Raw genomic sequence first — 56,375 nt, 5'->3', positions numbered from 1 at the left:
TTCCTCGATGTTGTGCGTAACGATCAGCACCGACTTGATCGGCATGCGGCCCTGCGTCCACAGGTCGAGCAGGTCGGTACGCAGCGTCTCGGCGGTCAGCACGTCGAGCGCGGAGAACGGCTCGTCCATCAGCAGGATCGTCGGATCGACAACGAGCGCGCGCGCAAAACCCACGCGCTGGCGCATGCCGCCCGACAGCTCGCGCGGGTACGCGTTCTCGAAACCGTCGAGACCGATCAGGTCGATCGCGGCGAGCGCACGCTCGCGCCGCTCGCGCGCGCCGACACCGAGCGCTTCCAGCCCGGCTTCCACGTTCTGCAGCACGGTGAGCCACGGGAACAGCGCGAAGGTCTGGAACACCATCGCGACGCCTTCGGCCGGGCCGCGCAGCGGCTTGCCGAGGTAGGTCACCTCGCCGCCGGTCGGCTCGATCAGCCCGGCGATGATGCGCAGCAGTGTCGACTTGCCCGAGCCGGAACGGCCGAGCAGGCCGACGATCTCGCCTTCGCGCAGCGACAGGTTCGCATCGTCGAGCACGAGCAGTTCGCCCTGCGTCTTGTTGAAGCCGCGGTTCACGTGCTCCACGCGCAGGATTTCTTCGCCGAGGCGCGGCGGCTGCAGCGGCTGGGACGTCTTGACGGGGGCGTTGATAACGTTCGAATTTTGCATCGCGCTTACTCTCAATCGAGACGGAGCCGGGATTCCGCATAGGCGTACATCGGACGCCACAGCAGACGGTTGAACAAGGTGACGAACAGGGACATCACGGCGATGCCCAGGATGATCTTCGGAAAATCGCCGGCGGCGGTGGTCTGCGCGATGTACGAGCCCAGGCCGTGCGCGACGACCTTCGTGTCGCCCCACTGCACGAACTCGGACACGATGCTCGCGTTCCACGCGCCGCCCGACGCGGTGATCGCACCCGTCACGTAGTACGGGAAGATGCCGGGCAGGATCGCCTGCCGCCACCACTGCCAGCCACGGATGCGGAAATTCTTCGTCGCTTCCTTGTAGTCGTTCGGGTAGGACATCGCGCCGGCGATCACGTTGAACAGGATGTACCACTGCGTGCCGAGCACGATCAGCGGCGACAGCCAGATGTCGGCATTCAGGTGGAAGTGGACGATCACGATCACGAACACCGGGAACAGCAGGTTCGCCGGGAACGCCGCGAGGAACTGCGCGAGCGGCTGGATCTTCTCCGCCAGCTTCGGGCGCAGCCCGATCAGCACGCCGAGCGGCACCCAGACCAGCGACGCGATCGCGATCAGCACCAGCACGCGCAGCAGCGTGACGAGCCCGAGCCCGAGCACGTGGCCGACCTCGCCCATCGTCACGCCGGTCGCGACGAAGCTGACGACGCGCCACACGACGTACAGCGTCAGCAGGATCACGAACGCGCCCCACACGATGTCGCCGATGCGCGACGAGCGGCGCGCCGATGCGCCGCGCGCACGCGTGCCCTGCAGCGACGGCGCGCGCAGCGGAATCCGCGCGGCCTGCGACAGCAGCCAGCCTGCCGGCACGAGCAGCTGATGGATCAGGTGCGTGCGGCGCATCATGTCGAGCAGCCAGGATTGCGGCGCATCGCCCGACGCGGTGTTCTCCATCCGGAACTTGTCGGCCCACGCGACGAGCGGGCGGAACAGGAACTGGTCATAGGCGAGGATCACGACCGACATCGCGACGATCACCCAGCCGACCGCACCGAGGTTCTTGTCGGAGATCGCCTGCGCGAGATACGCGCCGATGCCCGGCAGCGTGATCGTCTGGTTGCCGACGGTGATCGCCTCGGATGCGACGACGAAGAACCAGCCGCCCGACATCGACATCATCATGTTCCAGATCAGGCCCGGCATCGAGAACGGCACTTCGAGCTTCCAGAAGCGTTGCCACGGCGTCAGGTGAAAGCCGCGCGACACTTCGCTCAGGTCGCGCGGCACCGTGCGCAGCGACTGGTAGAAGCTGAACGTCATGTTCCACGCCTGGCTCGTGAAGATCGCGAAGATCGCGGCCAGTTCGGCACCGAGCACGCGGCCCGGAAACAGCGCGAGGAAGAACGTGACGGTAAACGAGATGTAGCCGAGCACCGGCACCGACTGCAGGATGTCGAGGATCGGGATCAGCACCATGCCGGCGCGGCGGCTCTTCGCGGCGAGCGTGCCGTAGACGAGCGTGAACGCGAGCGACGCGACCATCGCGGCGAGCATCCGCAGCGTGGTGCGCAACGCGTATTCGGGCAGGTTCGACGGATCGAGCGAGATCTTCTGCGTCTGCAGTACGCCGATCGGCGCCATCGTCTGGTGAAAACCGACGATCGCCATCGCGAGTATGCCGATGATCAGCGGAAACGCGACGGCGTCCCAGCGATTGGGGAGCACGCGCCACGCGGACGCGTTGGCGGTACGGTTCGGGTCGAAGAAACGGAGATCCATCGGTAGCGTCTTGTGTCGAATTGAAAGTCGATGGGTCCGGCCGCGTCCCGCGCGGCCGGGCGTCGCGCCCCCCGGCGCGAATCAGAACAGCCTGTGCAGCGCCCAGTACAACGCCGCCGACAGCGCGATCGATGCGGGCAGCGTCAGCACCCATGCGAGCACGAGGTTGCGCACGGTATCCCAGCGCAGGCCCGCGCCGCTCGCCGTCATCGTGCCTGCCACGCCCGACGCGAGCACATGCGTCGTCGACACCGGCAGCCCGTAAGCGTCGGCCATCCCGATCGTCAGCATCGCGACGGCTTCGGCCGACGCGCCCTGCCCGTACGTGAGATGCGACTTGCCGATCTTCTCGCCGACCGTCACGACGATCCGCTTCCAGCCGACCATCGTGCCGAGGCCGAGTGCAATCGCGACCGCGACCTTTACCCACGTCGGGATGAATTTCGTCGCGCGGTCCATCTGCTTCCTGAATGCTTCGAGCGCGCTCGCGTCCTCGACCGAGAACGCCGGTGCCTTCGCCTTCTCCATCAGGCGGATCGCCTCGGACGCGACGTACATGTTGTTGCGCACGTTGTCGACGAGGTTCTGCGGCACGCTCGAGATCCCGCCGGCCTGCGCGACCTGGTCGGCAATCGTGTCGGTCAGCTTGCCCAGCGCCGGGATCGTCGCGGCGGTCAGCTTGCGCGTGCGCACGTACGCTTCGACATCGGCACGCGGGTTGGCGGACTGCGCGGCCGGGTCCGCGTACTTGACGAGCGTCGTCGACGCATGGCGCGCGACCGCGACGAACGTGCTCGTCTGGTCCGGCGTCACGGCCTTGTTCAGCGCATACGCGGTCGGCATCACGCCGATCAGGATCAGCATGATCAGACCCATGCCCTTCTGCCCGTCGTTCGAGCCGTGCGCGAACGACACGCCCGTACAGGTCAGGATCAGCAGCAGGCGAATCCAGAACGGCGGCGGCGTGTTGCCCTTCGGCTCCTGATACAGCGCCGGCACGCGCACGAGCGCCCTCAGCAGCAACAGCACCAGCGCGGACAGCACGAAGCCGATCAGCGGCGAGAACAGCAGCGCCTTGCCGACGCCGAGCGCCTGGTTCCAGTCGACGCCGCTCGTGCCCGACGGGCCGCTGACGATCTGGTTCATCAGGCCGACGCCGATGATCGAGCCGACGAGCGTGTGCGAGCTCGACGACGGCAGGCCGAAATACCAGGTTGCGAGGTTCCACGTGACGGCCGCGATCAGCAGCGCGAACACCATCGCGAAACCCGAGCCGCTGCCGACCTGCAGGATCAGCTCGACCGGCAGCAACTGCAGGATGCCGAACGCGACGGCGCCGCTCGACACGAGCACGCCGCACAGGTTCCACAGGCCCGACCAGACGACCGCGAGGTGCGGATCGAGCGAATGCGTATAGATGACGGTCGCGACCGCGTTCGCGGTGTCGTGAAAGCCGTTCACGAATTCGAAGCCGAGCGCGATCAGCAGCGCGACGATCAGCAGCAGGAACGGGAGGACCGAGCTCTCCTTGACGGGGCTGAGATCGGCGCCGAGATGAACACCGACGTAGACGATGCCGCAGGCAATGATCAGAAAAAACAGCGCGAGGCTGACGGCACGCGTGCGGTTGCTGACCGCACCGCTGGTTTCCGTTGCCGCGAGATTCGGCATGAAGGGGCTCCGGAGAGGTGACTCGGAGTGGCAGGCTATCGATCGGCCGTGACGCAAATGTGACGTGTCACTTACAGGACATTGACAGGTCATCTTTCAGGAACAGCGCATTGCCGCGCAATCCGTGAACACGGGTGATCGACCGCGTCGCGCGCGGGAATAAATCCGCCGCTTCGCCGGTATGGCACGCGAAGGCGCCGGTTTATTCCAGGACGATCCGGCCGTCCCGTTTCGTCACACGATTGCGAGGCTCCCATGTCTTCATCGACCCCCACCCGCCCGTCGCGCCGCAAGGCCCTGCAATGCATGGCCTTCGGCGGCCTCGGCACGCTGTTTACGCTGTCGGGCGGCATCCTGACGCCGTTCGACCTGGCGCTCGCGCAGACCGGCGACGCGCTCCCGGCCAACGCGGGCAAGCCGCTGTTCGTGCAGGTCAGCGACACGCACATCGGCTTCAACAAGGATGCGAATCCCGATGTATCGGCCACGCTCAAGCAGACGATCGAACTCGTCAACGGGATGCCGGCGATGCCCGCGCTGGCCATCCACACGGGCGACATCACGCACCTGTCCAAGGCCGAGGAGTTCGACCACGCGTCGCAGCTGCTGTCCGCGCTGCGCGTGCCGGAACTGCATACGGTGCCCGGCGAGCACGACGTCACCGACGGTTCGGGCGCCGAATATTTCAGCCGGTTCGGCAAGGCGTCGGACAACCGCGGCTATTACAGCTTCGATCACGCGGGCGTGCACTTCATCGGCCTCGTCAACGTGATGCACTTCAAGCCGAACGGGCTCGGCAGCTTCGGCGACGACCAGCTCGCGTGGCTCGCTCAGGATCTCAAGGGCCGCTCGTCGAGCACGCCGATCGTCGTGTTCTCGCACATGCCGATGTGGACCATCTACGAGCCGTGGGGCTGGGGCACCGGCGACGCGCCGCAGACGATGGCGCTGCTGCGACGCTTCGGCTCGGTCACCGTGCTGAACGGACACATCCACCAGATCGTGTCGAAGGTCGAGGGCAACGTGACGTTCCACACCGCGCGCTCCACCGCGTTCCCGCAGCCGACGGCCGGCAACGGCCCGGGCCCCGTGCCGCTCACGGTGCCGCGCGACCGGCTGCCCGCGATGCTCGGCGTGACGACCGTCGAATTCGCGGGCCATCCGGTTGCGTCGTCGCTGCACGATGCAACGCTGGCCTGACGCACCGAACCACAAGGAGACCGACATGACCCGCTTCAAGCACGCCAGCCTCGTCGCGGCGCTGATCCTGTGCGCCACCGCCCCGCTCGCCGCATTCGCCCAGGGCCCGGACGGCCCGCTCGTGACGATCCGCAATTTCATGTTTTCGCCGATGTCGACCACGATCAAGGCCGGCACGACGGTCACGTGGAAGAACCTCGACGGAGAGCCGCATACGGTCGTCAACGACGCCGGCATCTTTCACTCGTCGGCGCTCGACCAGGGCGACACGTACTCGTTCCGCTTCGACAAGCCGGGCGTCTACAAGGTGTTCTGCGGGATTCACCCGTACATGAAGGAGACCATCACGGTGGAATGACGCGGCGCACCACGACACGCGCGGACGAATGGCGGGCAGCGGCGCCTACAATGCCCGCATCCCATTCGCCCGCGTGGCCGACGGAGCCGCCCATGCCCAGGATCGACCTCAGCGCCGTGCCCGAACGCCGCGGCAGCGGCTATCCGCCGCCGTTCGACGCGCCGTGCGCGCAGCGCATCCGCCAGCGCGTCGGCGACGCCGGCGGGTTGCGCGATTTCGGCGTCAACCTGATGCGCGTGCCGCCGGGCGGCTGGTCGGCGCAGCGCCACTGGCATTCCGACGAAGACGAATTCGTCTACGTGCTCGAAGGCGAACTCGTGATGATCGAGGACGACGGCGAAACCGTGCTGCGCGCGGGCGACTGCGCGGCGTTTCCGAAAGGCTCCGGCAACGGCCATCACCTGGTCAACCGGTCGGAGGCGCTCGCCGTCTATCTCGAGGTCGGCTCGCGTTCGCCGGACGACGTGATCACCTGCGCCGACATCGACATGATGAGCCCGAGCCGCGACGGCCGGTTCCTGCACAAGGACGGCACGCCTTACCCGGACGCGTGACGCCGGTCGCTCGCGGATGCACCGCGAAGCACGGCGCGCGCGCCGAGCGCCGGGCGCCGGCTTCGCGACGCCGACCACCGCGCCGAAGCACCGGAAGCGCCGGAAGCGACCGGCGAAGCAGGCGCGAATCGCCGATGCGCGGCGCGCGATCCCCGCCGGCCATCGCCTACACTGAATCGAGCCATTCGGTTCCGACCCACCTTCACACGCAGCGAGGCGAGCCATGACCGCGAGCGAACCGGCACGCATGAACCTCCCCGGACAAGTCGTGCTCGTGCTCCAGGGCGGCGGCGCACTGGGCGCGTTCCAGCTCGGCGTCTTTCAGGCGATGGACGAAGCCGGGATCCGGCCCGACTGGGTGGTCGGCACGTCGATCGGCGCGATCAACGCGGCGCTGATCGCCGGGAATCCGCCGGAGCAGCGTTACGACAGGCTGTCGGCGTTCTGGCGGCGCGTGACCGAACGAACCCGTTTCGACGTCCCGCCGCTGGTGCCCGGCTGGGACCGGATGCTGGCCGAGCTGATGATCATCGGCGGCGGCATCGCGGGATTCTTCCAGCCCAATCCGGCATCGTGGCTCGGGCCGATGGTGCGCCTCGGCGTCGATCGTGCGTCGTATTACCGGATCGCACCGCTGCGCGACACACTCGCGTCGCTGATCGACCCCGACCTGCTGAACGCAGGCCGCCCGCGCCTGACCGTCAGCGCGGTCAATGCGTGCACCGGCACGATGCGCTATTTCGATTCGCGCGATACGCGGCTCGAGATCGAGCACATCATGAGTTCGGGCGCGCTGCCGCCCGCGTTTCCGGCGATACGGATCGACGGCGAGCCTTACTGGGACGGCGGCGTGTATTCGAATACGCCGGTCGAGGTCGTGCTCGACGACAATCCGCGCCGCAGCTCGATCATCTTCTCGGTGCAGATGTGGAATCCGGCCGGCCCCGAGCCCGAGAGCATCTGGCAGGTGTCGGAGCGACAGAAGGACATCCAGTACGCGAGCCGCACCGACAGCCACATCGCGCGCCAGCAGCAGATCCACCGGTTGCGCCACGTGATCCGCGAACTGGCCCGCCACGTGCCGGAAGCCGAACGCGCGTCGCCGGCCGTGCGCCGGCTCGCCGCGTGGGGATGCGAAACCACGATGCACCTGGTCAAGCTCGCGGCGCCGCGCCTCGCCAGCGACAATCAGCTGAAGGACATCGATTTCACGCCGGCCGGCATCGCGGCCCGCAGGCAGGCCGGTTACGACGCCGCGCGGCGGGCGATCGCCGCACGTCCGTGGGAACTGCCGACGGACCCGACGGAAGGGCTGACGGTATTCGACCCGGACGCGGCGCCGGGCGCCGGCACACCGGCCTGACGCGCGGCACCGCCATCGCGCGCCGGCAGCATGGCGAAATCACACGACGGCACGACGACGGCACGAAGGCTTACGGCAATTCCGCACGCACGGCCGGCGCGGTACCGGCGACGACCGGACACGATTGCGGCAGCGCCTGCCCGAACAGCACGGCGAGCCCGCAGGCGGACGTGAACATGCCGCGATTGTCGTGCCCGATGCCCGGCACTTCGACGACCTGCTGCGCGAGATCGTCCGGATGCCGCCTCTTCAGGTAGTCGAAATACGCGAGCCCGCGCGCGAGCCGGTACGGGCCTTGTGCCATCGCCGCGCACGAACGGTCGATGAAGTGCGTGTAAGGGTTCGTGTCGGCCTGCCCGAGCAGGTACACGACATGACGCGCCACATAGCGCGTTTCGAGTGCGCGCACGTCCTGCGACGCGACATAGGGCGGCGCCGACTCCAGCCCGTATTTCCACTCGTTCGCGCGCGGGCAGGTGCCGCCTGCGATCGCCTGGCCGTCCGGCCGTTCGTCGTCGAAATACAGGTAGCTCGACGGGTTCGCGACCACATAACGCACGGGGATGCCGGCCCGCACCAGCGCGTCGCCTTCGTGTCCGGCCACCGCATAGCGCTGCAGCAACTGCGCGCCGGCGGAATGGCCGATCACGACCACGCTCGACAACGCGGGATACAGGCTGCGGTCGGCGAAATGCGCGAGCAATGCGTCGAGCGCGGTGAACGAACTGATCGGCCCCGGCTGACGGGCCGCGTCGCCGCCCTTCCATCCTTCCTGCGTCCAGGCGAGCGTCTGCGCGGGCAACGAAAACGCGCGCGTATCGGCGCGCGTCAGGAACTGCGGTGCGACGACCATCGTGCCCTTGCCGGCCGCACCGGCCTTTTCGACGACCTCGCGCCCCGATACGTAGTACGCGTCGGCATTGCGAAGCGTGCCGTGAATCACGACGAAGACCCGCGTGACATCGGGCGCGGCCTGGTCGAGCGGACGATTGGCGTAGACGGGCAGCACCGCATGGCCCTGCGGCGTATCGACGGCCACGCGCTGGCCGGCGACGGCCTTGACCGGCGCCTCGAGGCGTTCGCGCTGCGTGAGCGTGGCGGCTTCGGCTGGACGCGCGCCGCCCGGCATGCCGATGGCGGCACAGGCTGCCGCGAGCGAAACGGCGCATGACAGCGTTCGGGCGGCCGGCAGCACGCGAAAGAACCGGAGGTTGGCGAAGGCGACGGAAATGAGTGACATGGCGACGGATCGAGTGGCGGATATGACTTTAACGGCGAAGGTCGCGAAATCCGTCGCCGGTGGCCGGGTAGTCGAACACCGGCACGCGCTGCGAATCGGGCAGCGTGCCGATATCCGCACCGGGCGCATGGTGTTGAGGATCGTAGCAGAGCGAATCGTCGACGACCCGCTCGCCGACGCGGCGGTTGCGACCACCCTCGGCAGTGAACGTGTGCTCGACACCGCGATTCCCGCCTCGGCAAGGGGCGCAACGCTACTCGCGGCGCGTCGGCGCGGGCGCCACCCGGGGGCGCGTCAGCCCGATGCCGCGGACGAGTCGCACTGCATCCGCTGCACGATCGCGTCCAGTTCGCCGATATGGTTGGCGACCGCCTGCCTGCCCGCACGTGCCCATCCGTCGAACGACGTCATCCCGCTCACCGCGCCGACGAATGCCACGCCGGCGCGCTCGGCCGCCTGCGCGTCCACCGCGTGGTCGCCCACGTAGATCGCCGAACGAGCCGGCAAGCCAAGCCGCGCCAACGCCAGCACGAGCCCTTCGGGATCGGGCTTGTGACGCTGCACGTCTTCCCCGCCGATCAGCACGTCGACGAGCGATTGCAACTGGTTCAGCGCAAGGATCGCCTCGATCCGGTAGCGAAACTTCGACGAAACGATCGCGACCGCGAGCCCCTGCTCGCGCAGACGCGCGAGCAGGGGCGGCACCTCGGGATAGATGCGCGTGCCGCGCACCATGATCTCGTCGGCCCGCACCACGAAGTGCCGCGCGAACGCGTCGGCCCGCGCCGGCTCGGTTTCGCCCGTCAGCGAGCGGAACATCTCGTGCAGCGGCAGCCCGATCACGGCCGCGATCTGCGCCGGCGTCGCGCCGGCGGCATCCAGCTGATGCAACGCGTACTCCGTGCACGCGACGATCGCGGCGGACGAATCCGCAAGCGTCAGATCGAAATCGAAGATGACGGCCCGAACAGACATGAAAGAACTCCGCAAAAAAATCGGTTCGTGCGCGATGGACGAACCGGCATGACGTTGCGATGCGCACCCGCGCGTCGATCGATCGGCGCGCCTGGCCGGATTGCTCGCGATCGGCCGCGTCGAACCCGTCCGGGTCGCGCCTCGCCGCGTAGCATCCCACAGGATGCACAACGCGGTGCATCGCCCGGGCAGATCCGGCGACGAGGCACTGCTCGAGTTGCCGAAGCTCGCGGCTACCCGCCCGCGTCGATGCGACGCAGGGAAGGTACGAGATCGTCGACGTGCCCGACTGAGGGCCGGATGGCGCGTGGCGGGACGGCGGCTCCGCTCCGCGTCCTTCGCGGTCGCCTTGCCCTGTCCCCGCAATCGCCCTTCGCTATCAACCCTATTGCCGGCAATGCTTTCAAACATATCGTCAAATTCCGATATAAGATTCGCCCATCGACGATACCTCGTTACCCGAGCGAAACGCCAAACCTGTCCATGCCGACCGAACTCGACATCGAAGCGATCCTGAAAGCGCTCTCGAACCCCGTGCGCCGGGAAATCCTCGCCTGGCTGAAAACGCCGGACGTGCATTTCCCGAACCAGACGCTGCCGTATGAACACGGCGTCTGCGCGGGCCAGATCGACGCGCGCTGCGGGCTGTCGCAATCGACCGTCTCCGCGCACCTCGCGACGCTGCAGCGCGCGGGGCTCGTGACGTCGACGCGGATCGGCCAGTGGGCGTTTTTCCAGCGCAACGAGGCCGTCATCGACGCATTTCACGACGCACTGCGCCGCGAACTCTAGCCAACGGCCGAACCGGCCATGCGGGCCGCCGCCGCACATGACGCGCCGGCTTCCCCGCCTTTCGTGAAGAGGTTATCTGCCATGCCTACACTGTTCGACCCCGTTACCCTCGGCGACCTGACCCTGCCGAACCGCATCGTGATGGCGCCGCTCACCCGCGCCCGTGCGGGTACGGCGCGCGTGCCGAATGCACTGATGGCGCGCTATTACCGCGAGCGTGCATCGGCCGGCCTGATCATTACCGAAGCAACGTCGGTCACGCCGCAGGGCGTCGGTTATGCCGACACGCCCGGCATCTGGTCCGACGAACAGGTCGAAGGCTGGAAGCAGGTGACGCAGGCCGTGCACGCGGCCGGCGGGCGCATCGTGCTGCAGCTCTGGCACGTCGGCCGGATCTCCGACCCGGTGTTCCTGAACGGTGACCTGCCGGTCGCACCGAGCGCAATCGCCGCGGGTGGCCACGTGAGCCTGGTGCGTCCGCAGCGCCCGTACGTGACGCCGCGCGCGCTCGAACTCGACGAGATCCCGGGCATCGTCGCCGCGTACCGCAAGGGTGCCGAGAACGCGAAGGCCGCCGGCTTCGACGGTGTCGAGATCCACGGCGCGAACGGCTACCTGCTCGACCAGTTCCTGCAGGACAGCACCAACCATCGCACCGATGCGTACGGCGGCCCGATCGAGAACCGCGCGCGCCTGCTGCTCGAAGTGGTCGACGCCGCGATCGACGTGTGGGGCGCCGGCCGTGTCGGCGTGCACCTCGCACCGCGCGGTGACGCGCACACGATGGGCGATTCCGATCCGGCGGCCACGTTCGGCTATGTCGCGCGCGAACTCGGCCGCCGCAAGATCGCGTTCATCTTCACGCGCGAATCGTATTCGGGCGACCACCTGAGCCCGCGCCTGAAGGAAGCGTTCGGCGGCCCGCTGATCGCCAACGAGCAGTTCACGCTCGACACCGCGCAAGCCGCGCTCGCCAGCGGCAACGCCGACGCGATCGCATGGGGCAAGCTGTTCATCGCGAACCCCGACCTGCCGCGCCGCCTCGAACTCGGCGCACCGCTCAACCAGCCGGTGCCGGAGACGTTCTACGCGGAAGGCGAAACGGGTTATACCGATTACCCGGCGCTGAGCGACGCGGCCTGATTGCGCGACAGCCCACGCGCGATGAACGGAGCGGCCCCGCCCATCCGTTCGTCGTGCACACCATCCCCAAGGCGGGCACGTTACGTGTCCGCCCCTCCCGTTCACCGCCTGCCTTCCACGTCGGACGCTTCCGCGAACAGCGCCAGACCGACCAGACTCGCGACGCTGCATCCCAGCACATACCACGCAGGCGCGTAAAAGCTGCCGGTCGCGCGCCACATCGCGCCGACGATCAGTTGCGCGAACCCGCCGAAAATCGTCACGCCGAGCGCATAGATCATCCCGAGCGACATCGCCCGCACCTCGGGCCGAAACGCATCGAGGATCATCACGAAGCCGGCCGGACTCGACAGTGTCATCAAGCCGATCAGCACGATCACGACCGCAACCGCGGTGCCCGCCGACGGCCACATCTTCATCGCGTAAAACGCCGGCAGCACGAGCACGGCCGACGCGACGCACGTCACGCCCACCAGCCGCTTGCGACGACGCACGCGATCCGCGAGCCGCCCGGCGAACGGCGAACCGATCAGCAGCACTGCACCTGCCGCGCAGCCCGACAGCAGCGACACCGATGCCGGCATGCCGACGGTCAGCGTCAGGAACGACGGCAGGAAAAACACGATCGTATAGGTGGTCGACGTGCCGCCGATCACGAGCAGCGTGCCGGCCGCGACCTGCCGCCACGGAATGCGCGCACGCACGCGCGGCGCGCCGGCCGCTGCGTGCGGCAGCGTATCGTCCAGGTGGCGCCGCAGGTAAAAGCCGACCGGGCCGATCAGCAGGCCGAGCACGAACGGGACGCGCCACCCCCACGCGTGCAGCGCGTCGGGCGGCAGTGCCCGCGACAGCGTCAGCGCGACGAACGCGCCGACGAGCGTCGCACCGCCCTGGCTCGCCATCTGCCAGCTCACCCGCTCGCCGCGCCGACCGGTGTCACCCGACTCCATCAGCAAGGTCGTCGCGGCCCCCACTTCGCCACCCGCCGAAAAGCCCTGCAGCAGACGCCCGACGACGATCAGCAGCGGCGCGGCGATGCCGATCTGCGCATAGGTCGGCGCGAAGCCGATGATCCCGGTGCCGAGCGCCATCAATGCGACCGTCAGCACGAGCGCGGGCTTGCGGCCGGCACGGTCCGCATAGGCGCCGATCGCGACGCTGCCGAGCGGCCGTGCGACGAACCCGACACCGAACGTCGCGAGCGACAGCATCAGCGCGCCTAGATCGCTCGACGCGGGAAAGAACAGCTTGCCGATCAATGCGGCGAAGAAACTGTAGACGGTGAAGTCGAAGAATTCGAGCCCGTTGCCGAGTGCGGCCGCAACGACCGTGCGGCGCGTTACGCGCGGCCCGGATTCGACCGGCGCAGCGGCCGTGCGATTCAGGGTATGCATCGAAAATTCCCGTTCAGAAGTTGTGATACATGCCGAGCGACAGCGTCACGGGTGTCGTCCCGGTGCGCGGTGTCGTTCCGCCCGACTCGGTCGGCAGCGGATTGCCGTTCAGCAACACGGTCGAGATGCCGTAGTTGCGGATGAACCCCGCACGCGCATAGAGGCCCGTGCGTTTCGACAGCAGGTAGTCGTAGCCCAGCATCGCACCGAGTGCCGAATCCCTGGCCGGCTGGCCGGCCGCGTCGCGCACACCCGACGTACCGCGATAGACAACCGACGCGCGAATCGCATTGACGCCGAACGGCACGATCGCGCCGAGCGTGTAGACGCGCGCAATGCCGTCGCCGGCCAGCTTCGGCGCGTACTGGTTGAACGATGCGGACAGCACGATCCGCCCGGTGTCATAGACGGCGCCGAGCCCGTACAGGTCGTTGCGCACGGTGCTCGCCCCGTTGACGCCCCACACCTGGTTGTAGCTCGCGGCCAGATAGGTCGTGCCGTTGTACCACTGCAGCAGCGCGCCTTGCGCGGACGCCGCGGGTGCCCGCCCGGCCACGTTGCTCGGCGCAAGCATCAGCATCAGCGACGTGGTGCCCGCGACGATCGGCGTACGGTAGGTGATGGCGTTGTCGACGCGCGCCGGCAATTGCGTCGCCCCCGGCCCGAGGTCCGAGTTGTAGCCGACGCCGCGGCTCGTCTGCACGGCTGCCGCGCCCAGCCACGTATAGACCGAGTTCGTGCCCACCGTGCCGAACACGTCGATGAACAGCGGCAGCGCCGTGCCGATCTGCTTGCCGAGACGCAACCGGCCGTAGCTGTCCGACGACAGGCCGACCCACGATTGCCTGTTGTACGTCGATTGCGCATCCTGCTGCGCGCCGCTGTTCGCGAGAAAACCGCTTTCGAGGTTGAACTCGGCGCGCCAGCCGCCACCGAGGTTCTCGCGGCCGAAGAAGCCGAACTTGGAGGTCCACTCGCCGCCGCTCTGCGTCTGCCACAGCGAACGGCCGCCGACCGTCTGGTAGTTGATCCCCATGTCGAGCGAACCGTACAGCGCGACGCCCTCCGTCATCCTGCCGTTGTACTCGGGCACCGCCGCCAGCAACACGTCCTGATAGGGCACGGCGCGCGCGTTGCCGGCGCCGAACGCGAGACAGGCCGCACCCAATGCAAATCGCTTTTTCATTCGTCATCCTTATCGTCAAGTCAACCCGGGTCCGGCCGGCGCGTCTCCCTTGCGCCTTCGTCAGTCCATCTTCAGGAAGCGTTCGGCAATCCCGGCGAAATAGGCTGCCCCCCAGCTCAGCGCGGAGTCGTTGAAGTCGTAATGCGGGTTGTGCACCGAACATCCGCCCCGGGAATCGACGCCATTACCGACCAGCACGTAGCAACTCGGTGCGCATTCGGTCATCCACGAGAAATCCTCGCTGCCCATCACGCCATCGGGCAACAGCGTGAGCGCGCCTTCGCCGGCCAGCGCCGCGATCGTCTCCACCGCGAGATCCGACGCCGCACGGTCGTTGTCCACGACACGCGAGATCGACTGGTATTCGATCTGCGCGGTCATCCCGAACGCCTGCGCCTGCGCGTCGACGATCCGGCGGATCCGCGCCTCGATTTCGTCGCGCGTGGTCGCGTCGAGCGCGCGCACGGACAACTGCAGCGTCGCCGTTTCCGGGATCACGTTCGGGGCAGTGCCCGCATGGAACGTGCCGACGGTCACGACGGCCGGCTTCAGCGGATCGACGTTGCGGGAGACGATCGATTGCAGCGCGGTCACGATTTGCGCGCCCGCGACGATCGGGTCGCTCGCGAGCTGCGGCATCGCACCATGCCCGCCTTTGCCCGTCACGGTGATCGTCACCGAATCGGACGACGCCATCATCGGCCCGTAGCGCAACGCGAAATGGCCGACCGGCACGCCCGGCGCGTTGTGCAGCGCATACACGCGTTCGCACGGGAAACGTTCGAACAGGCCGTCGTCGATCATCCGCTTTGCGCCACCGAGCCCTTCCTCGGCCGGCTGGAAGATCACGTTGAGCGTGCCGTCGAAACGGCCCTGTTCGGCAAGATAGTGGGCGGCGGCCAGCAAGATCGCCGTGTGGCCGTCGTGACCGCATGCGTGCATCGTGCGCGCAACCGTGCTCGCATACGGCAGCCCCGTCGCCTCCTCGATCGGCAGCGCATCCATGTCGGCGCGCAGGCCGAGCGTGCGCACCGACGCGCCGCGCCGCAACTGGCCGACGACGCCGGTGCCTCCCACCCCCGTCGTCACGTCGTAGCCCCATGTGGCCAGTTGTTCGGCGACGAGCTGCGCGGTGCGGGTCTCGGCGAAACCGAGTTCGGGATGGGCGTGGATGTCGCGGCGGATCGCAACGAATCGGGACTCCGACTCGCGAATCGCCGCGAGTACGTGAGCAAGGTTCTGCGTCATGGATGGCTCCGTGGAATCGGCCGCCTCGCGACCGTCCGGCCAAGCATAGAGACGCGTTTCGGGTCAAAAAACTCACGAATTTTGATGCAGATAACTTTTGGTAATATCTTCCGCATCATGAAAATTCATCAATTGCGCGCACTCGTCGCGGTCACGACGGCCGGCAGCATCAAGGCCGCGGCCCGGACCCTGCACGTCACGCAGCCGGCCATCAGCAAGGCGATCCAGGAACTGGAAAACGAGTTCGGCGTGACGCTCCTCGAGCGCAAACCGTGGGGCGTGGTGCCGACGCCGGAAGGCGACGCATTGCTCGGGCGCGCCCAGGCCGTCGTGCGCGAGCTCGAACGGGCGAGCGAGGACATGGCGCACATGAAGGGGCTGCGCGACGGGCGGCTCGTGATCGGCTTCACGCCGATCGTCGCGGTGACGGGCTTTGCGGAAGCCTACGCCGCCTTCCGCCGCCACTGGCCGAACGTCGAATGCGAACTTCGGGAACTGACGTTCAACCTGCTCACGGAACAGTTGCGCAATCGCACGCTCGATCTCGCCTTCGTCGCCGTCACGGGCCCCATTGCCGAGTCGGTCGACATCAGGGCGATCCGCACGTTCGACACCGCGTTCGTCACCCGCGAGAACGGGCGCTTCGCCGGCGCGACATCGCTCGAGGCGCTGCGCGACGCGGAATGGATCCACGCCGACGCCAGCGACAACTTCCCCACCTATATCCGCGACCTGCATGAACACGCGGGCCTGCCCCCGCCGCGCTGCATCACGCGCTGCACGTCGTATGCGCTGTTCTACAGCCTGCTCATGACCAACGATGCGATTTTCTCGTGGACCCGGCTGTCGCTCGCGGAAACCGTGTTCGGCCAGAAGCTGACGCCGCTGCCATTGCCGATGTCGCCGCCACCGCTTCAGTTGTACCGGCTCACGCCGCCCGGCCTGCAACTGACGCGGCCCGCATCCGATTTTCTGGCGCACGTGGAGGCCGCGTTCGCGTCGCTGCCGGCGGCCGGAAGCCCGGCATTGCGCTGACACCCGGTCGCGCTGCCTGCACCGCAACTCGCCGGGAGTGCGTCAGCCCGGGACGCGCATCCGCATGAACACGCGCTGCGTCTCGTCGAGTCCGAGCGCGACGTGGTGCGCGCGGATCGCACGCAGCGTGTCGTCGAGCGTGGCGTCGTCGACGATGCTGAAACCCAGGCGCGCGTAGTACGGCGCATTCCACGGCGCATTGCGAAACGTCGACAGTACGACCTCCGCGATGCCTTCCCGCGCGGCGCGTGCGTTCACCTGCTCGATCAGGCGCGCGCCGATCCGCTGCCCCGCATGCGACGGCGCGACATCCAGTTCCTCCAGATACAACCGCCGTGCATCGAGCAGCCGGTAGAACGCGAACCCGACGCACGCGCCCTGCGCATCGACCGCGACGACCGCGCGGCCGTCGTCGATGCGCGCGAGCACGTCGGCCGCATCGGTCGGCTCGCCATCGGCGATGTCGGTCATGCCGATTTCGCGAAACCGCTGCGCGGCGGCGACTTCGACGGCGGCCATCGCGGCCGCGTCTTCCCGCGTGGCGGGGCGAATCAGGATCGATGCGGTCATTGCGGCAATTCAGGCAGACAGTCTGGAACGGCCGTCACTATAATCGAAACCTCATACGTTTCGAACGCCCCCACCCACGAGGTTCGTCATGACGTTGTCCGCGCTCGCCGTCTTCGCTGTCACCCTGCTCGTCACCGCCGGCACGCCCGGGCCGAGCGTCGCCGCGCTGGTCGCGCGCGTGCTGACCAACGGCGTGCGCGACGTGCTGCCGTTCCTCGCCGCCATGTGGCTCGGCGAAGCGTTGTGGCTCACGCTCGCGGTCGCGGGGCTGTCCGCGTTCGCGCGCACGTTCGTGGCCGGCCTGATCGTGCTGAAGCTGCTCGGCGTCGCGTACCTGCTGTTCCTCGCGTGGAAGATGTGGACCGCGCCGACCGAGGCCGGCGCCGACGACCTGCCGCGCGGCCAGTCGCCGTCGCGCATGTTCGTCGCAGGCATGCTCGTCACGCTCGGCAACCCGAAGATCATGGTGTTCTATCTCGCGCTGCTGCCGACCATCGTCGATCTCACGCACGTCGGTGTGACCGCGTGGGCCGAACTCGTCGCCACGATGCTCGCGGTGCTGATCCTCGCCGACTGCTTCTGGTCGCTGCTCGCGGCGCGCGCGCGGGCTTTTCTCACTTCGGCGCGCGCGAAACGGATCGCCAACCGCACGAGCGCGACCGCAATGGCCGGCGCGGCAGTTGCAATCGCGACGCGGTAGCCCGCCGGTCCCGCGCCACACCGCCCCTGCCGCCCGCCATGTCGCAACTCGGGAAGATTCCTGCCGCTCTCGCCGCGCAATCGATTTCCAGTCGCGAGATCGTGCTTCCGCTCGACGCCGCGCTCGAATGCATCGATTATTGCGTGCGTCATCGCATTCCGATCTACGGATGGGAAGGCTGGGTCCTGACTGCCGACGGGCGGGTCGGACACGGCAGCGCACCGCAGGGCACCGTGTGTCTTGCGGACTGGCCGCTGGCGGATGCTGCCGCGTTCTGCCGCAGCACGATGACGTCCGACGCGCAGGCGTGGCACGACGAATACCACGCAACGACCGACCGGCTGCATTTTTGCATCACGATCGGCGACGCACGCTGATCGTCGTATCCGTGCAATCGCATGCCGGCGCGCGACCGGCAACTCGCAACGGCCGTCCGATCGTTGCTCCTGCTCCGGAGGGTTTCACCGTGAAGACCTGGTTATCGACCGTACTGGCTGCTCTCCTCTGCCTGTCGGCCACGCTCACGCACGCGGCCGGCATCAAGCTCGTCCGGATTCCGGCCGACGCCGGCGGCCCCGAACTGAAGGCAGTCGTGTGGACGCCCTGCGCGGACGCCGCCCAGACGCTCACGATCGGGCCTTTCGAACTGAAAGGACAACGCGACTGCCCGACCGTCGGCGACAAGCTTCCGCTCGTCGTGATCTCGCACGGGCATGGCGGCACGTACTTCGGCCATCACGACCTCGCCGAAACGCTCGCCGACGCGGGCTTCGTCGTCGCGGCGATCAACCATCCCGGCGACACGCATGCCGACATGAGCCATGCGGCCGACCTGCGGGAGCTGGCCGAGCGGCCAGCGGACATCAAGCGCCTCGTCGACTACATGCTGGCCAACGCGGCCGACGCCGCGCATGTCGATCCCGCGCGGATCGGCTTCTTCGGCTTCTCGCGCGGCGGCTATACGGGCCTCGTGCTGGCCGGCGCGAATCCGGATTTCGTGCACGCACGGGTGGCCTGCCCGGACCCGACCTGGCTGATCTGCAAGCAGATCCGCGACCATGACCTGCCGCGCCAGCCGCTGACGCACGATCCGAGGATCAAGGCCTACGTGCTCGCGGACCCGCTCGACGAATTTCCGACCGCCGAAACGCTGAAGGACGTGCACGCGCCGATCCAGCTCTGGGCGTCCGAAGCGGGCGGCGACGGCGTGGAGCCGGAAACGATCCCCGCGCTGGCCGGCCTGCTGCCGCGACGGCCTGAATTCCACGTCGTGCCGAATTCCGCGCACTTCGCGTTTCTCGCGCCGTGCCCCGAACAACTGGCACACGACTCGCCCGAAGTCTGTACCGATGCGAAGGGATTCGACCGCGCGGCGTTCCACGCGATGCTCGATGCAAAGGCGCTCGCATTCTTCACTGCCCATCTTCGCTAACAGCGAAACGCCTTGCGCCACGCACCCGGCACCGGCGCATGATCGTTGCACGCGATCAGCGCGCGCACCAGCGCCCAATCGTCGTCATCGCAGAAATCGAGCAGCATCGCGCCGCACGGGCCGCGCTGCTCGCGCAGCCGTGCGGCCAGCCGCGCATGAATGCCCTGCACCCGGCCGTCGCCGTGGGCAACGACCGACGGATTCGCGCCCATGCCGGTCCCGCTGCAGAAGTTGATCGCCCAGCGGCCACTGTCCGGCGACGGCAGGTCCGTCAGCAGCGCGTCGATCGCACGCCACTTCCAGCCGATCGACGCCGCCACCGGCACGCGATATTCGTCCTGGATCACGAACGCGCCGTCGGGATGATCGATCGTGAACGTCGCGTTATCGGGCCATGCGGTCAGGTCGATGCCGAGCGGCCGGCTGCTGCGAAAGCGCCGCAGCAGCACGATCGCGCCGCGCACGTCGCCGAGCGCGGGCAGCGTGCCGCCGGCATGCCAGCGCAGCCGCGGATGCCGCGCGCGATGCGCATCGAACGTCGCATCGAAACTGCGTGTGCACGCGTGCGCCGGCCATTCGTCCTTCACCGACATCACGATGCATTCGCGCGGATGTTCGTCGAGAAACCGCAAACAATCGGCCAGCACGTCGTCGAACGTCATGCCGAGCGCGATGCCGCCGTGATGGATGTCGAACGCGTCGCGCACGTGCCGGCAGCGGATGTCGAGCAGCCGCACGCCATGCGCGAGCTGCGCATCGAGCGGCGCACGCTGGGTGCGCACGAGCGCATCGTCGACGGTATACGCACAGGTGTCATGGCTGCCCGGTAGGGTCAGCGTATGCAGCGGCCGCGCGTCATCGAGCGCCGACATCCAGTCGGCAGGCGGCGTGCGCGTATCGTGGCTCGAAGGGATCATGAATCGATGAATGACAAGGAAAGAAAACCGTGGGTGACGGCGTCGGATGTCGCGGCGCGCGCCGGCGTATCGCGCTCCGCGGTGTCGCGTGCATTCTCGCCGACGGCGAGCATCGCACCGCAAACCCGTGAGCGCGTGATGGTCGCCGCGCGCGCGCTCGGCTACCAGGTCAACCTGATCGCGCGCGACATGATCACGCAGCGCAGCAGCATGATCGGCGTCGTGACGGCCGGGTTCGAGAATCCGTTTCGCGCGCGGCTGCTGTCGGACCTGATGGCCGCGCTCGGGCAGCGCGCGCTCACGCCGCTCGTGACCAATGCGGAAGACCCGCGCCAGGTCCGGCAATCGCTCGAGCAACTGCTCAGCTACCGGATCGCGGGCCTCGTGATGACGTCCGCGTCGCCGCCGCTGTCGGTCGCGCAGCAATATCTCGAACACCGGATCCCGGTCGTGATGATCAACCGCGACGCGAATCTGCCGGGCGCGGATGTCGTCGTGAGCGACAACGCGGCCGGCGCCGCGCATGCCGCGCGAATGCTCGCGCAGGCAGGCGCGCGCCGGGTCGCGTTCGTCGGGCCGCGCAACGCGAGCTACAGTGCGAGCGCGCGTGCCGCTGCGTTCGTCGAAGCGCTTCGTCGTCACGGCGATACCGATGGCGCCGCAAGCGTACGGATTCAGGACACGCCGTCCGACACATACGCATGCGGTGTCGAAGCGGCACGGCATCTGCTGTCCGGCGACACCGTTCCGGACGGCGTGTTCTGCTCGTCCGACCTGCTCGCGTTGGGCATGATCGACACCGCGCGCCAGCAGTTCGGGCTGCGCGTGCCGGAAGACTTGCGCGTCATCGGCTTCGACGACATTCCTGCCGCCGCATTCGACGGCTATGCGCTGACGACGCTCCGTCAGGATACGCAAGGCCTCGCGAACGCGGCCGTCGACATGCTCGCCGAGCGGATGCAGGCGTTCGCCGGCGCATCGCGCACGCGAGTCGTGCCGGTGACCTGCGTCGTTCGTCACAGCTGCGTCGGCCGCCCGGCGTAGCGACGTGCGATGCGCGCGCGTGCGCCAACGTGATGCATGACAGGCGCGAGCGCGCAGCCGAGCCTGCCGCGCGGCGCACCGCCGCCCTGCATCGGCGTCACTTCAACCCGCCCGCGAACCCGCGCAACAGGTAACGCTGCACATAACCAGCCACGGCCAGCGTGGGCAGCGACGCCATCAGCCCCGCGCTCATCAGGTCACCCCAGTCGATGCCGTTCTCCGTCACGTAGCCGGCGATCGCGAGCGGCAGCGTGAAGCGGCTCGGCGTCGACACGAACAGCAGCGCGATCAGGAACTCGTTCCAAGCGGCGATGAACACGAAGATCGCGGTCGCGATCAGGCCCGGCGCGCACAGCGGCAGCACGATCTGCACGAGCCGTCGAGCCAGCCCCGCGCCGTCGATGCAGGCCGCTTCCTCGTATTCGATCGGCACGTCGCGCACGAACGCGAGCAGCATCCAGATCGCCATCGGCAGCGCGTAAATCTGATACGCGAGCATCAGGCCCGGCGTCGAATCGAGCAGGTGCAGCCGTTTCGCGAGCGCGAACAGCGGCACCGCGATCGTGATCGGCGGCATCAGCTTCAACGCGAGCACGAGCACCAGGAACAGCAGGTCGAGCCGCGCCGGAAAACGCAGCCGCACGAGCGCATACGCGGCCGGAAACGCGAGCGCCAGCGCGAGCAGCGTCGTGCCGAAGCCGACCAGCAGCGAATTGAAGAGCGGCGCGCCGATGCCGTTGGACCATACCGATGCGAAATGCGCGAAGGTCGGCGCGGCCGGCCAGATCCGCAGCGGATGATCGAGACGTTCGAGCGTCGGCATGAAGGCCGCGCCGGCCATCCACAGGCACGGCAGCAGCAACAGCGCGAGCGCGGCGATGCGCAGCGCCCACGGCAGCGCGCGACCGAATGCGGCGCCCGTGCGCGCGCGCGAGATGCCTGCGGATTGCGCCGTCATGCGCGCCGCTTGCGAACCGTCTGCCATACGTACCCCGAGACCAGCAACGCGGACGCCGCGAGCATCAGCACCGACGCGGCGCTCGCCGGCCCGACGTTGAAGAAGCGGAAGCCCGTGTCGTAGATATAGGTCGACAGCGTCTGCGTCGCGTTGCCGGGGCCGCCGCCCGTCAGCGCATAGACCTTGTCGAACAGCTTGAACGTGTCGATCGAGCGCAGCAGCAGCGCGAGGCCGATCTGCGGCGCCGCGAGCGGCAGCGTGATGTCGCGCAGGCACTGCCACTCGCTCGCGCCGTCGGTGCGCGCGGCTTCGTACAGTTCCTGCGGGATCGACTGCAACCCGGCCAGCACGATCAGGAAGGCCATCGGCGTCCACTGCCATACGTCGACGAGCGCGAGCGACCACAACGCGAGATGCGGATCGGACAGCCAGCGCACGCCTTCGACGCCGAACGCCGCGAGGAACGCGTTCAGGAAGCCGTCGAAGTTGAGCCAGTTGCGCCAGATCGCCGAGCACACGAGCGTGGACAGCATCATCGGCAGGATCGCGAGCGGCAGCGCGATGCGCCGCCCCGGAAACGCGCGCACGAACAGCAGCGCGAGGCCGAAACCGAGCGCGACTTCCGCGAGCGACGCGACGATCGTGAAGCGCAGCGTGTTGCCGAAACCGGCCGTGAACGCGTCGTCGCCGAGCACCGCGCGATAGTTCGCGAGCCCCGCGAACGCGCGGCGGCCGGCCGAGTAGTCGACGTGGCAGAACGAATCGATCAGCACCTGCGCGACCGGATACAGCGCGAGCGCGGCGAGCACCAGCAGCGCGGGCCCGAGCAGGGCGACGAACGGCAGGCTGCGGCCGAAGGACTTCATGCGCGACCTCCGGCTGCCGAGTTGACGCGCGCCGTCACTTGCCGGCCGCGGCCGTCGCCTGCGCGATCTTCTGCTGCGCCTGGCGCAGCGCGGCGTCGGGCGCGGCCTGCCCCGTCAGCGCGAGCTGCAGCTGGTCGCCGAGAATGCTCTCGACCTGCTGCCAGTCCTTCACGCGCGGCCGCGCACGGCCGGCCTCGAGCGCCTTCAGCTGATCCGGATACCAGCGATACTGGCGCACCAGCGCCGGATCGTTGAACACGCTGCGGCGGGTCGGCGGAATGCCGATGCCGGCGAGGCGCGTCTGCGTGTCGCGGTTGGTCAGGTACGCGAGGAAGTCCTGCGCGAGCTTCGCGTGCGGCGCGTCCTTCGGAATGCCCATCTGCCAGATGCCGAGCATCGGCGCCGGGCCGGCAGTCTGCCCGGGCGGCGGCTGCAGCGCGATCTGCCCGACCACGCGCGACTGCTTCGGATCGTCGAGCGCCGGCACCCACGCCGGCCACACCTCGATCGACTGCGCGGCCGTGCCGCGCTGCAGCGCGTCGCGCACTTCCGCCGCGCCGTAGACGTCGACGTCCTTCGGCGCGGACGCCTTCAGCGCGAGAAAGGTCTTCAGCGCGGCCTGCGCCTCGCGCGAATCGATCGTCACGTTGCCGGCACGGTCGAACACGTCGCCGCCGTAGGCCCACAGGATCGGCAGGAAGCCCGTCACGACCGGGTTGCCCTTCGTGCCGCGGAACACGACACCCGAAACGCTCTTGTCCGCGCCGCCGACGGTCTGCGCGATCTTCAGCACGTCGTCCCAGTTGCGCGGCGGCTGCAGCTTGTATTTCGCGAGCAGGTCCTTGCGGTACGCGAACATCTCGACGTTGCCGACGATCGGCAGCGCATACAGCGCGCCGGCCGCATTGCGGCCGAGCGCGACCGCGGACGGCACGAGGTCGGCGTCGGCCAGCGATGCCGGCAGCGGTTTCAGCCAGCCGTTGCCGATGAATTCGGGCGCCCACGTGTCGTCCATCATCACGAGGTCGTACGCGCCCGTGCCTTCGCGCATCGACAGCTTGAGCTTCTGGTACAGGTTCGCGTTCGGCAGCTTGAGCAGCTCGATCTCGGTGCCCGGGTGCAGCTTGTTGAAGCCGGCGACGGCGTCGGCCAGCCCCTTTCCGTAGATGTCGTCGCGGCCCGCGATGACGAGATCCGCCGCGAAGGCGTGCGAGGCGGCAAGGGACAGCGCAACGGCGGCGGACAGCGCGCGCAGGCGGCTCAGCAAGGTCATGAGGTCTCTCTCGTTCGGCGTGGTGGCGGGACGGCCAGGCGTTGCACACGTGTGCAACGTGGGCGACGCTTCTGGCCGCCTGAAGCGAACGCCATTGTTCACGCCGATCGTTAAGAATTTATGGCACGCGGCGGGAACGGCCGTCGCCGTGCCCGGCTGCCCCGCCCCGCCCCGCCAGCCGCTCCGAGCCTCCGCCCCGGTCAGAAATTCACGCGGATCCCGGCCATCACCGCCAGTTGCCGGCTCGAGTTGCTGTTCGCGAGCACCGGAATCTGCGCGTAGTTCACCGCGTTGCCGCTCGCGTCGGTGCCGAGCCCCGTCCCGCTCGCGATCTGGCCGATCGCGACCGCATACAGCGCCGTGCGCTTCGACAGGCTGTAGTTCGTGCCGACGTTCACCTGGTGGAACCGCGTCGTGCCGCGCCCGTCGGTGTGCGCGGCGTTGAAGATGTAGGCAACGCCGCCCTGCAGCGCGGGCGTGAACAGGTACGTGGCGTTCAGTTCGTCGATGTCGAACGTGAACGCCTGCGTGCGCGGCTGCGCGGTGGTCGAGAAGTAGCGGCTGTCGCCGAGGCGCGTATGCGTGTAGGTGAGCGCGATCGTCGCCGCGCCGAACGTGACCGACCCGCCCGCACCGAACGCGCGCATCGAGCCGGCATCCTGCAGCAGGCAGTACATCGCGCCCGGGTTGCTGCACGCGAAATCGCCGATATAACCGCTCGCGCCGCCGAGCGCCGCGTCGAGCGGCTGGTGCAGGTCGAGGTAGCCGACCGAGAACGCCACCGGCGCGCGCGTGTACGTCGCGGCCACCGCATAGCCGCGCTTCGCGGAGAAATCGCCGGCCTGCCCGCCGAAGCTGAACGTGCCGCCGAACGTGAAGCCGTTGAAATCGGCGCTGGTGAACTTCACCGCGTTGTTGAAGTTGAATGCGGCGTTCAGGTTGTCGACGTCGCCGAGGTGCGAGCCGTACGGTGTCGCCCAGTTGTTGCTCGACACATACGCGCCGAGCATGTCCGTGTACGAGTCGTATTGGCGGCCGAGGCCGAGCGTGCCGATCCCGTCCTGGCGCAACCCGACCCACGCCTGCCGGCTGAACGCGGTGCCGCCCTGCAGCGCCTGCCCGTTCGCGGACAGGAACTGCTGCTCGAGCGTGAACACCGCGTCGAGCCCGCCGCCGAGCGGCTCGGCCCCCTGGAATCCGAAGCGCGACGGCACGAGGTTGCCGCCGCCCATCTGCCACGCATGGCCGCCGCCCGTGCTGCCGTCGGCGCGCGTGAACTGCTGGTTCGTCGAGTAGATGATGCCGGTGTCCACGGTGCCGTACAGCGTCACGCTGCCGGAGGTCTGCGCGTGTGCGTGCATGCACCCGAGCGTGGCCGCGGCCGCGGCCAGTCGTCTTCCGATTCTCATGTCCCGCCCCTCTGTTGTCATCGATACGCAGTGCAGATCGATGGAGTTGTCGATATGGGTGACAGGACTCTATCCAGCGAAAATTCAGGACCTCTATCGCAAATCGGCAAACCGTGGCGCGCATGGTGCGCGACGTTGCCCGGCGGCGCCGTCGCGGTGCGCGTGCGTCATTCGGGACGCGCCGTCTGGGAAGGCAGCTCGCCGAACAGGTCGCGATACTCGCGCGCGAAATATCCGAGGTGAGTGAACCCCCAGCTCGCGGCGGCCTCGCCGACGCCGAGCTGCTGCACGGATGTCGTGCGCAGCATGCGCCGCACCGCGTTCAGCCGGATCGTGCGCAGATAGCCGACCGGCGTGACGTCCGCCACGCGTTGGAAGCTCGTCTGCAGCGTGCGGCGGCTGCACCGCAGCGCGCGGCACAGTTCGAGCACGGTGACGGGTTCCTCGGGGCGGTCGCGCAGATGCTTCTCGCAACGGCTCACGATGTCGCTGTAGGTGGCGTGCGTGATGTCGCGGCGCTCGACGCCGATGCCCTGCTCGAGCGCGTCGAGGAACATGCCGAGCATCGCGTCGCGGAACATCTTGCGGGTGGCCGCGTATTCGAGGTGGCCCGGGTTGCGCTGCGCATCGTCGATCAACGACGACAGCCGCACGCCGAGCGCGACGCCCTGCTCGTCGGACAGCCGGGTCACGTGGCGCAGCTTGCGCGCGCCGGATGCGCCGAATTCGGCTTCGCACAGCTCGTCGACCATGTCGGACGCCGCGCTGATCCCGACGAGCCCCATCCCTTCCGGCGTGTGGAATTCGAAATCCTCGCCAGCGCGCAGCGCGAGCAGCGCATAGCCGTCGACGGGCTGGCCCTGGAACGTGCCCGCGAGCGGCACCGACAGCGGCACCGCGAGCGACGTGCGCCCGGCCGGCGCGAGCCCGGTTTGCGCGACGCGCCGGTTGGTCGTCTCGCGGAAGAAGTGGAAATCGTCGTACAGCACCTGCGTGACGGTGCCCTTGAAGCGGCCCGGCGTCATCTGGCGGTAGACCTGATGCCAGCCCGCGATCGCGAGCCCGTGATCGTGCACGTCTTCGTGTGAGCGTGACTGGAACAGCATCGGCATCTCCGGTAAAACCCCTAAACGCGGCCGCCGGGTTCCCCCGGCGCGCAACGCCACAGCTTACCCGTGCAAAATCCTGCGTAGTGCGGTTTCGAACGCAAGACAGGCCGCCGACAGCGCGGCGGCCTGCTCGCCCGTCAGGCGGACGTAGCGGCGGAACGACGGCATCCGGTTCACGACCTCGCTGCCGCCGAACGGCACGATCGCGAGCGTCCAGCGGCCGTCGCGCGCGTCGATCGCGCAGTCGGTCAGGTGCAGCGGCCGCAGCGCGTCGGCCAGCGACGACTCGGCGACCAGCGCGGCCACCGTGTCGACGAATCCGGGGTCGCATCCCGGCTCGGCCACTGCGTCGATGCCCGTGCGGCGCAGCCAGCCGGTCTGCGTCACCCGCGCTCGGCCCTGCACGGCCGGGCCGCGCGCGGTTGCCGCCACCTTCACACTGACCGTATGCATCAGGAACTGGCGATCGACACGCTCGTCGATGCCCACGCGCACGCCGTTCGGCAATCGGGCCGTCAGACTGCCGCCCCCGTCGACGTCGCGCGCGGCGCCCAGATCGGCGAGCACGCGCGCGGCGATCGCGCCGGGCCGATGGCCGGGCGGCGGCGCATCGGGCGCCGCGCGCCAGCGGGCGAGCGCAGCCTTCACGACGCGACGTGCTCGTTGCGCAGCACTTCTTCCACCGGCACCGGCTTGAACGGATGCCGGCGCTGCACGACGAGCGTCCAGAACAGCGCGTACAGCGCGGTGAGCCCGAGCATCGCGCCGAACGGCACGTAGATGTCGCGCGCGTTCATGCCCGGCGGCGTGATGTACCAGATCGCGAGCACGATGCCGACGCTCGACACGATCTGCGGCAGCGGGAACAGCGGCGAACGGTACGGGCGCGGCAGGTCCGGGCGGCGAATCCGCAGCATCACGACCGACGCGGTGACGAGCAGGTACGCGGTGCCCCACGCGCAGGTCGCCGCGAGCACGAGGTGCAGGATGCTGTCGAGATTGCCGTTGATCAGCCACGCGTGGAAGATCGGCACGATCGCCGCCGCGACGATGCCGACCACCGGCGTCTTGAAGCGCGGATGCAGGTACGCGAAGCAGCGCGGCAGCGCGCCGTCGATCGCCATCCCGTACAGGATGCGCGGCAGCCCGGCCATCAGCGTGTTGATCGTCGCGGCGCCCGCGCACAGGAACGCGATGCCGAACCAGATGCGGCCGAAGGGCCCAAGCACCTGCAGCGCGAACGCGGGAATCGCGCCCGGCGTGTCGAGCAGGTGCGTGAGGCCGTCGGGGCTCACGGGCACGTTCGCGACCTGGCGGCGGATCGCCGCGCCGTACAGGAACATGCAGATCGCGACGCCGACGAGGCCGAGCGCCATCGCGCGCGGAATCGTCTTGCCCGGCGCCTTCATTTCCGGCGCGAGCGGCGTGACGAACTCGCAGCCGACGAACATGAACATCGCCATCCCGACGAGCGACAGCACGGCCGGCACCGACGTGCCGACTTCCGAGCCGCCGAACCAGCCGTCGAGATGCACGGCCGGCGCGGCCGCGAGCCCGAGGATGCCGAAGATCATCAGCGACAGCCACATGCCGGCCGTCAGCACGATCTCGAGCTTGCTGAACACCTTGATGCCGATGATGTTGGTGATCGCGAACGTGACCACGAGGCCGACGCCGACGAGCCACGAGCTGTTGTGCTTCTCGAACGCCGCATTCAGCGATTCGAAATTGACGAGCGCCATGATGCCGCTCAGGATCGTTTCCGCCGTGCCGGCGAACACGTGCACGAGGAAATACGCGGAGATCGTGCCGGTGATCGCCCAGAAGCGGCCGAGCCCGCACGACAGGTAATCGTAAACAGAACCGGCCGTCGGCAGCATCGCGGCGGCTTCCGAGAACGTGGTCGCCTGCGCCTGCATCATCACGAACGCGATGATCATCGCGACCGCGAACGCCCAGCCGCCCATCCCGAAGCCCGAGGTCGCGGTGAGAATCACCGGGCTTGCCATGATGAGGCCGACGGCGCTCGCCAGCGCGGTCGGAAAGCCCACCGCACCCGCCTTCAGCGCAGTGCCGCCGCCTGCCTCGGCCGGCGTGCCGGCGGGCGCGCCGCCCGCGGCGCCGGTAATTCCTGACCATCCCGACATCTTCGTCTCCTTCCTGAACGGGCCCGAACCTGCGCTCCGGCAGCTATCGGGGCCCCATGCTTTGCGGTCGGCCCGGGGCGGCGCTTCAGCGCTTCGATTCCCGGGCCCCCTGTCGATCACACCTTGATCCGATGTCGAAAAAATACGCAGGCAAAATAATCCGGTCATAGCGCAAATCGGCAAACCGGCGGCGGCCGCACTGCCCGCCGCCGGTTTGCCGTCACGCAATCACGCCGTCACGCGAACGGCACGGCCTCGAAGCCCGCCGCGAGCGCGTCGACGATCCGGTCGAGCTGCTCGCGCTGGATCACGAGCGGCGGCGACAGGATGATCTTCGTGCCGACCGGACGCACCAGCACGCCGTTCTCGCGCGCGACTTCCGCGACCGCGTTCGCGTAGCCGGACAGCGGGTCGATCGGCTCGCGCGTGTCCTTGTTCGCGACGAGGTCGAGCGCGAGCATCAGCCCCTTGCCGCGCACCTCGCCGACCGCCGCGAAGCGTTCCGCGAACGGCTGCAGCGCTTCGAGCAGATACGCGCCCTGCTTCGCCGCATTCGCCGGCAGGTCTTCCTTCACGACGATGTCGAGGCTCGCGATCGCGGCCGCGCACGCGACCGGGTGGCCCGCATACGTGTAGCCGTGCATGATCGCGCCGCCGAAATCGGCGTTCGCGGCGAACGCATCCTCGATCCGCGCGTTCACGACCGTCGCGCCGAGCGGCACGTAGCCCGACGAGATCCCCTTCGCGAGACACATGATGTCCGGGCGCACGCCCCAGCCGCGGCTACCGAACATGCTGCCGCTGCGGCCGAAGCCCGTCACGACTTCATCGGCGATCAGCAGGACGCCGTAACGGTCGCACACCTCGCGCACGAGCGGCCAGTAGTTGGCCGGCGGCACGATCACGCCGCCCGCGCCCTGGATCGGCTCCGCGATGAATGCGGCCACCGTGTCCGGGCTCTGGAACTGGATCTCGCGCTCCAGCATTTCCGCGCAGATCCGGCCAAGTTCTTCGGGGTCCTGCGTGAACGGGTTGCGGTACAGCCACGGCGTCTCGACGTGGAAGCAGCCCGGCAGGTTCGGCTCGTAGTTGCGGCGGAACACCGTGTTGCCGTTCACCGACGCGCCGCCGAAGTGCGTGCCGTGATAACCCTGCTTCAGCGAGATGAACTTCGTGCGGTCGGCCTGGCCGCGCACCTTCCAGTACTGGCGCGCGATCTTCAGCGCGGTCTCGATCGAATCGGAGCCGCCCGAGCTGTACAGCACGCGGCGCATCCCTTCCGGTTCGAGCAGGTCGATCACCTTCTTCGACAGCTCTTCCGCGCGCGGATGCGAGATCCCGTCGAACAGCTGGAAGTATTCGAGCTCGTCGAGCTGGCGCACGATCGCGTCCTTCACTTCCTGGCGGTTGTGGCCGACGTTCACGTTCCACAGGCCCGCGACGCCGTCGACGAGCTTGCGTCCCTCTTCGTCGAATACGTAGCAGCCGTCGCCGCGCACGATGCGGATCGGCTTGCGCTGTTTCATCTCGTTCGGGTGCAGCATCGGGTGCCAGAATTTTGCTTCGTTGTAGCTCATTGCAGTCTCCACTGTCGGATCGTTTGAACCTGGTTCGTCCGGGTTCAGGTTTCGAGGTTGATGCCGCGCGTCAGTGCGCGATGCAGACGGATTTGGTTTCGGTGAAGCCTTCGATCGCGTACTGGCCGAACTCCCGGCCGATGCCCGATTGCTTGTAGCCGCCGAACGGCATCGACGGATCGAGCGGGATATGGCAGTTCACCCACACGGTGCCGGCCTCGATCTGCGGCACGAGGTTCATCACGCGCTTCAGGTCGTTGCTCCAGATGCTCGCGGCGAGGCCGTACGGCGACGCGTTCGCGAGACGCACCGCGTCGGCCGCGTCGTCGAACGGCACGACGACGATCACCGGGCCGAACACTTCGTCGCGCACGATCGCGCTGTCGGGATGCGGATCGGCGATCACGGCCGGCTTCACGTAGTAGCCGGGCAGGTCGTCGGCCGGCGTGCCGCCCGCGAGGAACGTCAGGCCCGCGCGGCGCGCGCCCTCGATGTGCTGGACGACCTTGTCGCGATGGTGCGCGGAGACCAGCGGGTTGATCTGCGCGGTCGTGTCGAGGCCCGCGCCGAGCTTCATCGACTGCGCGACGCCTGCGAGGCCGTCAGCAAGCTGCGCGAACTTGCTGCGGTGCACATAGATGCGCGACGCGGCCGCGCACACCTGCCCCTGGTTGAAGAACGCGCCGGCGGCGACGCCGTCGAGCGCCTGCGCGACGTCGATGTCGTCGAGCATCACGATCGGGTTCTTGCCGCCGAGCTCGAGCGAGAAGCGCGTCATGTTCTGCACGGCCGCCGCGCCGACCAGCTTGCCGGTCGCGGTCGAGCCCGTGAACGATATCTTCGCGATCGACGGGTGGCTCGCGAGCGCGGCGCCGCACACGCGGCCGCCGGTGACGACGTTGAACACGCCGGGCGGCACGCCGGCCTCGCGTGCGAGCTCGGCCAGGCGCAGCGCGGTGAGCGGCGTTTCCGGCGACGGCTTCAGCACGATCGTGCAGCCGGCCGCGAGCGCGGGGATCAGCTTCCACACCGCGATCATCAGCGGGAAATTCCACGGCACGATCGCGGCGACCACGCCGACCGGCTCCTTGCGCGTATAGGCCGTATAACGCGCGCCGGGCGGAAACGGGATCGACACGTCGAGCGTCTGGCCGGTGATCTTGGTCGCCCAGCCGGCCATGTAGCGCACGTATTCGACGCTCGCGCCGACCTCGATCGCGCGCGACACGTGAATCGACTTGCCCTGGTTCAGCGTTTCGAGCTGCGCGAGCGTTTCGGCGTCGGCCTCGATCAGGTCGGCGAGTTTCAGCAGGATGCGTTCGCGGTCGGCCGGGCGCAGGCCGCTCCACACGCGGGTGTCGAACGCGTGCTTCGCGCTGGCGACCGCGCGGTCGACGTCGCGTTCGTCGGCGTCCGCGACCGTCGCGAGCCGCTCGCCCGTCGCGGGGTCGTACACGTCGAGTCGCGCGGCCGCGTGGGCGGGCTGCATTTCGCCGTCGATGAAGAGGCCGAAATCGCGCGCAACGAAAGTGCGCACGGTGTCGCTGACGGCGACGAAGTTCGTGGTGCTCATGGGCGTCTCGAGGATTGTCGTGGCTGGACCGCGTGCGTGTGAGGCACGCGGGCGTCGGATCACTGTATCGACGAGGGTTCACGCCCGGTGAGCGCAAATTGGCAGCGCGTGGGGAGAAGGCGGCGGGGTCGAACCGCGCGGGAGGTCAGGCGGGGCGAGGCGAAAAGCCGGTATGGGAACGGACCGGACGGCTAGTTTCTGAAACCGTGCGCCATCGACGTCAGGAAATCGTATGCCTGGTAATCCAGCCAGTAAATGCCGAGTGCAAGCGGGATCAGGAAATACAGCGAGTCGTAAGTCCCGCTTCGCACGGTTCTGATGATGAAAATCGGTAGCGCAATGCTCAAGGCGATGACCACCAGCGAAGCGGCAATGATTGCGACGTCCATGTTCCCGGCCCTTTGATTGTTATCGAAACGACGAGCGTGCATGGTACTGCACGACCTCGACGGCCGACGTGCGGAACGGACTCCGGAACAACGTGGGATCAGCCGCTGACTTCCATGCAACCCGCTGCACCAACCAGTTCGTTTTCCTTCGCGCTGCCCGATGTGAACAGACAAAAGCTCGCGCCCAGGTCGCTTTCGAATTCCATCAGGAAATCCGGCCGGCCGTCGCGGTCGACATCGCCGGCCCAGATCAGGGACGCATTGAACGGCGGACTGCTGCCGCCGAAGTCATGCAGAACCGACCGCTTGCCGCCACCTTCGACGATCACCGCACCGGATACCGTGTGGCGCAGTTCGTACCGACGGCCGTGAAAACCGACGCGCAGCGGGTCGGCGCCGGGCTCGATCGCCGTTCCATCCTTCGGGAACGCCAGGTTCGCCGCATCGACCTTGCCCGGCCTGAGCGACTTGCACCGAAACAGCGCCACGGCTTTCTTCAGGTCGGACTTGATATCGACGATGTCCCCTTCCGGCTGCTCCGGTTCGAACCGGACGCGTGCCGGCGCGAGCCTCCAGCGGTCCCCGTCGGGTACCAGCCCCAGCCACCCGGCGCCTGAATGGTCGCCGGCCTCGCCGACATCGTCCGGTGCGATCCGGGTCGGTTGCAGCACGAGGCACGGGTCGGGCTCGCCCTCTTGCGCGAAGGCTGAGGCGGAAGCACCCAGCGAGACGAGCAGCACGGCCAGCAGCGCTTTGGTGTGGGAATTCATGAATCGGCGATCGCGAAGGTTCGAAGTCCGGGCCGCAATTATCCGATGAATTACAGGAACAGCGCCCCCACCAGTTCGGTGCGATTCGACACGCCGAGCTTGCGGTACATGCGCATCAGGTGCGTCTTGACGGTCGGCTGGCCGAGCGCGAGATCGCGCGCGATCTCCTTGTTCGAGCGGCCGTCGCGCACGAGGCGCGCGATCTGCTCCTCGCGGTAGGTCAGCCGCTCCTCGCAGCCGATCCGGTGGATCCCGCTCCGCGCACGCAGCAGCGGGCTCAGCGCGGCTTCGGCTACCGGCTGCAGCCGCGCGAGCGCATCGATCTCGCCGGGTGCGAACCGCCCGGCCGTGGCGGCATCGGCCACGCCGCCGCGCGTTTCGCCCGCCCCGAAGCGCAGCAGCGAGAACGCGCCGACCGTCCGGCCCGCGTCGCGCAGCCAGATCTCGACGACGTCGGCCACGTCGTGGCGCCGCAGGAAACGGGTCCAGTATGCGGACGCGTCGCGTCTTTCGTCAGGCAATTGCGACGCGAGCGTGACCACCGCGCGTTCGCCCGCCGCGCAACGCGACGGATGCAGCGGATCGAGCATCCGGTAGCGCGCGACATAGGTGCGATGCATCGATTCCGGCATCCCGAACAGCTCGAAATCGGCCGGCTCGCCGCTCTGGTCGAGCCGGTAGAACACGATCGCGGACGGGCCCGCGAACGCGTCGAACGCATCCACGCACGCGCGCAGCGCGCGTGGCCAGTCGTCGGAGGCCGGGTCGGCGGGAACGGTCGGGAGCGGCATGGTGGAATCGGCTGGCGGCGCGAACGTATCGGAAATCGAAGTTCGGGCCAGCCTATCGGCGCCGAAAAGCGCCGGTGAGCACAAATCGGCAAATCGTCGCGGTTTGGTGGCGGGCGCTGGTGTGGCTGGTGTGGCTGGTGTGGCTGGTGTGGCTGGTGTAGCCGGTGTGGCCGGTGTGGCCGGTGTGGCCGGTGTGGCCGGTGTGGCTGATGCGACCGGTGCAGCCGATGCAACCCCTGCAACCGGAACGATAAAGGCGCGCGACGACGCGCGCGCCGCGTGTCAGCGCGCGTTCGACGCGAACGTATCGCAGGCGCTCAGTTCGCCCGATTCCATCCCGCGCCGCAGCCAGTACACGCGCTGGTCGCTGGTGCCGTGCGTGAAGCTCTCCGGCACCACGTCACCCTGCCCTTGCTGCTGCAGCCGGTCGTCGCCGATCGCGGCGGCCGCCTTCAGCCCCTGCTCGAAATCGCCGGGTTCCATCAGCCGCTGGTTCGCGCGCTGCGCGTTGTTCGCCCATACGCCGGCAAAGCAGTCGGCCTGAAGCTCCATCCGTACCGACAGCGCGTTCGAGTGCGCCTGGCTCGCCCGCCGGCGAGCGGCGTCGACCTTGTCGGAAATGCCGAGCAGGTTCTGCACGTGATGGCCGACTTCATGCGCGACCACGTAAGCCTGCGCGAAATCGCCGCCCGCGCCGAAACGCTGGCGCAGCTCGTCGTAGAAACCGAGATCGATATACACCTTGCGGTCGGCCGGGCAATAAAACGGCCCCATCGCCGTCTGGCCCGTGCCGCATGCGGTCGGGGTCGAGTTCGTGAACATCACGAGCGTCGGCGGCTGATATTGCGCATGCAGCTGGGTATTGAACACACCCGTCCACGTGCGCTCGATATTACCGAGCACCTTGCGCGTGAACACCGCGCCCGGATCGTTCGCCGGCACGCCCTGCCGCTGCGTGGGCGCGGGCTGCGCCTGCTGCTGGCGGCCCTGCAGCGCCGATGCGCCTTCGAGCACCACGCGGGGGTCGATCCCGAAGAAATACGACGCGGCGAACGCGATCACGATCGTGCCGATGCCGATCGTCGCGCCCCGCCCGCCGCCGAACCCGCCGGCGCCACGGCGATCCTCGACGTTCGTGCTTTCCCTTTCGTCGTCCAGCCTCATAACCGGCCCTCCCTGTTCCTGTCGATGGCCCGCGCGCAGGCGCGCAACCGGGCGATATGTTGTGTTGTCGCGGCACGATCGTTCGGCAGAGGCCACGCCTGCGTGCCGGGATCGCCAGCCCGCCGCTCCGCTCGCACGACGGAATCGGCCGGCCGACGCACCGCGCGTCGATACGCGGCTCGCCCGCGCTATTCTGCCGGGCTTTCGTGACTTATCGCAAAAATGGGGAGGATAGTGCGATTCGGCGCCGGACATCGTCAGCCTTTGCAAAATGGCCAGCGCACGCCCCGGATGCCGCCCGCGTTCATCCTTTCGGCTGATACCGGCGTTCGCGGGCCCCGCCTAAAGTGACCGGAAACCACCCCTTTCCGGAGCACGACATGACACACCCGCCCCCACGCACGATCGCGATCACAGGCGCCGGCACCGGCATCGGCGCCGCGTGCGCGCGCCGCTTCGCACGCGGCGGCGACCGCGTCGTGCTGATCGGGCGGCGCCAGGCGCCGCTCGACGCGCTGGCCGCCGAAACAGGCGGCCTCGCGCTTGCCGGCGATGCCGCGAGCGCCACCGACTGGGCCCGCTTCCTGCCGCGCATAGCCGAACGCGTCGGCCGCGTCGACGCGCTCGTCGCATGCGCGGGCGGCCACGGGCTCGGCCGCGCGGACGAAACCGACGACGCGCAGTGGCGCGACGCCATGCACGCGAACCTCGACACCGCGTTCGTGAGCGCGCGCGCGTGCCTGCCCGACCTGATCGCGCAGCGCGGCAGCATCGTGCTGGTCGCGTCGATCGCCGCGCTCGCGGCCGGGCCCGGCGTGTGCGGCTACACGGTCGGCAAGCATGCGCTGCTCGGGCTCGCGCGGTCGCTCGCGCGCGACTACGGGCCGCACGGCGTGCGGGCGAACGCGGTATGCCCCGGCTGGGTCCGCACGCCGATGGCCGATGCGGAGATGGAACCGCTGATGTCGGCGCACGGCGACACGCTCGACGGCGCGTATACACGCGTCAGCGCCGACGTGCCGCTGCGCCGCGCGGCCGACCCGGACGAGATCGCGGCCGTGTGCGCGTTCCTCGCATCGCCGGACGCGTCGTTCGTGACCGGTGCGACGCTCGTCGCGGACGGCGGCGCGATGGTCGTCGACGTGCCGACGCTCGCGTTCGGCACGCTCTGATGCGCGCGGGCACGCCGCCCGCGTAACCCTTCGTTGCACCAGGCGCGTCGTGCGTGCCCGCCGGCACGCCGCCGCCCGTCCGCTCCCCACGACGCGCACCGCGCCGCCCGCGCGTTTCCCTGCACCGAAAATCCGCTACCATCGACCGGTCCCGCCGCCCCGCCCGGCACCGCCTCACGTTTCGGACTTCGATGAACATCCGGTTTCTTGAAACCTTCGTCTGGCTCGCGAAGCTGGAAAATTTCCGGCTCACGGCCGAAAAGCTGCACACGACGCAGGCCGCCGTGTCGAGCCGCATCGCGTCGCTGGAGGAAGCGTTCGACGTGCGCCTGTTCGACCGCAACACGCGCTCGGCCACGCTCACGCCCGCCGGGCGCCGCATGCTCGCGTACGCGGAGCGGATCGTGCGGCTCGACGGCGAAATGCGGCGCGACATCGACGCGGCGAGCGACGCCGGCCTGATCCGGATCGGCGTGATCGAATCGATCGTGCACAGCTGGTTTCCCGCGCTGATGGCGCAACTGCGCGAGCGCTATCCGCGACTCGACGTCGAGATCACGAGCGACACGACGCTGCACCTGATCCGCCTGCTCAGCACCGACGGCGTCGACCTGATCCTGCAGACCGACCCGGTGCCGGGCCCCGACTTCACGAACCTGCCGCTGTGCGAATTCCCGGTGCGCTGGGCGGCCAGCCCGCGCCTCGGGCTCGGCGGCCAGCCGCTCGACGTCGCGCGCCTGGCTGAATTCCCGATCATCAGCTTCTCGCGCCACTCGGGGCCGCACGCGACGATCGAACGGCTGTTCGCGGCCGTCGAGCGGCCGGCCAGCATCAACTGCATCACGTCGGTCGCCGCGATGATCCGCCTCGTCGCCGACGGCTTCGGCGTGGCCGCGCTGCCGCCCGCGATCATCGGGCGCGAACTGCACGAAGGTGCGCTGGAACTGCTCGACGTCGAACCCGAATTCCCCGCGCTGCCGCTCGTCGCGACGTACCGCAGCCAGGGCCTGCCGGTGGCCGCGCGCATCGCGGAACTGGCCAGTGAAGTCGCACGCGCGATGCCGGCCGCCGCAAGCCACGCCAAGCCGGCGAAGGTGACACCGACACCGACCACGGCCGATCGCACGGACGGCACACCCGCCCGCCCCGCGACGAAGGCAACAGCCAAAACACCGGCGAAAGCGAAACGCACGACGCCGTCCGCACCGCCCGCCACGTCCCCCGCGAAACGCCGCCCGCGCCGCTCATAAGAAAACCTGTTCACCGCGAATTTGTTTTCTTGTTGGACGGGCACGGCCCGTCTTCGGGACACTGCGGTTCCTGACACGCCCCCCGTCACGAGGAACCCGCGATGACCCGCTTTTCCCTTCCGCACGGCCAGCTTTGCGTCTGGACGGATATCGACCCCGCGCACGAAGCCGATTTCAACGCGTGGTACGACCGCGAGCACATGCAGGAACGTGTCGCGATTCCGGGCTTCACGCATGCGCGGCGCTTTCGCGCGACCGATCGCGGCCCGCGCAAGTACCTCGCGCTGTACGTGACGGACGCGCTCGACGTGTTCCACGGCGATGCGTACCGGCGCGCGTTCACGCAGCAGACCGCATGGTCGCTCGCGAACTTCGAGCGCATGACGGGCACGCAGCGGCGCGTCGGCGAACTGACGATCGAGGCCGGCGACGGCGAAGGCGCGCATCTCGCGCTGTTCGTGCTGCCGCCGGATCGCATCGACGTGCCGCACCTGCGCGAACGCTTCGACGACGTGCTGCACGAACCGGGCATCCATGCCGCACGGCTTTTTCGCACCGCGCCCGACCTGTCCGCACCGATCGGCGCCGATGCGGCCGCTCGCCCGGCCGCCGACGCGCTCGTGCTGATCGAAGGCAGCGATGCGGCCGCGACGCGACGCGTGGCCGCCACGCTCGCCGGCCACGACGACGTGCGCACCTTCGCGCTGCTGTGGCGCGCCGCCGCGCCGCTGCATGCGGCACGCGGCGCCGTCGACACCGAGCCAGCCGCCGCCGCCGCGCTGCCGGCCTGATCGCCTGCGCCGGCCGCCTGCGCCGGCCGCCCACGCCGGTCGCCCCGCATGCGCGCGGCACGCCCGCGCATCGGCCCGGCGCTCCATCCCGTTCCCCGTCACGACAGGCCCGACACCATGAGCACTCTCGCCCAGCCCGCCGCCCACGCGCCCCGCCGCGTCCGCAACAGCCGACTCGCGACCGCGAGCATGATCGGCACGTCACTCGAGTGGTACGACTTCACGATCTACAACACGCTCGCCGCGCTCGTCTTCAACCACCTGTTCTTCCCTTCGGTCGATCCGCTGGCCGGCACGATCCTCGCGTTCTCGACCTATGCGGTCGGCTACGTGTCGCGCCCGCTCGGCGGTTTCGTGTTCGGCAATCTCGGCGACCGCATCGGCCGCCGCGCGGTGCTGATGCTCACGCTCGTGCTGATGGGCGTGACGACCGCGCTGATGGGGGCGCTGCCGACTTATGCGCAGGCCGGCATCCTGAGCCCGATCCTGCTCGTCGCGCTGCGCTTCGTGCAGGGCGTCGCGCTCGGCGGCGAATGGGCCGGCGCGGTGCTGCTGTCGGTCGAGCACGGCGACCAGAAGCGGCGCGGGTTGTCCGCATCGTGGACGCAGATCGGCCCGTCGTTCGGCACGCTGCTCGGCACCGGCTGCATCGCGCTCGTGACGCTGTCGACCACGTCCGGGGACTTCCTGTCGTGGGGCTGGCGCGTGCCGTTCGCGGCCAGCGCGCTGCTCGTCGTGTTCGGTTTCTGGCTGCGGCGCGGTGTCGACGAAACGCCGCAGTTCGAACAGCTCGCCGAATCGCACGCGACCGCCGAGGTGCCGGTCGCGGACGTGCTGAAGTACCACTGGAAGCGCCTGCTGATCGCGGGCGGTTCGCGAATCGGTTCGGACGTGCTGTATGCGCTGATCGTCGTGTTCACGCTGACCTACGTGACGACCGTGCTGCACCTGTCGCGCCCCGTCGCCCTGACGGCCGTGATGATCGGCACGGCCTGCAACGCGCTCGCGGTGCCGTTCTTTGGCGCGCTGTCGGATCGCTTCGGCCGCCGGCCCGTCTATCTCGCCGGCGCGCTCGCCGGGATCGTGTGGGCGTTCGTGTTCTTCGCGATGCTCGATTCGGCGCGCCCGGGCGCGATCGTCGCGGCCGTCGCGATCGGCCTGGTGATCCACGCGGTGATGTACGGCCCTCAGGGCGCGTTCGTGACCGAGCAGTTCCCGACCCGCGTGCGCTATGCGGGCTCGTCGCTCGCGTACACGCTCGCCGGCATCGTCGGCGGGGGTTTCGCGCCGCTCGTGATCGCCACGCTGTTCCGGCAGACCGGCACGACGACGGCCGTGTCGCTGTACGTCGCCGCCGCGCTCGTCGTCACGTCGATCGCGCTCCTCGTCGCGCGCGAAACCGCGCACCGGCCGCTCGCGGATTGAGCACCGCCGCGAGTCGCTCCCTTCCTTCGGACTTCAAACGGAAACCCGCATGCAAACCCTGTCGTTCAACGTGATTTCCCGGCACCCCGCACCGGCCACCGTCGACGTCGAGATCGAGCGCGTCGTGATCGCCGGCTGGGCCGGCCGCGATCCGGCGGCGATCCGCGCGCATATCGACGAACTCGCGGCGCTCGGCGTTGCGCCGCCGTCGACCACGCCCTGCTTCTATCGCGTGTCGGCCGCGCTGCTCACGCAGGCGCCGTCGATCGGCGTGCTCGGCGCGCGCTCGGGTGGCGAGATCGAATGCGTGCTGGTCGACAGCCCGGCCGGCACGCTCGTGACCGTCGGCTCCGACCATACGGATCGCGAGGTCGAGGCCTACGGCGTCGCGGTGTCGAAACAGGTGTGCGCGAAGCCGCTCGGTCGCGACGCGTGGCTTTATGCGGATGTTGCCGATCACTGGGATGCGATCGAGATGCGTGCGTGGCTGATCCCGCGCGATGGCGAGCGCACGGCCTACCAGCACGGCGCGGTCAGCGGCCTGCTCGCGCCCGACGTGCTGTGGCATCGCTTCGACGATCGCCGCACGATGCCCGCGCGCTGCGCGATGTATGGCGGCACGGTCGCCGTGCATGGCGCGATCGCGGCGATGGGCGACGGCGATGCGTTCGAAATGGAACTGCACGATCCGGTGCTCGGGCGCAGCCTTCGGCACCGCTATGCGGTGGAGGTGCTGCCGGTCGTCGCGTGACGGGCCACGAGGCATCGCGGGACACACGGGCACGACGGCGCTCCGTCGCCTCGCCCGCCCCGGTTAGTACGGCTGAAAACAGTGATAGTCCGGGAAGTTGACCTGCGAGTTGTCGCAATACAGCACACCCACCAGGTTGGTGCACCCGCTCAACGCGAACATGATTGCCCCCGCAACCGACACTTTCCATCCGACATGCAGCATTGCACCCCCGGTTTCGCTTTCTCGACGTTGCCGCCATGATGCTCACCGGACGCGCCCGGGTATGTGGAGAATTGTTGTCCCGCGGGTTCGTCGGTTCACCAGGACGCTTTCCCGTGCTCATACCCATGCCCGGGCAAAACCGCGGCCCGGGAAAGCGGACGACGTATCGCCCGCCCCGGCGCAAGCCGCGGCGGCGGCCGGCGTGCGCGCCGCCCCGCCGCTCGTCATGCCTTGAACGTGACCCACGGCTTCAACCGGACCGCGCTGCGAATAAGGCCGGCCTGTTCCTGCGCGTCGATCACGGGCCCGATCGGCTTGTAGGCTTCCGGCGCTTCCTCGATGCGGCGCTCGTCGCGCAGCGTCACACAGCGCCACGTGCCCGGCGCCTGCTCCGCGCGCATCCGCCGCACCGCCTGCCGGCGCACGCTGCGGCCGGCGCCGTGGCTGCACGACCACAGCCAGTCGGGATGACCGAGCCCCGTCGCGAGAAACGACGCATCGCCCATCGATCCGGGAATCAGCGCGAGATCGCCGTCGCGAGCGGGGGTCGCCCCCTTGCGATGGATGTTCATCCCGTTTTCGCGCAGCACGACGTTGTGCGGCACGTCGACCACGAGTGCCGAACGGGTCTCGCCGGTGAGCTCCGCCAGTTCCTTGCGAACCATCTCGGCAAGCACGACACGGTTGAGCCACGCATAACGCGCGGCGGTGCCCATCGCGACGAGATAGTCGCGCGCCAGCTCGCCGGAAAGGCCGTACAGGCCGCTTTCCGGATGCCTGACGCCCGCCGGCCATGCCGCGCGCGCCCGGTCCATCCAGCGTCGCCCGACGTAGAAGCCGACATCGCGCGAACCGCTGTGGATCATCACGACGACGTCGTCCTTCGCGAGTCCCGCCCGGTAGGCCGCGTGCCGGTCGAGCACGGCGTCGACCACCTGCAGTTCGACGAAATGATTCCCCGAGCCCGGGGTGCCGAGGCAAGGGTCGCGGAATACCTCGCGCGACCCGACATGCGCGTCGGGCGCGTATTTCGCGCTGCCGTCGAACCGGTCGAGGCCGATGCACGACGACAGTTCGTCGATGAGCCGGTCGCGGTCGACGTGCGCCCAGAGCCCCTGCGGCGCGACGCGATCGACGAATGCCGCCGGGCCCGCGTCGAACAGCGCGCGGAAGGCATCGCTGCCGACCGGCACGTCGCGCCGGTCGGCGAGAATCGCGCGCGTCAGCCGCTCGACGAGCGCCGTCTCGAACGGCGCGAGCGCCGAGCGCTTGAGGCCCGTGGTGACGAGACGCATCCCGCAGTTGATATCGGTGCCGATCGCGGCGGGAATCACGAACGCGTCGTCGGTCGCGACGATCGAGCCGACGGGCGCGACCCCGCCCGGATGAAAGTCCGGCGTCGCGCAGGCCTTGCATACGCGCTGATGGCCATCCGGCGAACGGACGGCCGCGAACGCGAGCAACTGCTGGACGGCCTTCTCCTCGAGCGGGAGCGAAGCGGGCAACAGGACGGACGCCTGCGCCAGTTCATTGCGCAGGTGATAGATGCCGGCGTGATGGTCGACACGGATGCCTTGCCGTTGCAAGGCCTTTTTTAAACGAGGAAAGGTAGACATCGCTGCTGAAAATGAAAAAGGTACGACGCGACCTCCGGCATTCCGGCGGTCGTGGGTACCTTCCTGCAGCAGCGTCGAGGAAGGGAGCGCGGATCATAGCAGAACGCGATTGCGTTCGCGCGCCCCCGTTGCTCACTTGAGACACCCGAGCCCCGCCAGCGTCGCCTCGATCGCGGTATCGAGCGGCGTGACCGGCTCGCGGCCGAGCACCGCGGTCACCCGCGTGTTGTCCAGCCGGATCGGCTCGCGCCACAGGTAGCGCATCTCGAGCAATTCGCGCAGCGTCGTGACGAACGGCGCCGCGACCCACACGAACCACCACGGGAATTTGCGCACCGTCGGACGCAGCCCGTGCCGCTGCGCGACGCGGCGCACGGCCTCCGCCATCTGCGTGCCGTCCGCGTCCCAGTGCCCGCCGAGGTGAAAACGCGCGAACGGTTCGAGCGTGTCGCGCCGCTCGATCAGCTCGACCATCGTGCGCGCGGCGTCCGGCACATACGACCACTGATGCCCGACGCCGTCCCGCCCCGGCACGCTGATGGCCGCAACCGGCTGCCCGGCCTTGACGAGCCCCGCCGCAAACCAGCTGTTGCCGGTGAGCCTCGGGCCGAAGAAATCGCCTGCGCGCACGATGATCGTGCGAACGCCATGCGCGGCCGCATCCTGCAGCCGGCGCTCCAGTTCGACGCGGATCGCGCCCTTGCGCGTCGACGGATGCTGCGGCGCATCTTCGTGCAGCACCGGAAACGCATCGGCGCCGTAGTTGTACACCGTGCCCGGCAGCACGACGGTGGCCTGCTCCGCCTGCGCCGCCGCGATCGTGTTGTCGATCATCGGCAGCACCTGCCCGGCCCAGTTCCGGTAGCCGGGCGGATTCACCGCGTGCACGATCACGCTGCACCCGCGCGCGGCCCGGACGACCGCGTCGCGGTCCATCGCGTCGCCGCGCATCCATGCGATGCCGTCGCGCTCCACGGTGTCGGCATCGAGCCCGCGCTTCAGCGCGCGCACCTGCCAGCCCGCATCGCGCAGCTGCCGCGCGACTTCCCCGCCAATCCCGCCGCTTGCGCCGAGCACGAGTGCCTGCCGTTGCGTCCCGCCTGCGTGGTTCGTCATTGCCGCTCTCCTTGAATGAACCGTCATGACACGCATTCTGGCGCGCCGGAGGCTATCAAGGAATTGCCGAACACAATGGATCGGCTATACATTTATGCATGACCACCGATCTGAACTGGGAACGCTACCGCACCTTCCTTGCCGTGCTGACGGAAGGCTCGCTGTCCGGCGCGGCACGGGCGCTCGGCATCACGCAGCCGACGGCCGGCCGCCACGTCGCGGCACTCGAGGCCGCGTTCGGCCAGACGCTGTTCACGCGCTCGCCGTCCGGCCTGCTGCCGACCGAGGCGGCGCTCGCACTGCGCGGCCATGCAGAGGCGCTGCGCAGCGCGGCCGCCGCGTTCGAGCGGGCGGCCGCGAGCCACGGCGCCGGCGTGCGCGGCATCGTGCGGATCTCGGCCAGCGACGTGATCGCCGTCGAAGTGCTCCCGGCGGTTCTCGCGCAATTGCGGCGCAACCATCCGGGGCTCGTCATCGAGCTGGTGCCAACTGACCGCATCCAGGACGTGCTCAAGCGCGAGGCCGACATCGCGGTCCGGATGGCGCCGCCCGCGCAGGAGGCGCTCGTGGCGCGGCGCATCGGCGAAATCGATGTCGCGCTGTATGCGCGCGACGACTACCTGGCGCGCAACGGGGCGCCCGCGACGATCGACGAACTCGCGCATCACGCGCTGATCGGCTTCGACACGGTCACGCCGTTCATCCGCTCGGCGGGCCGCGGCATGCCGATGTGGAAGCGTGACGCATTCTCGCTGCGCACCGACAGCAACCTGGCGCAGCTCGCGATGATCCGCGCCGGCTACGGAATCGGCTTCTGCCAGACCGGGCTCGCGAAACGGGACGCGCGGCTCGTGCGCGTGCTGCCGGACGGGCCCGCGATGCAGCTGGAAACGTGGGTCGTGATGCACGAGGACCTGCGCACGAACCCGCGCTGCCGTGCGGTGTTCGATGCGCTGGCCGACGGGCTGCGTGCGTATGTGAACGGCGAATCGGCCGAATAGGCGGTTGGGCGGTTGGGCGGTTGGGCGGTTGAGCCGTTGAGCCGTTGAGCCGTTGAGCCGTTGAGCCGTTGAGCCGTTGAGCCGTTGAGCCGTTGAGCCGTTGAGCCGTTGAGCCGTTGAGCCGTTGAGCCGTTGAGCCGTTGAGCCGTTGAGCCGTTGAGCCGTTGAGCCGTTAAGCCGTTGAGCCGTTAAGCCGTTGAGCCGTTAAGCCGTTGAGCCGTTGAGCCGTTGGGCGATTCGCAGCGGCGAAGGTAAAGCAAACGAATCGCCCGAGCGGCGCTATTCGTAGCTTTTCCCGGCGAACAGGATGTCCGCCATGCGCCGCCACGGATTGTCGGGCAGGTCGTAGTAGCGCAGCCCTTCCTCCGATGCCTCGGCCCAGTCGACCATCGCGTCCAGGTACTCGCCGATCGAGTGGTTTTCCCAGCCGAGCGCGGCGCGCGCATACGGCGACGGCGGCAGGTCGGCCTCGAGCTGCCGCTCCATGCTCCAGTCGTGGCCGAGCACGCGCAGGAAGTGGATCAGCGAGCGTTCGTCGACCACGCGCTCCAGCGCATCCTGCAGCTTCGCGGCCATCTGGCGTTGCAGTTCGTCGTTCATTTTTTTCTCCTGGCGCGCCTCTCAGGTACGCGCCGCCGCGCATCGCGCGGCCCGGTTCCACGGTTCCTCGGTTCTACATCAGCAATTGCCGCGACAGCACCTCGCGCGCCTGCGTGACGGTTTCGCGTTCGCCCGGCATCGGCGGCGTCAGCGAAAACACCGCATCGGGCAGCGGCGGCAGACGGTATTTCGCGCCGAGCCGCATCATGCCCTCGCCGATCGCCGACGCGCACAGGCAGCCCACACCGAGCCCCGCCGCCAGCATCGACTGCAGCCCCGCGACCCCCGACGCGCTGTGCACGAGCCGGTACGGCATATGCCGCTCGTCGAGCGCGCGCACCGCGACCTGATGCATCATGCAGTCGTCCGGCAGCAGCACGAGCGGCAACGGCTCGGGCAGTTGCTCGGCGAGCGCGGGCGACGCGACCCACGACAGCGGCTCGCGCCGCAGCACCCAGCGCGTATCGGCCGACGCCGGCCGGAACGGCCCGCTCGACAGGTTCATCACCACGCCGAGATCGACCTGCCCCCGCGCATGCGCCGCCTCGATGTCCGCGCTCTTCATCGCGCTGACGTGCAGGCTCAGTTGCGGGTAGCACTCCCGCAGCCGGGCCAGCAGGCCCGCGACTTCGTTGGTCCGGTAGTAATCGGTGATCGCGACGCGCAGCTCGCCCTTGATCGCCTGCCCGCGCACTTCGTCGAACGCGGCCTCGTTCAGCGCGACGATGCGCCGCGCGTGCTGCAGCAGCCGCGAGCCGGCCGGGGTCGGCTCGACGCCGCGCTTGCTGCGCACGAACAGCGGCACGCCGGCGCGCGATTCGAGCTTGCGCACCTGCTCGCTGACCGTCGACTGCGACAGGTGCAGCAGCGGTGCGGCGGCCGTCAGGCTGCCGGCATCCGCGACCGCCGCGAAAGTACGCAACTGATCCAGGTCGAAACCGCGCATCGCCCTTCTCCATCCATCGAATAACCCGATGGATGCTACCACCAATTCCCGCTTTTCCGATTCATTGCCACCGCCCAGAATGGGGGTCAATCGCCCGCCCCCGGCCGAACCGGCGCTCACGACGCCGCGTCCGGCCGGGATACGGCCCTTGTTTCTTCGGACTGGTTTCCATGACCCACGACACCCTTGCCCCCTGCGGCCCGGCCGGCACGGCCGCCGCGGCGACACCGCGCAGCCACCACGGCTGGGCGCTGGTGGTCCTGCTGGTTGGCGCGATTTTGCCGCCGCTCGACTACTTCATTGTGAATCTGGCGCTACCGGCCATCCGCGACGGCATCGGCGCGCGCCCGGCCGAGCTGCAGCTCGTCGTGTCGGCATACGCGTGCGCGAACGCCGTCGTGCAGATCACCGGCGGCCGGCTCGGCGACCTGTACGGCCGCAAGCGCATGTTCATGATCGGGATGGCCGGCTTCGTCGTCGCGTCGACGCTGTGCGGGGTCGCCGGCAGCGGCGCGGTGCTGGTCGGCGGCCGCGTGCTGCAGGGCTTGTTCGCCGCGATCCTCGCGCCGCAGGTGCTCGCGACGATCCGCAGCGTGTTCAGCCCGCAGGAGCAGGTGCGCGTAATGGGCTTCTACGGTTTCGTGTTCGGCCTCGCGGCCGTGATCGGCCAGCTCGGCGGCGGTGCGCTGATCAGCCTGCATCCGTTCGGGCTCGGCTGGCGCGCGATCTTCCTCGTCAACCTGCCGATCGGCATCCTGGCGCTGATCGGCAGCTGGCGCTTCATCCCGGAAAGCCGGCCGCCGCGTGGCCAGCGCATCGACGTGCCCGGCATGGCACTGCTGTCGCTGTTCCTGCTGATGCTCGTCTACCCGCTCACGCACGGGCGCGAGGCCGGCTGGCCGCTCTGGATGGTCGCGTGCCTCGTCGGCGCGCTGCCGATGCTCGGCGCGCTGCTGGCGGTCGAGGCGCGCCGTCTCGCGGGCGGCCACGATCCGCTGCTCGACGTGCGCCTGTTCCGGAACCCGGTCGTCGCACTCGGGCTCGTGCTGGCGTTCCTGTTCTATACGCTGAGCGCGTTCTTCCTGAGCTACGGGATCTATCTACAGGGCTGCCTGAACTGGTCGCCGCTCGCATCGGGGCTCGCGATCCTGCCGCTCGGGCTCGGCTTCCTGTCGAGCCCGCTGCTGATGCCGCGACTCGTCGGCCGGTTCGGCGGCTATCGCGTGCTCACGCTCGGTTTCGCGATGCTCGCGGCCGGCGTCGCGACGGCCGCCGCGCTCGCCGGTGCGGCCGCGCCGGGCCCCGGCTTCTACGTGGGGATCGCGGCGATCGGTGTCGGCCAGGGCCTCGTGCTGCCGTCGGTCGTGCGGATCGTGCTTGCGGAAGTCGATACCGCGCGCGCGGGCGTGGCGTCCGGCATGGTCACCGCGATGCTGCAGATCGGCGCGGCCGTCGGCGCGGCGACGCTCGGCGGCGTGTTCTTCGCCCGGCTCGGCACGCATCCGGCCGCGCTCGATTATGTGCAGGGCTTCAGAACGTCGATGTTCGCGCTGACGGCCGTGCTGCTCGCGTGCATCGCGCTGTCGGCCATGCTCGGGCCGCTGCATCGGCGGCTGCATGCGGGCGCGTGACGCGGAACCGGCGCGCACTGCCGGCGCGGCTCGAGACGCGCGGCAAATACACACCGCTCGCCTGCATCGGGCGTGTCGTCATGGCTTGGGCTGCGCGTGCCGCGCTTCCCACTCCGCCAGTTCGACGCGATAGCGCGCCAGTGCTTCGTCGTACAGGTCGAAAACGCACGGCGAACAACCGCTGTTGCAGCAGTCTTCCAGTTCGGGTTGTACGGGCGGGGTCGGACGCGGATCGTCGATGGACGGATCGGTGGGGGCAGGCGTGGGCACGGCGAAAATCGAATGGCGGAAAAGCTCGAGTATAAGTGGATGCCGCCCGGCCTGTCGGCGGTGACAGCCGGCACGCGCCGCGTCACATCCCCAGGATCGTCACCTGGTCGTGGCGAAGCCGAACTTCGCGTGTCCACGCGTCGACTTCCGCGATCACGCCGGCCAGCGCGGCGCAGCTTGCGTCGAGACGCGCGACGAAAGCCTGCCGCGATCCGCTGAAAATGAAACCGAGCCGGTCGAGCGCGTCGGTACGCTGCGCGGCGTTGCCGAGCCTCCTGCCCGTGTCGGCCAGTTCGGCGACGATCGCAAGCCAGTCGGCCATGCCGACGGCGTTGAACGTGTAATGGTCGTAGTCGGGGATCTGCCGCGCGATTGCCGCCTCGAGCAGCCCGAACACTTCCTCGTCGAAGAACAGCGACCCGGCATTCCAGCAGGTGCGCGCATACGGCCCGCCCATGAGTTCGACGTACGCGGTGCCGTCGAGCGCCGCACGATCCTTGATGACGCGGATATCGTCCATGTGTGTCGTCGTGATCGCGGAACAACGCCCCATGCGTCGCCGCGCGTTCATCCATAATGGCGCGATTGTCGACGAAGCGCGCGGTGCTGTCGACGGCGTGCCCCCGTTGCGCGGCCGCTCGCCGCAAGCCGTGCAGCCGCCGCCCCACAGGAGCCGCGTGATGGCCGAAGCAGTGAATCCGCCGGAAGTCTGGGCGCCGTTCGGCGCGTTCTCGATGGCCGTGATCGAGGGCGACGGCCGGATCGTGCATCTGAAGGGGCAAGTGGCGCTCGACCGCGACGGCCGGGTGGTCGGCCACGGCGACATGCGCACGCAGGTGCGGCAGACGCTCGACAACATCCGCGCCGTGCTCGCCGCGATGGGCGGGCAGATGCAGGACGTGATCTCGCTCGTCCACCATGCGACCGACATCGATGCCTTCATGCAGGCCGGCGACATCCGCAACACGTATTTCGCCGCGCCCTATCCGGTGACGACGACCGTCCAGGTCGAACGTCTCTACCATCCCGACCTGCTGATCGAGATCACCGCCATCGCCGAAATTCCGCTCGCGCGTTTTCGCCGGCCCGCACCGCGCGCGTGAAGCGCGGCTGTCCCGCGCCGGACGACGCGCCGGCCGTCGCATTGCCGACCGGCGCGCTCGCCACCCGCGTGCCTACTTCGCCTGCGCGCCCGGCTTCACGGCGCCCGCGGCCGCCTTGTCGGCCAACGGTTGCCACGCGGCGCCGAGCGAATACCAGTCGACGCGGCGCGTGAGCGTCATGATGCCGGCGAGGATCGCGAACAGCAGCAGCGAACCGAGCATCAGCGCGTTGTCTTCCGACAGCAGCAGCCCGTAGAGCGCCGCGTACAGCACCGCGAGCAGCGCCGAGAACACCGCGCCGCGCTTCACGCTGTGCAGCACGAACGACAGGTAGAAACCGAGCAGCCCGATGCATGCACCGCTCGCCGCGAGATACGCATACGCGAACGCGATGTGTTCGGAGAGGCTCAGCAGCAGCAGGAAGAACAACGCGAGCGACAGGCCGACCAGCGCGTACTGGATCGGGTGAATGCGCAGCCGCTTCACGAGTTCGTACATGAAGAAGCTCGCGAACGTGAGCATCACGAACAGCGCGCCGTACTTCGTCGCGCGTTCGGCCTGCAGATAGACGTTCACGGGTTCGATCATCGATACCGACGCCGTTTCGATCGCGCCTTCCCCGTTGCCGGTCGCGATCTGCTCGCGCGCCTTCGTGTTGAACGACGTCACGCGCCAGTTGCCGGTGAAGCCGCGCGCATCGACCGTGCGGTTGTTCGGCAGGAACGCGCCGTCGAAACTCGGATGCGGCCACGTCGACTTCAGCGAGAAATCGTTCTGGTCGCCCACCGGCGCGAACGCGACGGACTCCGCGCCCCGCAGCGGCATGTCGATACTGAACGGCACGACCGCTCCCGCGCCCGCGCCTGCTCCCGCGCCTGCTTCGGCCAGCGCCGCGAGGTCGACGTTCGCGTGCACACCCTGGCGCAGGCTGTCCAGCCGCGTGCCCTGCTCCACGTCGAAACGCGCGCCGCCGATACGCACGTCGGGTTGCGCGGTCAGCCCGCGAATGTCGCCGATGCCGATCGCGACATAGGCGTTGTCGACCTTGAAGCTCACGTGGCCGTCCGCCTGCGGCAGCTTCTTCAGGTCCGGCAACGCCAGCGTGCCGGTCAACCGGCTCGTCAGTTCGTACACCAGCGCCTTGTGGATGCCGCGATAGCGGACGCTGGTCGTCAACGTGCCGTCGACGTTCAGCGTCTTCGGAAACACGAGCAGGCGCTTCGTCTCGCTTCTCAGGCTCGTCTTCGTCGCGCCGCCGGCGGGCGTCTCGTCGCGCACGCGCGTGACTTCCGTGTAAGGCACGACGAGCACGGGCCCCGACACCGTCTGCGGCCCCGCATAGCTCGACCAGATGCTCTGCAGCGCGTCCATGCGATACGCGGAGCGTTCGTGCACGATGCTTTGCACCATCTGCAGCGGGATCAGGATCAGCAGCGCAAGCAACGCGGTGATCACGAATTTGAACAACAGGACTCGATTCATGGCCGACAGGTACCGGAGTAAAAGGTACCGCCAGCATGCGCCGGCCCGGTGAAGGGCGATTGAAGCCGGTGTGAAGCGAATGTGGGGCGAATGTGGGGCGAACGTGAAGCGCGGTCAGGCCGCCGACGGCAGCGTGAGCGTCGCGCACGCGCCGCCTTCGTCGCGGTTCGCGAGCGCGACCTGGCCGCGGTGCAGCATCGCGACCTCGCGGACGAAACACAGCCCGAGGCCCGTGCTGCGATCCTGCCCGTCGGGGCGCGGCAGCGAATAGAAGCGCTCGAACACGCGCGCCAGTGCGTAGTCGGGCACGCCGGGGCCGTCATCGGCAACGCGCACGATCGCGACGTGCGCCCTGCCCGCCGGCTGCCGTTCGAGCGCGATGCGGATCGTGCTGCCCCGCGGCGCGAAATCCAGCGCGTTGTCGAGCAGGTTGCCGAGCGCCTGGCGCAGCAGGAACGGATCGCCTTCGACGACCGCCGGGTCGGCCGCGTCGTGCGCGTCGATCGCCAGGTTCACGCCGCGCTGCCGCGCGCGCGGCTCGATATCGTCGACGAGCTGTTCGAGCACCGGCCGCAGCGCGACCGGTTCGCGCACCGACAGCCGCTGCTTCTGTTCGACTTCGGCGAGCGCGAGCAGCTTGCGGATCATCTGTTCGAGGCGGCCGGCCTGGCGGCGGATGTTCTCGGTGAAGCGACGGCGGTTCGCAACCGGCATGTCTTCCTGCAGCAGTTCGGCTGCACCGCTGATCGCCGCCAGCGGGCTTTTCATCTCGTGCGTGAGCGTGTGGATGTAGTTCTCGACGTACTGCCGGTCCTCCAGCCGCTGATGCATGCTTTCCACCGCGCGCCCGAGCTCGGCCAGTTCGCTCGCGCCCTGCAGCGGCATCTCGGCCCGCTCGCCCGCCGCAATCGCGCGCGCATAGCGCTGCAGGCGACGCAGCCCGACCACCAGCCACCAGGTGCACGCGACGCCGATCAGGATCGCGCCGCCCATCAGCAGCGCGCCGTACAGCATGATCTTGCGCTGGCTGCGCACGATGAACGGCGCGACCGTCTGGTTCGGCTTCGCGATCGTCAGTACGCCGATGATCTCGTTGCCGCGCCGGATCGGTGCCGCCACGTGCATCACGGTGCTGCTGTCGTCGTTCGGATCGCTGCGCGTGCTGCGCGCGCCGTATTCGCCGCGCAGCGTCCGGTACACGTCGTTCCAGCGCGAATAGTCCTGCCCGAGCGCGCGGCCGGTCGAGTCGTAGCGCACGATGCCGTGCGCGTCGGTGATGTAGAGGCGGTAGCCGATCACGTTCTTCTGCACGCCCCACACGTTCGCGCTGACCGGGCGTTCGTGAAGTTGCGCGAGCTGCCGCGCGAAAGCGCCGTCGGCGATATGGCCGCTGGCCATGTCGTCGGCGGCCAGCGTCGCGAGCACTTGCGCGGTATCGACGAGGGTGTCCTCCATCGCCTCGCGCACGCCGGGCTTCACCTCCTGCACGAACACGCGCAGCGTGATCAGCGCGGCCAGCCCGACGATCAGGAAAAAGCCGAAGAAGATGCGCAGGCCGATATGCATGGGCGGTGCCGGTCGTTACGGTTGCAGCGAATAACCCATCCCGCGATGGGTGCGGATCGGGTCGCGCTCGGGGTCGATCGCGCGCAGCTTGGCGCGCAGCGTCTTGATGTGCGTGTCGACCGTGCGGTCGGCCGAATCGAAGGCCTCGTGCCACACGAGATCCATCAGCTGCTCGCGTGAATAGATGCGCCCGGGATGCCGGACCAGCAGCGCCAGCAGCCCGAATTCGTAGCGCGTGAGATCCAGTGCGTGGCCGAGCCACGACACGCGCGCGCCATCGGTATCGACCGTGAAGCCCGGCGCGGTCGTCGCGGCGGGTGCCGGCGCGGGCGCGGGTATCGATTCGGGGGCGGCCGCCCGGTGGAAACGCCGCAGGATCACGCGCACCCGGGCCGCCAGCTCGCGTGGCGAAAACGGCTTGACCACGTAATCGTCGGCACCGATCTCGAGCCCGACGATCCGGTCGATTTCGTCGTGCCGCGCCGTGAGGAAGATCACCGGCACGTCGGAGAACGTGCGCAGCCGCCGGCATACCTCGAAGCCGCTGAGGTCCGGCAGGCCGACGTCGAGCACGACGAGGTCGAAGCGCGCATCGCGCAGGCGGTCGAGCGCCGCCTGCCCGAGGGTGCAGTGGACGGTCTGCATGCCGTCGGTGCCGAGGGCGTAGACGATCGTGTCCGCGATCGCCACTTCATCTTCGACGATCAGGATATGGGGCTGATGCATGGTCTCGGGCTGGGCTCGCGTGGGTCCGGTGCGCCATTGTACGCACGGCCGGCCGCCGCGCGAGCGCGAGCCCGTGCCCGCCGGACTACGCGACGCGGCCGGTCACCGGAATCGACGCGCCGGTGATCGCCTGCGCGTCGGCGGACAGCAGGAACCCGATCGTCGCCGCGATCTGTTCCGGCCGCACCCAGCGCGAGAAATCCGCGCCCGGCATGTCCGCGCGGTTCGGCGGCGTATCGATGATGCTCGGCAGGATCGCGTTCACCGTCACGCCACGGTCGAGCAGTTCGGCCGCCAGCGCCTCGGTGAGCCGCGCGACGCCGGCCTTCGCGGCCGCATAGGCGCCCATTCCCGCGCCGGCCTTGAACGCCGCGCCCGCGCCGATGTTGACGATACGCCCGGCCGGGTTCGCCAGCAGGTGCGGCAGCGCGGCCTTCGATGCGTTCAGCGCGGTCTTCACGTTCAGTTCGTACATGCGGTCCCACGTGGCGGCGTCGCCGTCGGCGATCGTCTGCCACACGAATGCGCCCGCGATGTTCAGCAGCGCGTCGACCCGGCCGAATTCGCGCTGCACGGTATCGAGCGCCCGCGCGGCGGCCTGCGGATCGACCAGATCGATGCCGCCGATGCGCAGCGCGTCGGCCGGCACACCGGGCAGTGCCTCTGCCGCCGGGGCCGCGCCGCGGCCGATCAGCGCGACGCGTGCGCCGCGCGCGCCGAGCCACGCGGCCGTCGCGACGCCCAGATGGCCGAACCCGCCGGTGATCGCGACTGCGTTGCCTTTGAAATCGTGTTCCATCGATGTTTTCTCCTGGATCGAGGGTTGCCTGATGATGCGTATTGCATGGGTCATGCCGGCCGCGGCACGCATGCGCGGCCGGCAATTCGACACAGCGTAGCGCGTTCACGCATCCGTGCGCACGGCGACGAGGCTGCGGCGGCGCAGTTCCTCCGTCGTTTCGCCCTGGTTGTCCGGGCGCCAGCCCGGCGGCAGCAGCACGAAGCGGATCGCCGTCCACGCGTCGCGGGCCGTCGCGACGTCGCGGGCGAGACTCATCCAGTGTTCGAGTTCGACGACGAACGGATTGCGCGAACGGGTCGGCGTGACGAGGCCGAAACGGCACGGCTCGTCGGCGCGCTCGGCGACATAGGTGCCGAACAGCCGGTCGAACACGATCAGCACGCCGCCGTAGTTCGCATCGAGGTAGTCGAGGTTCGACGCATGGTGCACGCGGTGCGCGGACGGCGTATTGAACACGTATTCGAGCCAGCCGAGTTTCGGCATCCACGTGTTGTGCAGCCAGAACTGGTACATCAGGTTGAACGACAGGATCGCGAGCACGGCTTCCGGACGCACGCCGAGCCATACGAGCGGCGTGAAGAACATCGCGGCGCCGGCGATCTTGCCGGTCCAGCCGAGGCGAAATGCGGACGACAGCGTCAACTGGTTCGGCGAGTGATGCACCGCATGGGTCGACCAGAAGAAGCGCACGCGGTGTGACGCGCGGTGATACCAGTAGTAGCAGAACTCCTGGCCGACGAACACGAGCAGCGCGAGCGCGACGCTGTGGAGCGGGATCGTGAAGAGCCGGTGCGTCCACGCGAAATCGAACACCGGCGTGGCGAGCGACAGCGGCACCAGCGCGAGCAGCTTGCGGCCCGCGAGGTCGGCGAGCGACAGCCATACTTCGTTCCAGTCGAACGGTTCGGGCCCGCGGGCGCGGCGCCAGGTGAGCACCGCCGCCTCGACGAGCGAGACGGCGACGATGAAGAGCGTGACGTAGTACGCGAGCTTTCCGGTGGTCGTGAGCATGATGGGTCGTTCCTTCGGTTGAGTCGGACGCGTCATGAGCGGCACGGGCCGCCATCGCGTCGGATTGAACGCACTGTAGTGGGCGCGGAACGGAAAGACCACGCGGGAAATATGTCGCCGTATGTCGCGGTACGTCGCGGTCGGCGGCATTCAGGTGATGCGCGGCGGTCACATGCGCTTGTCGACTGGAGCCGGGCCGGTTCGCGGTGGCGCGTGGGCATCTCCGGCGGGAAATGTGTCGCCGCATGTCGTGACGAAGGCGGCCGACAGTGTGCAAGACATGACAATGACACGGGCCAATGGACAAGCCTGCGCGACAGGCGAGCACAGTCGTTACCAGTCGGAAGCCGATTCTTCGGACGGTATGCGACGGCGGACGATTCCCTTCATGTTTCGTAGAAGCCGGTTCCGGTCGCATGTGGCGTACCGCATGCGTTCAACTGCATGCGTTCAATTCGCGCGACGTGGCTCGACACGGCGCACGCACGGATCGGCCCGCAAATATGTCGCCGCATGTCGCCGCGACACGGTTTCGCGCCGCGCACGCCACGTTCCGCCCCGCGCCGCCGCCCTCCGCCTTCACGCGATCGCACTGCCGGCAGCCTTGCCCGGCGCGGCATGCCCGCGATCGGCGCGGCCGGCGCACGCATTCGTCGTACCTCGAAACAGCACGACACGTGTAACACCGCGACATCTTTTATGACGCGACGGGCGCGTGTCGTCGCCCTAAAGTTCGTTCCGTCGCCACGCCACCGCGTGCACCGAAACGAACCGCAAGGACACCCGATGAAAACCCGCTTCCTCATCACCGCCGCCGCACTCGCCCTCGCCTGCGCGCCGGCCTTCGCCGGCTGGTCCGGCCACGGCACCGCGTACACCCCGCGCGGCACCTACAACGGCGCGCACGCCGGTTCGTGCGGCGGCGGCAGCTGCTCGCATGCGGGCGGCGTGATCGGCCCCGGCGGCGGGATCGCGACCAATACCGGCACCGTCACGCGCACCGCGCCCGGCCAGTTCTCGAACAGCGGCACGGCCGTCGGCCCGAACGGGCGCTCGGTGAAACACAGCGGCGACACGAGCTGCGCGGACGGCACCTGCTCGCATACCGGTTCGCTCACGGGCTCGGACGGACACAGCGCCACGACATCGGGCAGCGTGACGCGCAACGGCCCGGGCCAGTATGCGTCGAGCGGCACGATCACGGGATCGAACGGCAATACGGCCAGCCATACGGCGTCGACGAATTGCGCAGGCTCGACCTGCTCGCGCTCGGGCACCGTGACGGGCACCGACGGCGCAAGCGTCACGCATTCCGGCAGCGCGACGCGCGTGGCGCCGGGCGTCGTGACGACGTCGGGGGGCTCGACGATCGTACACGGCGGCACCGTCTCGACCGGCGGCACGACGGTGATCCACGGCAGCACGGCGGCAGGCGGCGCGGTCGTCGTGGCCGGCGGGACGGTGCCGGTTCCTGCCGCGGTGCCCGTGCCCGTCGCACCGCCTCCGCCCGCTGCGGTGGTCGTGACGCCCCCGCCGCCCGCCGCCACGGTCGCTGTCGCGGCACCGGCACCTGCCGCCGTCGTGGTCACGCCCCCGCCGCCCGCGCCGGCCGCCGTCGTCGTCACGCCC

Annotated in this window: 54 protein-coding genes (1 of these 54 running past the window's edge); 20 read left to right on the top strand and 34 right to left on the bottom strand. The window is 68.8% G+C overall.

Going from position 1 to position 56,375, the window contains the following annotated elements; all coding sequences use genetic code 11:
- The 3 genes from DPV79_RS32395 to DPV79_RS32385 all read right to left on the bottom strand — a co-directional run.
- Nucleotides 1–669, bottom strand: the beginning of a protein-coding gene (locus tag DPV79_RS32395; protein WP_059677451.1) for an ABC transporter ATP-binding protein. 678 nt of this gene lie to the left of the window's left edge; only the first 669 of its 1,347 coding nucleotides appear in the window; it begins with the start codon at nt 667–669; its stop codon lies off the left edge, out of view.
- Nucleotides 670–680: 11 nt separating this feature from the next.
- The gene (locus tag DPV79_RS32390) at nt 681–2,435 is read right to left on the bottom strand and encodes an ABC transporter permease (RefSeq protein ID WP_060074776.1); all 1,755 of its coding nucleotides are present in this window, start codon (nt 2,433–2,435) and stop codon (nt 681–683) included.
- 81 nt (nt 2,436–2,516) lie between these two features.
- Nucleotides 2,517–4,106 carry an inorganic phosphate transporter gene (locus DPV79_RS32385; RefSeq protein WP_021163623.1) on the bottom strand — a complete coding sequence of 530 codons (1,590 nt, stop codon included), beginning with the start codon at nt 4,104–4,106 and terminating at the stop codon, nt 2,517–2,519.
- Nucleotides 4,107–4,361: 255 nt separating this feature from the next.
- On the opposite strand from DPV79_RS32385, the gene DPV79_RS32380 reads away from it, so the two are divergent.
- From DPV79_RS32380 to DPV79_RS32365, 4 genes are all read left to right on the top strand, one after another.
- The gene (locus DPV79_RS32380) at nt 4,362–5,306 is read left to right on the top strand and encodes a metallophosphoesterase family protein (protein ID WP_059494822.1); all 945 of its coding nucleotides are present in this window, start codon (nt 4,362–4,364) and stop codon (nt 5,304–5,306) included.
- 25 nt (nt 5,307–5,331) lie between these two features.
- Nucleotides 5,332–5,664 (top strand): cupredoxin domain-containing protein, encoded by a 333-nt coding sequence (locus DPV79_RS32375; protein ID WP_021163625.1) that lies wholly within the window; start codon nt 5,332–5,334, stop codon nt 5,662–5,664.
- A 92-nt stretch (nt 5,665–5,756) separates the two neighbouring features.
- Entirely contained in the window at nt 5,757–6,218 is a 462-nt protein-coding gene (locus DPV79_RS32370; protein ID WP_021163626.1) for a cupin domain-containing protein, read from the top strand.
- Between the two features lie 223 nt (nt 6,219–6,441).
- On the top strand, nt 6,442–7,581 hold the full coding sequence (locus DPV79_RS32365) for a patatin-like phospholipase family protein (protein ID WP_113047368.1): 1,140 nt from the start codon (nt 6,442–6,444) through the stop codon (nt 7,579–7,581).
- A gap of 70 nt (nt 7,582–7,651) precedes the next feature.
- On the opposite strand, the gene DPV79_RS32360 is transcribed toward DPV79_RS32365, so the two are convergent.
- Both DPV79_RS32360 and DPV79_RS32355 read right to left on the bottom strand, forming a co-directional pair.
- Nucleotides 7,652–8,821 (bottom strand): alpha/beta fold hydrolase, encoded by a 1,170-nt coding sequence (locus DPV79_RS32360; RefSeq protein WP_113047367.1) that lies wholly within the window; start codon nt 8,819–8,821, stop codon nt 7,652–7,654.
- Nucleotides 8,822–9,115: 294 nt separating this feature from the next.
- Nucleotides 9,116–9,796, bottom strand: a complete 681-nt coding sequence (locus DPV79_RS32355; RefSeq protein ID WP_059589192.1) for an HAD family hydrolase — start codon at nt 9,794–9,796, stop codon at nt 9,116–9,118.
- Between the two features lie 483 nt (nt 9,797–10,279).
- Here DPV79_RS32355 and DPV79_RS32350 point away from each other — a divergent pair, with 483 nt between their 5' ends.
- The gene (locus DPV79_RS32350; RefSeq protein WP_027789442.1) at nt 10,280–10,588 is read left to right on the top strand and encodes an ArsR/SmtB family transcription factor; all 309 of its coding nucleotides are present in this window, start codon (nt 10,280–10,282) and stop codon (nt 10,586–10,588) included.
- Nucleotides 10,589–10,669: 81 nt separating this feature from the next.
- Nucleotides 10,670–11,731, top strand: coding sequence for an alkene reductase (locus DPV79_RS32345; protein ID WP_059684001.1), 1,062 nt, complete (start codon nt 10,670–10,672; stop codon nt 11,729–11,731).
- Nucleotides 11,732–11,832: 101 nt separating this feature from the next.
- Here the strand turns inward: DPV79_RS32345 and DPV79_RS32340 are convergent, their stop codons facing one another.
- From DPV79_RS32340 to DPV79_RS32330, 3 genes are read right to left on the bottom strand one after another with little or no spacing between them, the layout of a single operon-like run.
- Complete coding sequence (locus DPV79_RS32340) at nt 11,833–13,125, bottom strand: MFS transporter (RefSeq protein WP_113047366.1); 1,293 nt, start codon at nt 13,123–13,125, stop codon at nt 11,833–11,835.
- A 13-nt stretch (nt 13,126–13,138) separates the two neighbouring features.
- Nucleotides 13,139–14,311, bottom strand: a complete 1,173-nt coding sequence (locus DPV79_RS32335; protein ID WP_113047365.1) for a porin — start codon at nt 14,309–14,311, stop codon at nt 13,139–13,141.
- 60 nt (nt 14,312–14,371) lie between these two features.
- Nucleotides 14,372–15,559, bottom strand: coding sequence for a M20 aminoacylase family protein (locus tag DPV79_RS32330; RefSeq protein WP_059490144.1), 1,188 nt, complete (start codon nt 15,557–15,559; stop codon nt 14,372–14,374).
- On the opposite strand from DPV79_RS32330, the gene DPV79_RS32325 reads away from it, so the two are divergent.
- Entirely contained in the window at nt 15,539–16,594 is a 1,056-nt protein-coding gene (locus DPV79_RS32325) for a LysR family transcriptional regulator (protein ID WP_226164529.1), read from the top strand. The two genes, DPV79_RS32330 and DPV79_RS32325, sit on opposite strands and share 21 nt — an antisense overlap.
- A 42-nt stretch (nt 16,595–16,636) precedes the next feature.
- Here the strand turns inward: DPV79_RS32325 and DPV79_RS32320 are convergent, their stop codons facing one another.
- On the bottom strand, nt 16,637–17,164 hold the full coding sequence (locus tag DPV79_RS32320; protein ID WP_113047364.1) for a GNAT family N-acetyltransferase: 528 nt from the start codon (nt 17,162–17,164) through the stop codon (nt 16,637–16,639).
- 88 nt (nt 17,165–17,252) lie between these two features.
- On the opposite strand from DPV79_RS32320, the gene DPV79_RS32315 reads away from it, so the two are divergent.
- The 3 genes from DPV79_RS32315 to DPV79_RS32305 all read left to right on the top strand — a co-directional run bounded on the left by DPV79_RS32315 (nt 17,253) and on the right by DPV79_RS32305 (nt 19,296).
- Nucleotides 17,253–17,864 carry a LysE family translocator gene (locus tag DPV79_RS32315; RefSeq protein WP_113047363.1) on the top strand — a complete coding sequence of 204 codons (612 nt, stop codon included), beginning with the start codon at nt 17,253–17,255 and terminating at the stop codon, nt 17,862–17,864.
- Between the two features lie 38 nt (nt 17,865–17,902).
- Nucleotides 17,903–18,241 (top strand): hypothetical protein, encoded by a 339-nt coding sequence (locus tag DPV79_RS32310; protein ID WP_021163637.1) that lies wholly within the window; start codon nt 17,903–17,905, stop codon nt 18,239–18,241.
- Between the two features lie 89 nt (nt 18,242–18,330).
- Nucleotides 18,331–19,296, top strand: coding sequence for an alpha/beta hydrolase family protein (locus tag DPV79_RS32305; protein WP_113047362.1), 966 nt, complete (start codon nt 18,331–18,333; stop codon nt 19,294–19,296).
- On the opposite strand, the gene DPV79_RS32300 is transcribed toward DPV79_RS32305, so the two are convergent.
- Nucleotides 19,293–20,213, bottom strand: a complete 921-nt coding sequence (locus DPV79_RS32300; protein WP_021163638.1) for a phosphatidylinositol-specific phospholipase C — start codon at nt 20,211–20,213, stop codon at nt 19,293–19,295. The genes DPV79_RS32305 and DPV79_RS32300 overlap by 4 nt on opposite strands.
- Nucleotides 20,214–20,219: 6 nt before the next feature.
- Between DPV79_RS32300 and DPV79_RS32295 the strand changes: the two genes are divergently transcribed.
- On the top strand, nt 20,220–21,257 hold the full coding sequence (locus tag DPV79_RS32295; protein WP_059856165.1) for a LacI family DNA-binding transcriptional regulator: 1,038 nt from the start codon (nt 20,220–20,222) through the stop codon (nt 21,255–21,257).
- 97 nt (nt 21,258–21,354) lie between these two features.
- On the opposite strand, the gene DPV79_RS32290 is transcribed toward DPV79_RS32295, so the two are convergent.
- The 13 genes from DPV79_RS32290 to ypfJ form a co-directional block, all read right to left on the bottom strand.
- Entirely contained in the window at nt 21,355–22,215 is an 861-nt protein-coding gene (locus DPV79_RS32290; RefSeq protein WP_113047361.1) for a carbohydrate ABC transporter permease, read from the bottom strand.
- Nucleotides 22,212–23,081, bottom strand: coding sequence for a carbohydrate ABC transporter permease (locus tag DPV79_RS32285; protein ID WP_113047360.1), 870 nt, complete (start codon nt 23,079–23,081; stop codon nt 22,212–22,214). The genes DPV79_RS32290 and DPV79_RS32285 overlap by 4 nt, the downstream gene beginning before the upstream one ends.
- Nucleotides 23,082–23,115: 34 nt before the next feature.
- Entirely contained in the window at nt 23,116–24,354 is a 1,239-nt protein-coding gene (locus tag DPV79_RS32280; protein ID WP_048022011.1) for an ABC transporter substrate-binding protein, read from the bottom strand.
- Nucleotides 24,355–24,554: 200 nt separating this feature from the next.
- Nucleotides 24,555–25,763 carry a porin gene (locus DPV79_RS32275; protein WP_113047359.1) on the bottom strand — a complete coding sequence of 403 codons (1,209 nt, stop codon included), beginning with the start codon at nt 25,761–25,763 and terminating at the stop codon, nt 24,555–24,557.
- A 167-nt stretch (nt 25,764–25,930) separates the two neighbouring features.
- On the bottom strand, nt 25,931–26,869 hold the full coding sequence (locus DPV79_RS32270) for a helix-turn-helix domain-containing protein (protein ID WP_113047381.1): 939 nt from the start codon (nt 26,867–26,869) through the stop codon (nt 25,931–25,933).
- Nucleotides 26,870–26,932: 63 nt separating this feature from the next.
- Entirely contained in the window at nt 26,933–27,520 is a 588-nt protein-coding gene (locus DPV79_RS32265; protein WP_113047358.1) for a DUF3156 family protein, read from the bottom strand.
- On the bottom strand, nt 27,517–29,019 hold the full coding sequence (locus DPV79_RS32260; RefSeq protein ID WP_021163647.1) for an APC family permease: 1,503 nt from the start codon (nt 29,017–29,019) through the stop codon (nt 27,517–27,519). The genes DPV79_RS32265 and DPV79_RS32260 overlap by 4 nt, the downstream gene beginning before the upstream one ends.
- A gap of 236 nt (nt 29,020–29,255) precedes the next feature.
- Complete coding sequence (locus tag DPV79_RS32255) at nt 29,256–30,596, bottom strand: aspartate aminotransferase family protein (protein ID WP_021163648.1); 1,341 nt, start codon at nt 30,594–30,596, stop codon at nt 29,256–29,258.
- Nucleotides 30,597–30,666: 70 nt separating this feature from the next.
- Nucleotides 30,667–32,169 carry an aldehyde dehydrogenase family protein gene (locus DPV79_RS32250; protein WP_021163649.1) on the bottom strand — a complete coding sequence of 501 codons (1,503 nt, stop codon included), beginning with the start codon at nt 32,167–32,169 and terminating at the stop codon, nt 30,667–30,669.
- 191 nt (nt 32,170–32,360) lie between these two features.
- The gene (locus tag DPV79_RS32245; protein ID WP_111943017.1) at nt 32,361–32,558 is read right to left on the bottom strand and encodes a hypothetical protein; all 198 of its coding nucleotides are present in this window, start codon (nt 32,556–32,558) and stop codon (nt 32,361–32,363) included.
- A 98-nt stretch (nt 32,559–32,656) separates the two neighbouring features.
- Nucleotides 32,657–33,328, bottom strand: coding sequence for a hypothetical protein (locus tag DPV79_RS32240; RefSeq protein WP_113047357.1), 672 nt, complete (start codon nt 33,326–33,328; stop codon nt 32,657–32,659).
- Nucleotides 33,329–33,378: 50 nt separating this feature from the next.
- The gene (locus DPV79_RS32235) at nt 33,379–34,119 is read right to left on the bottom strand and encodes a helix-turn-helix transcriptional regulator (protein WP_113047356.1); all 741 of its coding nucleotides are present in this window, start codon (nt 34,117–34,119) and stop codon (nt 33,379–33,381) included.
- Between the two features lie 282 nt (nt 34,120–34,401).
- Nucleotides 34,402–35,283, bottom strand: a complete 882-nt coding sequence (gene ypfJ, locus DPV79_RS32225) for a KPN_02809 family neutral zinc metallopeptidase (protein WP_113047355.1) — start codon at nt 35,281–35,283, stop codon at nt 34,402–34,404.
- A gap of 380 nt (nt 35,284–35,663) precedes the next feature.
- Between ypfJ and DPV79_RS32220 the strand changes: the two genes are divergently transcribed.
- From DPV79_RS32220 to DPV79_RS32200, 5 genes are all read left to right on the top strand, one after another.
- The gene (locus DPV79_RS32220) at nt 35,664–36,455 is read left to right on the top strand and encodes an SDR family NAD(P)-dependent oxidoreductase (protein ID WP_059619257.1); all 792 of its coding nucleotides are present in this window, start codon (nt 35,664–35,666) and stop codon (nt 36,453–36,455) included.
- Nucleotides 36,456–36,646: 191 nt separating this feature from the next.
- Nucleotides 36,647–37,705, top strand: a complete 1,059-nt coding sequence (locus DPV79_RS32215; RefSeq protein WP_060280467.1) for a LysR family transcriptional regulator — start codon at nt 36,647–36,649, stop codon at nt 37,703–37,705.
- Nucleotides 37,706–37,806: 101 nt separating this feature from the next.
- Nucleotides 37,807–38,496, top strand: a complete 690-nt coding sequence (locus tag DPV79_RS32210; RefSeq protein ID WP_113047354.1) for a DUF4286 family protein — start codon at nt 37,807–37,809, stop codon at nt 38,494–38,496.
- Between the two features lie 48 nt (nt 38,497–38,544).
- The gene (locus tag DPV79_RS32205) at nt 38,545–39,921 is read left to right on the top strand and encodes an MFS transporter (RefSeq protein WP_376698106.1); all 1,377 of its coding nucleotides are present in this window, start codon (nt 38,545–38,547) and stop codon (nt 39,919–39,921) included.
- Nucleotides 39,922–39,970: 49 nt separating this feature from the next.
- Complete coding sequence (locus DPV79_RS32200) at nt 39,971–40,672, top strand: DUF2848 domain-containing protein (protein WP_059856151.1); 702 nt, start codon at nt 39,971–39,973, stop codon at nt 40,670–40,672.
- A 428-nt stretch (nt 40,673–41,100) separates the two neighbouring features.
- On the opposite strand, the gene DPV79_RS32195 is transcribed toward DPV79_RS32200, so the two are convergent.
- Nucleotides 41,101–42,492 (bottom strand): RtcB family protein, encoded by a 1,392-nt coding sequence (locus DPV79_RS32195; RefSeq protein ID WP_059649619.1) that lies wholly within the window; start codon nt 42,490–42,492, stop codon nt 41,101–41,103.
- 132 nt (nt 42,493–42,624) lie between these two features.
- Nucleotides 42,625–43,608 (bottom strand): NAD-dependent epimerase/dehydratase family protein, encoded by a 984-nt coding sequence (locus DPV79_RS32190; RefSeq protein WP_059812867.1) that lies wholly within the window; start codon nt 43,606–43,608, stop codon nt 42,625–42,627.
- A 98-nt stretch (nt 43,609–43,706) separates the two neighbouring features.
- Between DPV79_RS32190 and DPV79_RS32185 the strand changes: the two genes are divergently transcribed.
- Nucleotides 43,707–44,609: a LysR family transcriptional regulator gene (locus tag DPV79_RS32185; RefSeq protein WP_060280462.1), complete on the top strand. Its 903-nt coding sequence runs from the start codon at nt 43,707–43,709 to the stop codon at nt 44,607–44,609.
- A gap of 279 nt (nt 44,610–44,888) precedes the next feature.
- Here the strand turns inward: DPV79_RS32185 and DPV79_RS32180 are convergent, their stop codons facing one another.
- Together DPV79_RS32180 and DPV79_RS32175 are read right to left on the bottom strand one after the other, a co-directional pair.
- Nucleotides 44,889–45,209 carry a DUF7660 family protein gene (locus DPV79_RS32180; RefSeq protein WP_021158185.1) on the bottom strand — a complete coding sequence of 107 codons (321 nt, stop codon included), beginning with the start codon at nt 45,207–45,209 and terminating at the stop codon, nt 44,889–44,891.
- A 73-nt stretch (nt 45,210–45,282) separates the two neighbouring features.
- Entirely contained in the window at nt 45,283–46,155 is an 873-nt protein-coding gene (locus DPV79_RS32175) for a LysR family transcriptional regulator (RefSeq protein ID WP_059485416.1), read from the bottom strand.
- Nucleotides 46,156–46,325: 170 nt separating this feature from the next.
- On the opposite strand from DPV79_RS32175, the gene DPV79_RS32170 reads away from it, so the two are divergent.
- Nucleotides 46,326–47,786 (top strand): MFS transporter, encoded by a 1,461-nt coding sequence (locus DPV79_RS32170; protein ID WP_113047353.1) that lies wholly within the window; start codon nt 46,326–46,328, stop codon nt 47,784–47,786.
- Nucleotides 47,787–47,864: 78 nt separating this feature from the next.
- Here the strand turns inward: DPV79_RS32170 and DPV79_RS32165 are convergent, their stop codons facing one another.
- Both DPV79_RS32165 and DPV79_RS32160 read right to left on the bottom strand, forming a co-directional pair.
- Nucleotides 47,865–48,056, bottom strand: coding sequence for an oxidoreductase-like domain-containing protein (locus DPV79_RS32165; RefSeq protein WP_081064653.1), 192 nt, complete (start codon nt 48,054–48,056; stop codon nt 47,865–47,867).
- Nucleotides 48,057–48,138: 82 nt separating this feature from the next.
- Nucleotides 48,139–48,576: a hypothetical protein gene (locus DPV79_RS32160; RefSeq protein WP_059683958.1), complete on the bottom strand. Its 438-nt coding sequence runs from the start codon at nt 48,574–48,576 to the stop codon at nt 48,139–48,141.
- Between the two features lie 160 nt (nt 48,577–48,736).
- Here DPV79_RS32160 and DPV79_RS32155 point away from each other — a divergent pair, with 160 nt between their 5' ends.
- The gene (locus tag DPV79_RS32155) at nt 48,737–49,159 is read left to right on the top strand and encodes a RidA family protein (protein ID WP_113047380.1); all 423 of its coding nucleotides are present in this window, start codon (nt 48,737–48,739) and stop codon (nt 49,157–49,159) included.
- A gap of 72 nt (nt 49,160–49,231) precedes the next feature.
- Here DPV79_RS32155 and creD read toward each other — a convergent pair whose 3' ends face one another.
- The 5 genes from creD to DPV79_RS32130 all read right to left on the bottom strand — a co-directional run bounded on the left by creD (nt 49,232) and on the right by DPV79_RS32130 (nt 54,746).
- Entirely contained in the window at nt 49,232–50,641 is a 1,410-nt protein-coding gene (gene creD / locus DPV79_RS32150; RefSeq protein WP_113047352.1) for a cell envelope integrity protein CreD, read from the bottom strand.
- Nucleotides 50,642–50,755: 114 nt separating this feature from the next.
- A complete protein-coding gene (creC, locus tag DPV79_RS32145; RefSeq protein ID WP_113047351.1) occupies nt 50,756–52,207 on the bottom strand; it encodes a two-component system sensor histidine kinase CreC in 1,452 nt (483 codons plus the stop codon).
- Between the two features lie 15 nt (nt 52,208–52,222).
- The gene (creB, locus tag DPV79_RS32140) at nt 52,223–52,933 is read right to left on the bottom strand and encodes a two-component system response regulator CreB (RefSeq protein ID WP_027789482.1); all 711 of its coding nucleotides are present in this window, start codon (nt 52,931–52,933) and stop codon (nt 52,223–52,225) included.
- Between the two features lie 85 nt (nt 52,934–53,018).
- On the bottom strand, nt 53,019–53,732 hold the full coding sequence (locus tag DPV79_RS32135; RefSeq protein ID WP_113047350.1) for an SDR family NAD(P)-dependent oxidoreductase: 714 nt from the start codon (nt 53,730–53,732) through the stop codon (nt 53,019–53,021).
- Nucleotides 53,733–53,837: 105 nt separating this feature from the next.
- Complete coding sequence (locus tag DPV79_RS32130) at nt 53,838–54,746, bottom strand: sterol desaturase family protein (protein WP_113047379.1); 909 nt, start codon at nt 54,744–54,746, stop codon at nt 53,838–53,840.
- Between the two features lie 786 nt (nt 54,747–55,532).
- Between DPV79_RS32130 and DPV79_RS43485 the strand changes: the two genes are divergently transcribed.
- On the top strand, nt 55,533–56,375 hold an 843-nt coding region (locus DPV79_RS43485; protein ID WP_113047378.1), incomplete at its 3' end, for a hypothetical protein.

Source organism: Burkholderia reimsis (assembly GCF_003294055.1).
Taxonomy (GTDB): Bacteria; Pseudomonadota; Gammaproteobacteria; order Burkholderiales; family Burkholderiaceae; genus Burkholderia; species Burkholderia cepacia.
Note: the sequence above shows the minus strand (reverse complement) of the source record. Positions and strands in the feature narration are given on the sequence as shown.

Coding starts and splice junctions, on each gene's coding strand:
- DPV79_RS32350 (WP_027789442.1), top strand. CDS start 10,280: ATGCCGACCGAACTCGACATCGAAGCGATCCTGAAAGCGCTCTCGAAC.
- ypfJ (WP_113047355.1), bottom strand. CDS start 35,283: ATGAGGCTGGACGACGAAAGGGAAAGCACGAACGTCGAGGATCGCCGT.
- DPV79_RS32135 (WP_113047350.1), bottom strand. CDS start 53,732: ATGGAACACGATTTCAAAGGCAACGCAGTCGCGATCACCGGCGGGTTC.
- DPV79_RS32190 (WP_059812867.1), bottom strand. CDS start 43,608: ATGACGAACCACGCAGGCGGGACGCAACGGCAGGCACTCGTGCTCGGC.
- DPV79_RS32180 (WP_021158185.1), bottom strand. CDS start 45,209: ATGAACGACGAACTGCAACGCCAGATGGCCGCGAAGCTGCAGGATGCG.
- DPV79_RS32335 (WP_113047365.1), bottom strand. CDS start 14,311: ATGAAAAAGCGATTTGCATTGGGTGCGGCCTGTCTCGCGTTCGGCGCC.
- DPV79_RS32235 (WP_113047356.1), bottom strand. CDS start 34,119: ATGCCGCTCCCGACCGTTCCCGCCGACCCGGCCTCCGACGACTGGCCA.
- DPV79_RS32275 (WP_113047359.1), bottom strand. CDS start 25,763: ATGAGAATCGGAAGACGACTGGCCGCGGCCGCGGCCACGCTCGGGTGC.
- DPV79_RS32320 (WP_113047364.1), bottom strand. CDS start 17,164: ATGACCGCATCGATCCTGATTCGCCCCGCCACGCGGGAAGACGCGGCC.
- DPV79_RS32155 (WP_113047380.1), top strand. CDS start 48,737: ATGGCCGAAGCAGTGAATCCGCCGGAAGTCTGGGCGCCGTTCGGCGCG.
- DPV79_RS32360 (WP_113047367.1), bottom strand. CDS start 8,821: ATGTCACTCATTTCCGTCGCCTTCGCCAACCTCCGGTTCTTTCGCGTG.
- DPV79_RS32290 (WP_113047361.1), bottom strand. CDS start 22,215: ATGACGGCGCAATCCGCAGGCATCTCGCGCGCGCGCACGGGCGCCGCA.
- DPV79_RS32355 (WP_059589192.1), bottom strand. CDS start 9,796: ATGTCTGTTCGGGCCGTCATCTTCGATTTCGATCTGACGCTTGCGGAT.
- DPV79_RS32380 (WP_059494822.1), top strand. CDS start 4,362: ATGTCTTCATCGACCCCCACCCGCCCGTCGCGCCGCAAGGCCCTGCAA.
- DPV79_RS32200 (WP_059856151.1), top strand. CDS start 39,971: ATGCAAACCCTGTCGTTCAACGTGATTTCCCGGCACCCCGCACCGGCC.
- DPV79_RS32255 (WP_021163648.1), bottom strand. CDS start 30,596: ATGAGCTACAACGAAGCAAAATTCTGGCACCCGATGCTGCACCCGAAC.
- DPV79_RS32370 (WP_021163626.1), top strand. CDS start 5,757: ATGCCCAGGATCGACCTCAGCGCCGTGCCCGAACGCCGCGGCAGCGGC.
- DPV79_RS32270 (WP_113047381.1), bottom strand. CDS start 26,869: ATGCTGTTCCAGTCACGCTCACACGAAGACGTGCACGATCACGGGCTC.
- DPV79_RS32170 (WP_113047353.1), top strand. CDS start 46,326: ATGACCCACGACACCCTTGCCCCCTGCGGCCCGGCCGGCACGGCCGCC.
- DPV79_RS32205 (WP_376698106.1), top strand. CDS start 38,545: ATGCGCGCGGCACGCCCGCGCATCGGCCCGGCGCTCCATCCCGTTCCC.
- DPV79_RS32130 (WP_113047379.1), bottom strand. CDS start 54,746: ATGCTCACGACCACCGGAAAGCTCGCGTACTACGTCACGCTCTTCATC.
- DPV79_RS32365 (WP_113047368.1), top strand. CDS start 6,442: ATGACCGCGAGCGAACCGGCACGCATGAACCTCCCCGGACAAGTCGTG.
- DPV79_RS32250 (WP_021163649.1), bottom strand. CDS start 32,169: ATGAGCACCACGAACTTCGTCGCCGTCAGCGACACCGTGCGCACTTTC.
- DPV79_RS32345 (WP_059684001.1), top strand. CDS start 10,670: ATGCCTACACTGTTCGACCCCGTTACCCTCGGCGACCTGACCCTGCCG.
- DPV79_RS32175 (WP_059485416.1), bottom strand. CDS start 46,155: ATGCGCGGTTTCGACCTGGATCAGTTGCGTACTTTCGCGGCGGTCGCG.
- creD (WP_113047352.1), bottom strand. CDS start 50,641: ATGAATCGAGTCCTGTTGTTCAAATTCGTGATCACCGCGTTGCTTGCG.
- DPV79_RS32310 (WP_021163637.1), top strand. CDS start 17,903: ATGTCGCAACTCGGGAAGATTCCTGCCGCTCTCGCCGCGCAATCGATT.
- DPV79_RS32185 (WP_060280462.1), top strand. CDS start 43,707: ATGACCACCGATCTGAACTGGGAACGCTACCGCACCTTCCTTGCCGTG.
- DPV79_RS32330 (WP_059490144.1), bottom strand. CDS start 15,559: ATGACGCAGAACCTTGCTCACGTACTCGCGGCGATTCGCGAGTCGGAG.
- DPV79_RS32240 (WP_113047357.1), bottom strand. CDS start 33,328: ATGAATTCCCACACCAAAGCGCTGCTGGCCGTGCTGCTCGTCTCGCTG.
- DPV79_RS32220 (WP_059619257.1), top strand. CDS start 35,664: ATGACACACCCGCCCCCACGCACGATCGCGATCACAGGCGCCGGCACC.
- DPV79_RS32390 (WP_060074776.1), bottom strand. CDS start 2,435: ATGGATCTCCGTTTCTTCGACCCGAACCGTACCGCCAACGCGTCCGCG.
- DPV79_RS32160 (WP_059683958.1), bottom strand. CDS start 48,576: ATGGACGATATCCGCGTCATCAAGGATCGTGCGGCGCTCGACGGCACC.
- DPV79_RS32375 (WP_021163625.1), top strand. CDS start 5,332: ATGACCCGCTTCAAGCACGCCAGCCTCGTCGCGGCGCTGATCCTGTGC.
- DPV79_RS32215 (WP_060280467.1), top strand. CDS start 36,647: ATGAACATCCGGTTTCTTGAAACCTTCGTCTGGCTCGCGAAGCTGGAA.
- DPV79_RS32285 (WP_113047360.1), bottom strand. CDS start 23,081: ATGAAGTCCTTCGGCCGCAGCCTGCCGTTCGTCGCCCTGCTCGGGCCC.
- DPV79_RS32295 (WP_059856165.1), top strand. CDS start 20,220: ATGAATGACAAGGAAAGAAAACCGTGGGTGACGGCGTCGGATGTCGCG.
- creB (WP_027789482.1), bottom strand. CDS start 52,933: ATGCATCAGCCCCATATCCTGATCGTCGAAGATGAAGTGGCGATCGCG.
- DPV79_RS32315 (WP_113047363.1), top strand. CDS start 17,253: ATGACGTTGTCCGCGCTCGCCGTCTTCGCTGTCACCCTGCTCGTCACC.
- DPV79_RS32245 (WP_111943017.1), bottom strand. CDS start 32,558: ATGGACGTCGCAATCATTGCCGCTTCGCTGGTGGTCATCGCCTTGAGC.
- DPV79_RS32385 (WP_021163623.1), bottom strand. CDS start 4,106: ATGCCGAATCTCGCGGCAACGGAAACCAGCGGTGCGGTCAGCAACCGC.
- DPV79_RS32300 (WP_021163638.1), bottom strand. CDS start 20,213: ATGATCCCTTCGAGCCACGATACGCGCACGCCGCCTGCCGACTGGATG.
- DPV79_RS32195 (WP_059649619.1), bottom strand. CDS start 42,492: ATGTCTACCTTTCCTCGTTTAAAAAAGGCCTTGCAACGGCAAGGCATC.
- creC (WP_113047351.1), bottom strand. CDS start 52,207: ATGCATATCGGCCTGCGCATCTTCTTCGGCTTTTTCCTGATCGTCGGG.
- DPV79_RS32340 (WP_113047366.1), bottom strand. CDS start 13,125: ATGCATACCCTGAATCGCACGGCCGCTGCGCCGGTCGAATCCGGGCCG.
- DPV79_RS32260 (WP_021163647.1), bottom strand. CDS start 29,019: ATGTCGGGATGGTCAGGAATTACCGGCGCCGCGGGCGGCGCGCCCGCC.
- DPV79_RS32280 (WP_048022011.1), bottom strand. CDS start 24,354: ATGACCTTGCTGAGCCGCCTGCGCGCGCTGTCCGCCGCCGTTGCGCTG.
- DPV79_RS32210 (WP_113047354.1), top strand. CDS start 37,807: ATGACCCGCTTTTCCCTTCCGCACGGCCAGCTTTGCGTCTGGACGGAT.